The following is a 51,299-nucleotide window of genomic DNA, read 5'->3' as shown; positions in this document are numbered from 1 at the left end:
ATGATATATTTTTGAAAATGATTATATATTATTTGGATGATTTACAATAGCTCATTTAGTTGAATGTGTACAGAAAAGACTAACTAACATATGAGAATATCATTTCTTATATTTAGAGCAAAGTAATTCATTACAATGAAAGCGCTTTATATCTGCCTGTTAGAAACTGCCCAAAATAGTAAAAAGATGAGAAGAATGGATCTTTAATGGACAGAGGAGGAGGGGAATTACAATGAACACAACGGTAAGTAAAAAAAATGAAGTTTATGGCCATTTCATTAATGGCAGTTGGATCTCCGATCACAAAACAATCCCTGTTATGAACAAATATACCAAAGAAGAAATTGCACGGATTGGCAGTGCATCCCGGAAAATTGTTTCTGATGCAGTAACCAATGCCCTGGAAACCTTTAATGAAAAAAAGCTAGATTCCACTCAACGCTACGAGATTCTAATGCGTGCAGCGAGTATCGCTAAAGCAAGAAAAGAAGAGCTGGCAATGATTCTCGTACAGGAAGTCGGTAAAGTATTGAAGGATGCCAGAGGGGAAATCGATAGAGGAATTCAAACCATGATCAATTCAGCGGAAGAAGCAAAACGGATTGCTGGTACAGGCGTTCCTTTAGGACAGTCTGGAAACGACAATAAGATGGCTTTCACCATCCGGGTTCCTGTTGGGGTTATTGGTGCGATTACCCCGTTTAATTTCCCGTTCAATCTCACTATACACAAGGTAGCTCCTGCGTTGGCAGCGGGAAACACCATTGTGTTGAAACCTGCTGAAGTGACGCCTCTTATTGCATGCAAGATCGCAGAAATTTTTTCCGAAGCCGGATTGCCTGCAGGTTTTCTGAATGTGGTTAACGGGTTGGGACAGGAAACAGGCCAATATCTTTTAGAGGATGAACGCATTGCGATGTTCACTTTTACAGGGAGTCCCAGTGTAGGGAGGCACATTAAGAGCAGTACAGGAATTCGTAAGGTTACCTTGGAATTAGGGAATAACTCCCCTAACATCATTCACAAAGATGTCCCTGATTTAGACAGGGCAGTTGAGCTCTGTGTCACGCGGGGGTATATGAATGCAGGTCAAGCCTGTATCTCTGTACAGCGCATCTACGTTCATAGAGATATCTGCGATGTGTTTGTGGAGAAGGCAGACAAGGTGGCACAGAGCTTGAAGGTCGGAAATCCTGCAGATTCTTCCACAGACATTGGCCCTATGATTTCCGAGAAAGAAGCAAGACGTGCGGAAGAATGGATCCAGGAAGCCAGTCGTCTTGGGGCTCATGTGGTATATGGAGGGAAAAGGCGGGGTTCAATTTTAGAACCTACTATTTTAATAGATGTGAAGCCGGAAATGAAGGTAGTCTGCCAGGAAGTGTTCGCTCCGGTGATAAGCATTATTCCTTACGATAGCATCGAGGAGGCTTTCCATCAGGCGAATGATACGAAGTTCGGGTTACAAGTTGGTTTTTTTACATCGGATATCACTTTAGCCATGCGGGCAACACAGGAACTCCAATTTGGCGGTGTGATAATCAATGATGTTTCCACATACCGTGCTGACATTATGCCGTATGGCGGCGTGAAGGATAGCGGAATTGGCAAAGAGGGACCGCATTATGCCATTCAAGAAATGACGGACGAAAAACTTGTCGTCATCAATCTATAGAATTTGGAGGTAAGGGGCATGAGAAATACATGGGATTTTTATTCTACTGAAAGAATCGTATTTGGAAACGGGGCGATCGGGCAATTGGATTCGATCCTTCAAAGATTAAATGCGAAAAACATTTTGCTCGTTACTGACCCAGGAATCAAAAGTGCAGGTATCGTCGACAGAATTACCTCATTGCTGGAACAGGCAAATTACGAAACAGTGATCTATGACCAGGTCGTACCGGAGCCGCCGGTAGATTCGGCGATGGACTGTTATGAGTTTGCTAAATCCCAAATGGATATTGATGCAGTAATTGGCCTTGGTGGAGGCAGCAGCATTGATATGGCAAAGATTGTCGCTTTGCTTGTCGCTCATGGCGGACATCCTTTGGATTATTATGGAGGAGAAAACCAGGTACCCGGACCCATCGCCCCGCTTGTAGCAATTCCGACGACCGCTGGAACCGGTTCAGAAGTGACATCTGTAGCGGTCTTGACCGATGTCGAAAATAATTTGAAAGTTGGTATCTCAGATAATTATCTAAGACCAACAGTTGCTCTGCTCGATCCAGAATTAACGTTAGGGCTTCCTGCCTATGTAACAGCTTGTTCCGGAATCGATGCTTTGTCACATGCGATAGAGGCCTACACAGCCAAACCTTATGCATTTATCCAGGCAGAAGGAAGTATCTTATTCCAAGGTTCAATCCCCATCAGTGATGCACTCGCATACAAGGCAATTGAATTGATCGCAAAAAATCTGCCGCTTGCTGTGCAGCAAGGAAGCAATCTTGAGGCCCGTTCCAATATGCTGATGGGCAGCCTGCTGGCTGGAATGTCCTTTTCAAATGCAGGTACAGCAGCAGCCCATGCACTGGCTTACCCAATTGGCGGGCTTGTGAAGTCACCTCATGGAGAAGTTACTGGGCTCTTGCTTCCGTATGTAATGGAGTATAATGCAGCCGTGGAAACAGAAAAAATGATGAAAATTTCACAGGCATTCCATCTGAACTCGGATGGCCTATCCGATAAGGAAGCAGCTTTGGCCGCTTCAAAAGCTGTGCTTGCCCTGCTTGGGGAAATTGGGCTGCCTACAAGACTAACAGAGATTGGGATCAAAGAAGAGGATATTCCCGCTATTGCCGAGAAGACCCTCCAGATTGATCGCCTTGTTCGAAATAATCCAAGGGTGCCAACCCAGCGCAGTTTAGAAGAATTACTTAGAAAAGCTTTATAGATTAGATTATTTGTATTGGAAACTAGAGTCCCGCTTCACCCGGCCAGTAAGATAAACGAAAACTTAAAAGCACTTATCGTAGCTTAGGGTAAATTAATATTAACAAATCAGAAAGGAACTGCAGACCGGAGCGGAAAAATTTCGCAATCTAATAAGAATATAAAATGAAAGGAAGTTGCAAAATGTCTCTTATGCCTTTTACATATTTTATGCCGACACGAGTGGAATGCGGAAACGGAATATCTGGAAAAACAGGGGAACTAATTAAAGATTTAGGGGTATCGAGTGTTCTCATTGTTACAGATAAAGGGGTGAGAGCAGCCGGACTCTTACAAGGCATTGAAAAATCCCTTTCTTCGGCAAACCTTTATTTTGAGATTTACGATGAGGTAGAGCCCAATCCATCAGTTGAAACAATCCAGCGGGGGACTGTGTATCTTAGGCAAAAAAAGATTGAGGCAGTTCTCGCTGTAGGCGGAGGAAGCAGCATAGACACAGCCAAGGGAATCGCGGCAATGGCTACTAATCCAGGCCATATCCTGGATTATGAAGGGGTTGGAAAAATTTCCAACTCTCCACTCACGATCATTGCAATCCCGACTACGGCTGGAACTGGCAGTGAAGCCACTAATTCGACAGTGGTAACGAATAAGGAAGCCTCTTTTAAATTAGGTGTACTTAGTTCACTATTATTTCCAAATCTAGCTATATTGGATCCTGCCCTTACCTTGCGTTTGCCTCAAGAGATTACTGCAGCTACTGGTATGGATGCTTTAACCCATGCGATTGAGTCCTACACATCCAAATCAGCTAACCCTGTCAGCAAGGCTTTCGCCATGCAGGCGATTAAGATGATCGGTGAAAATTTAACACGTTCGTACTTTGTGGGTACAGACTTAGAAAGCAGGGAAAACATGCTTGTAGCCTCCCTGTTAGCTGGGGTAGCCTTTTCACAGTCCCGATTGGGCAATGTACACGCTATTTCCCATACATTTGGAGGAGTCTTTAATATACCGCATGGCATTGCAAATGCAGCTCTATTGCCATTTGTTATGAAATTCAATCTGCCGGCATGTGCGGAACAGTATAGAGAAATAGCGATAGCTTTAGGAAGGGATGTAAGCGGTTTATCTATCGTGCAAGCAGCCGAGAAAGCAGTAGATACCGTCATCGAGATGAATCAATGTATGAATATTCCTCTTAATATTAAAGAGCTCGGAGTCTCATTGGACGTTTTGCCGAAATTAGTGGAAGACTCCATGAGGAGCGGTAACGTGTTCGTTAATCCGAGGCTGACGAAGGCATCTGATATCAAATTGATAATTGAGAAGGCTTATGATGGAGATTTAGAAGGATTTCATAATGGCAAACGGGATGCTTTCGGCCCCAAAAGTCTGGAACCGGCCATCATGAAAGTGTAAAGGCGATATTACTGCCATTGTACTGTAATAGTCCTCTGAAAATTTCTGGAAACTCCAAAACTGTTTACCCTTTTCAACTTTTATCGGGCCATATGAATATCCCGCAACATTTTTTCTGCCTAATATAATTCTCAATAAGAGGTGCAAATATGAAAAAGACAAATGGAAGATGGCTTGTGGTAGGACTCCTTTTTATCGCTACAACAATCAACTATATGGATAGGGCAATTCTTGGGATTGCAGGGCCCTCGATCATGAAGGATCTTTCGCTTTCGGCGGTTGAATTCGGGATATTAGGGTCAGCGTTCTTTTGGTCGTATGCCTTAATGCAGGTTCCGGTCGGGGTAATCGTTGATAAATTAGGGGCCCGCTTAACGTATTCCATCGCCATCGTGTGGTGGTCGCTTTGTACAGTGTTTACTGGATTTGGACGTTCGCTTGGCGTACTGATCGGCATCCGCGTTTTAATGGGAATCGGAGAGGCTCCAGCGTTTCCAACCAATACGCGCGTTATTTCAGACTGGCTGCCGTCACACGAACGGGGCATTGCAAACGGGATTTTTAATTCCGGTACTGCTATCGGTATTGGTATAACGACACCGATTTTAGCATGGATTATCCAGAATTGGGGATGGCAAGCATCCTTTATGGTAATTGGCTCCCTCGGTTTTGTATGGCTGGCATTCTGGTTATTCTATTTCAAAAACCATCCAAAGGAAAGTAAGATCGCAAATGAGACGGAAGTGGCCTATATCAAAGAGGGGCAAACTCAAGCGGAAAAAGCACCGGCGCTAAACATCTCACCATTTAAATTCTTTAAATACAGAAGTGTTTACCCAATGTTATTCGGTTTGTTTGCACATAACTATCTTACTTATTTAATGATGACCTGGCTTCCTACTTATCTTGTAGTCGAGAGGGATATGACACTTTTAAAAGCAGGATTTTTCACAATGCTGCCTTGGATTATGTCCTTTTTGGGAAATATCCTGGGAGGTGTGCTGTCGGATATCTTAATTAAAAGAGGCTGGAATTCGATCAAAGCCAGAAAAACCGTTTTAGCCATAGGCATGCTATTTCCATTAGCCATTATACCGACTATCTATACAGACAGCGCGATTATGGCACTTACTTATATTTCCATAGCAATCGGCGGTGAAGGATTGGCTGCGGGCATTCTATGGGCTACTGTTTCAGATGTTGCTCCAAAGGGTGCGGAAGGAAAGCTTGCAGGCTTGCAAAATTTAGTGGGGAATCTCTCTGGCTGGATAGCTCCAGTCGCGACAGGGATTTTAGTAGCGAAGCTTAATAATTTCAATATAGCTCTGATTATACCGGTAGTTCTTTGCCTTATTGCTGCTGTGGGATATACCTTCATTCTTAGAAATGAGAGGATTTCCACCAACTCGGACATTGACGGAGGAATGAAAGTTTCAGGACTCTGATCAGTTCTTACCTTATTGATCGAACAACTTTGAAATTTTGATAAAGAATGAAAATTACTATAAATATGTAAAAAAAAGGAGACTTATTTATGCTGAAAACTAGACGATTAGTCGATTTAACTGAACTGAAAATGTATGTAAACGGGGAATGGAAAATGGCACAGAACGGAGAAACCATACCCGTTGTAAATCCATCAACGGGGAAGGCGGTGGCTAAAATCCCAAATGGCGGGCGCCAAGAAACCCAGAGGGCAATTGCAGCTGCTGAGCAAGCGTTTAAAACCTGGTCAAAATTGACTGCTCAGGAACGTGGTAAATACCTAAAGAAATTGCATGATCTTATGCATGAATATAAAGATGAATTAGCAGAAATCATGAGTCTAGAAATGGGAAAACCCTTTACAGAAGCCCAGGGTGAAGTGGCTTTTGCTGCAAGCTACCTGGAATGGTTTGCGGAAGAAGGACGCCGGATTTATGGGGAAACGATCCCTGCTTCTGCTGCAAATAAAAGGCTGACGGTGATCCGCCAGCCGATCGGAGTGGTAGCCTCAATTACTCCTTGGAATTTCCCGTTGGCTATGATGACGAGGAAGGTAGGACCTGCAATGGCCGCTGGATGTACAGCCATTGTGAAGCCTGCGAAACAATCTCCTATTAGTGCGTTAGCATTTGGCAAATTAGTAGAAATGGCTGGAGTGCCGGCTGGGGTGGTTAATATAGTAACGGGTAGTGCCGGACCTATCTCTGATGAAATCTTTGAAAATCCTGTAGTAAGAAAAATTTCTTTTACCGGTTCTACTGAAGTAGGCAAAATGCTGGTTACCAAGTCAGCCCCACAACTCAAGAGACTTTCCCTTGAGCTTGGAGGACATGCGCCGTTTATCGTTTTTGAAGATGCTGAATTGGAAGCAGCAGCAGCTGGTGCCGTGGCAAGCAAATTCAGAAATACAGGGCAAACGTGCGTTTGTGCAAATCGAATTTACGTCCACCGTTCTGTCATCGATAAATTCTCTGAGCTTTTTGTTGAAAAGGTACAAGCTCTTAAAGTCGGGAATAGTATTGATCCAACAGTTGAAGTCGGGCCTCTTGTCAGCAGTGACGGGCTGGCAAAGGTAGAGGAACATGTACAAGATGCTTTGGCAAAAGGTGCCCGCCTTCTTTGTGGGGGACAAAGGGTGAAAGGGGAATTGGCGGATGGATTGTTCTATGAACCTACCGTTCTTGGTGGAGTGAACAAGGATATGATTATCACATTCGAGGAAACATTTGGTCCGGTTGCCCCAATCATCCCGTTTGATACAGAAGAAGAAGTGATCGAGCTTGCCAATAATACAGAGTACGGGCTGGCGGCTTATTTTTATACACAGAATATAAGCAGGGGCGTTAGGGTATCAGAAGCCCTGGAGTTCGGGATCATTGGCTTTAATGACGCAATTCCCACTGTTGCACAGGCTCCATTTGGCGGCATGAAAGAGAGCGGCATGGGAAGGGAAGGCGGCTATCAAGGCCTTGAAGAATACTTGGAGGAAAAATATATCTCGATGGGTTTTTAGGACAGGGCAATAAAGGCTTAGAGGTCTTTTGATTTGAATATTTTCAAAAATCCTCCCAAAGCTGGCAATAAAACTAGATAGACTGCAAGCGAATCCTAAAAGCTAGGAATCTATCATAATGCAAATGAGGGATAATATGTATGATTTTTCAATTGTAGGTGGAGGAATCATTGGTTTATCTACTGGTATGGCGCTGACGAAGCGGTATCCGGGCACAAAAATAGTCATGATAGAAAAGGAAAAGGATTGGGCCCATCATCAAACTGGCCATAACAGTGGAGTCATCCATTCCGGTATTTATTATAAACCAGGCAGTTTAAAGGCGAAATTTGCACGCGAAGGCAACAAAGCAATGGTCCGATTTTGCCAAGAGCATGGGATTGATTATGATGTATGCGGAAAAGTGATTGTCGCCACCAATCCGGCAGAGCTGCCGCTTTTGAATAACCTGTTCGACCGGGGCATTCAAAACGGGTTGGAAGTCATTAAAATTGGATCTGAGGAATTGTCTGAAATAGAACCACATGTAGCGGGTTTGGGTGCCATCCGGGTTCCAAGCACGGGCATTGCTGATTATAAAGGTGTTTCCCGGAAATTTGCCGAAATCATCCAGGAAGGCGGAGGAGACATCTGTCTCGACACAAAAGTGGAAAATATCGCGGAGGGGACGGACGGGGTCACGATAGAAACAAACCGAGGAACAATAAAATCTCGTTTTCTCATTAACTGTGCCGGCTTGCACAGCGATCGTGTGGCAAAAATGACAGGGATGAATACCGGCATGAAGATCGTACCTTTCCGGGGAGAATATTATGAGCTGGCTCCAGAAAAAAGGCACCTTGTGAAGCACTTGATTTATCCAGTGCCCGACCCGGACTTCCCGTTCCTCGGGGTTCACTTTACCCGGATGATTAATGGCGAGGTTCACGCTGGGCCGAATGCGGTATTGGCCTTTAAACGCGAGGGATATACCAAGAAAGACATTAATGTTAAGGATATGTTCGAAGTATTGACATATCCTGGATTTTGGAAAATGGCCATGCCCAATATGAAAGAAGGCATAAAGGAATATGTACGTTCTTTCAGCAAACAGGCCTTTTTGCATAGCCTCCAACGCCTAATTCCTGAGTTGACGGAGAAGGACATCATTCCAACACATGCCGGCGTGCGGGCACAGGCTCTTATGCAAGATGGAAGCATGGTGGATGACTTTGCAATATTTTCGGGGAAAAATTCGCTGCATATTTGCAATGCCCCGTCTCCTGCAGCAACGGCATCTCTTCAAATCGGAAATGCTGTTGTTGAACGTATTGTAGAGAGTTCACGGATGTTAGACCGATTGGCTTGAATAAAAAAAGCTAAGTAAAGACAATGATGAATAAAGAGTATAATAATCATGGCCATATATACAAGGGCAAGATATTGGAATTTGGGGAAAGTGAGAAAATTGCTTTCCCTTTTCTTATTTTCTCAAAATATTAAAATAATGGAAGAAAAATTATACTTGTAGACTGGGGGATGAGCGGTGGATATATCAGCAGTTCTGTCAGCAGTAAGCATGATGGCAATCATTATTTTATTTGGGGTGATAGTGGGGATAACCTTCGCTGTAACAGAAGAATCAAAACACCTGCTTACTATCATCATTCTCAATATTGCGTTGCCTTCCATTATTTTAAATGGAATATTTACTATTGAAATCAATGATCAATTACTTTCAAAAATGATAACTCTTTTTTTGCTTTCGATTCTTTTCAATACGGTTGGTATCGGATTGGGTTGGATGTGTGCAATAGTGTTTGGTTTTCGTTCAGTGAAATCCAGAAAATTAGCCATCCTGGCAGGTTTGGGGAACACCGGATTTATCGGCATTCCTGTATGTACATCATTGTTTGGGCCTTCGGGAGGCTTATTAGCGGCAATATTTGATGCAGGTCTTGATGTAATCGTTTTTACATTGGTAACTGTGCTATTGAATAAGCAGGGGAAATTTTCATTAAGAAGCCTTAAAGCATTGCTCAACCTTCCGATTTTTGCCATTGTGGTTGGGTTAACCACTGCAATGATTGGGTATAAACCGCCAATTCTTGTAAAAAATTTAGCAGCTGCATTAGCAAATTTAGCCGCCCCATTGGCAATGCTGTACATTGGTTTATTAATATCTGCATTTTTCAAGGAAAAGAAGGAACTGCCTATTCGTTTCATAAGTATTTCGCTTCTGATGAAACTGTTGGTCTTTCCCTTAATAATGCTTGCTGTCTTACAATGGATACCTATCGCCAATGATCTTAAATTAATTGCTTTAGTCGAGGTATCAATGCCAACCTTTATGATAGCTGCTGTCTTATTTGCTCGATATGGCCATGATGAAGGGACTGCGGTTATGGCTACCGTTTATTCTACTATGTTGTCTTTACTCACAATTCCGTTAATTTCCTACATGGCTAGTTTAATTTTTAATTGATTTTTTACGGAACTCTATAGCATATGAGACCTTACGCCTTCTTCCTTAAGATAAGCGGGTGAGCCAAAGCCTGATGAACGGTTCATTCGAAGAAAAAGACAACCTCTCTCACATGAAAAAGAGCAGATTCAACTACCCAGAGTAAATAAGCAGCTTCAAATGGAGGATGACATTTTAAAGCAAGCCGCGCTGATACTAGGACGAAAGTAAATGTGATAATTAATAATCAGTACAAAAATTCGATATCAGCAATGTGCAAAGTCCTCCAGCTTTCCAGAAGCACCTCCTATTATGAAGCAAAAGAGAGAGCTTCCGAAGATGATTTGACATACTCTGCTATCGACATCTTCCATAAAAACCGCCAGTACTGCGGAACCCGAAAAATTATGGCTGAATTGAAAAAGCTTATTCACCAGGTGTCCAGAGACCGGATTGGCCGGATCATGGATAAACAGGGACTAGTCTCGGCGTATACGGTCGCCCAATTCAAACCGCATAGCAAGAGCTGTAATGAATCCAATCAACAGAACGATCTCAATCTTGAATTCGACCAGGACCAAGAGCTTATGGTCGCGGCTAGCGATTTAACCTATGTAAGAGTCAATGGGAAATGGCAGTACATCTGTGTCTTTATTGATCTCTTTAATCGCGAAATCATTGGCTTCAGCACGGGCCCGAATTTAGATGCGGCCTTGATTTACCGGGCTTTATCGTCCATCAACAGGGATATTTTCATACGGATCGCGGCAACGAATTCAAACACAGGCTGATCGACGGCGCTCAGGAGATATTCGGTATCAAATGATCGTTGAAGGGATGTCCTTATGATAACGCGGTGGCAGAAGCAACGTTTAAAATCATCAAGACAGAGTTTGTTAAACGTTACCATTTTAACAGTTTAGAAGAGTTAACAAGGATTACATACAGTGGTTTAATCTCATTCGAATTCACGGATTGTTAGGCTTCATAAGAACTACCGACTATAAACTTGGACACCTTATAAAAACTGTTTAGTATAGTGTTGACAATCCAAATGTGTATATATGGATCAAGTGGAAGACAGCCAAAAACCGCCGAAAGAATTTAATTAAATTGGGGATGGATTAATACACAGCATACAAAAATAGTCACACTAGTAAAGGTGTGACGCGAACGGCACACTCATGGATTCTTAGCACGACCGTAACAAACAAGAGATTAGCTGCATTATAGCTAATTTCTTGTGTACAACATTAACAATCAAGTACATGCTTAGCATAAAATTGAACCGCTGTATACGGATCCGTACGTACGGTAGTGTGAGAGGCCGGGAGATGTTCAATATATAAGTATTCATATATGTAACTGCTGACATTTTCTGTTGAATCCCTACAAAAAGATCTGCCGGATTGTATCCTAAGTTTCTAGAAGCTCTCTATCCTACTTAGTTATTTTATGCTTAATATGAATGTACAAAAAGAGAAAAGGGATATATAGATACACAAAGTAAAAAGCAATGTTTGAATACATTTCATTCAATCGCTCTATTTGACTCCTCTCATTGAGGACATTAGCTATAATAAAGAATAGGACCAGTACAATGAAAAGACTTATACGTTGTTTCACATTTATTACTTTCTTAATAGCACGACAGCCTGCCCATATTTTTACACTGATATTGGGCAATATGAGAAGTAACCAAAACGAAACAACGATAAATTCGACTCTTTCAATTAGCGGGAATTTCGCAATTTTCATTTGAGCTAATGTTGGCCATATTATATGGTTTAATTGTCTTTCACTAAAGAAGACAAATGTGATGAGCGCTATTATTAGATAAAGTAAGCTTGAGAACAAAAGTCCAAAATGGGCCCATTTTTGTGATCTGTCTGGATTCTTTAAGAATGGGTAAAACATGAATAAGGTCTCAAAGCCAACAAACTGAAACAACATAGCTTTAGAGGATAATACGATTTCCTTCACAGAGTGGTTAAAGATGGGTAATAAATTGTAAAAATCGGCAAATTCCAATGAAAAAAAATTAAGGGGAAACAGGATAAAAAAAGGTATGATAGTTCCCCAGAAACACATTCCAGTAATAACGCGGAATCCGCCGGATACAACGTAATAAATGAGGACTAGAAGAATGAGGCTTATTTGCCAAGTCTTCATTAAGGGAAACAGCCAAACTTGAACAACTTCAATATAAACACGGAAAACAATTAAAGCTAATATAAGAAAGTAGAAAATCACAAAAATGTTGAACAGTCCGCCAATCCATTTTCCAAAGTAAAATTTGTGAACATGTATGACATCATTATTAGCAATTCGAAGAATACGATAGATCATCCAAACTAGTATATGAATGCTTATACTTGATAAAATGATGGAAATCCATGCATCATAACCTGCGTCCTTCGTTATATCTCGTTGAAAACTCATGATTCCTATGCCGATAATATTCGTGTAGATCAGAAAGAAAACGTAAAAGGAAGATACTAAATGCCGTTCGTCTAGTAGTGATTTCATGTGGTTCCTCCTCTTATCTGCAGACTTACTCTTCAATACCTGTATTTAGGATGTGAATATTTGTGTGTACAGTGGTTTTTACTTCTGGGTATATGTCCATAAACCGTTGATAGTCCCAATTTCTTGTGGTGGCTCTAACTTTTTCTCCCAACCCAATGGGATCTACATTGTATCCTTGTACAAGTGAAATTAAACGTTGGACCTCTTCTTTAAAGTGTTCATTTAAAATTCGTTCCAATTTTACATTATCTTTATCTTTTTTCAAATCAAACCAGGATGATGCTTTTTCAATCTCTGCATGGATGGTTAAATCGATGAAGATACTCGGAATGCCTTCGCTTTTCTCAACGGTATATCTAGTTTTTGCATCCATGTTTTTTAAGAGAATAAAACCTTCCTTTTTATTTTGTGTGATTTTGGCTTTATATTGCCCATTTTGAGACCCATCAATTAATGTTTTTAGAAAAAAGGATTTTCTTGAATTAATATGATTGATGTACTTCCCGTTCTTTAATAGGGCTAACCCGTCAATTTTAATTTGATCTTCCTCTTGGATAAAATAAGGTAAAATTTGATCCTTCCCTTCTTGATGAAAATTGTTCAAAAACATGTGCAGATTCATTTTTGGCAAATTCCCTCTTTCAATGTTTTGATTGATTTTTTCACTTAAATGGAATGGAACATTCACATGTTCACTGGATTTAATTATATCTTCGGCTTTGTTTTCAGCAATGCCCAACTGCATTCGACTCCCCGTATTTGGATTTCGGGCAAAATTAGTGATAACATCTTCGATCCCTTTCGTGGCATATTCCTTGCCGAACAATACAAAATCCAATTTTCCTGTCTCAATAGGATAGGCTGACTTTGTATTCATTCTCGGGAGTATGTCTTCATAGGAATCAGCCACCGTTTTAAAAATCTTCAATTTGACCTTTCCCTGCTCTGCGAAAATAGGATAAATAGCAATTCCTTTGATTTTGCCTTCTTCCCGATCATATCCTAGAGCTTCAATTATCTGAACTTCATCAATAATCCTCTCATTTATACCACACCCTGATAAAAAGAAAATTAAGCTGAAAGTTAACAGAAAACATAATTTCATTTAATCCACCTTTATTATCCTTTCCTGGTTATTCATCAAAATCACTTTTCTTTTTTTTGTGATTATGCGGGTGGTATCTCCAAATTGATTTAGGACGTAAGTAACTTGGCCTTTTGTATGTTTTACTATAAGAGGAACGGATCAGACTGTCCGTTAAATCCTCAGGCCTAAAAGGATAAAATGGAACGGTATAGGGTGTTCCTAAAGATTCTAACCGTGTAAGGTGAATGATTAAAAAGGCAATCCCTATAACGACACCTAATCCCCCCCAAATAGATGCGAAGAAAATTAAAGGAAAACGTAAAAAACGGATAGTGTTTGACATTTTATAAATTGGGGTAGTAAAGGAAGCTAAGGCAGATAAGGCGACTATAATGAGTAAGACATTACTTGTAAGGGACGCCTCAACTGATGCTTGGCCGATAACAATACCGCCCACTATTCCCAATGTTTGTCCTACCTTTGTAGGTAAACGGACTCCTGCTTCACGTAAAAGTTCAATCGTGAATTCCAGAAAAATCACCTCTAATACCGGGGGAAACGGGACATTATAACGAGAAGTACTAAGTGAACCGAATAAATCGTTTGGAATCATCTCGTAATGGTAAGTGATAACGGCTATATAAATAGATGTTCCAAAAATGGAGAAAAGGACACTGAATACCCGTATTAAACGAAAAAAAGATGCAAGAATCCATGGGAGAAAGTAATCTTCAGGTGAAATAAAATAATCAATGATCGTAGAAGGACCTGTAATGACATATGGCGACCCGCTGCTTAAAACAGCTACTTGTCCGTTAATAAGAGCTTGAACCGCCCTATCCACACGTTCAGTTGGAAGAAGCATAGGAAACGGTGTAAGGGAATTATCTTCTATAAATTGATGCAGAAGAGCAGTATCAAAAATGACATCAAAATCAATATCTTGAAGCCGTTGGGTCATGGTATTAACATGCTGCTCACTCGTAATCCCATCAATATGAGCAATAATAACTCGAGTATTTGATGTAGAACCAATGTTTAATTCTTTCGTAATTAGATCAGTTGTATTTATTTGTTGTCTTAATAAATGTATATTTACATCAATATTCTCAAGAAACCCAATTTGTGGCCCCACCACACTAAATTCATTTTCAACGTTATTTTGTTCACGCAATCCAGCTTTATCATTGGATAAGAGAATTAAAGCAACCCTTTGATCATTTTCCTTCATTTGAAGTATTGCATACCCTTTAAGTAACTTTGATTCAGCTTCGTTCCGATTATCCGTTATTACAATATCTTCTATTGCGATGATTTTCTTTATGTCATCAATTTTCTCTAGCCTGTCTAGTTCAAAAGGGGTCTCCCGGAAAATCATTAAGATTTTCAGTTGGAGTTGTTGTTGATCCACCAGTGTATTGTAGTAAGAAATGATTAAATGTCCCGGTTCATCCGTAAGTGGAAATTGTTTAAAATCACTGGATTTTTTAGCCTTAGCAAACAGCTGGCCAATATCTTGTGCATTCTCAGTCACTGTCTGTTTGTCTTTATTATTTCTGATTTTTCGTTTTTTGAAGAACATCGGATCACCTCCCTATACAAAGGAATTCATATCATTCTATATTATGTAAAGGCATCACCATATTTATGTAAATCCATTTTATAATAAGTAAAAACAAACTTTATCCTCTCCATTTTACATAATATAAATATAGCTTAAAGTAAGCAAAGGACCATGATCCTAATAGAAATAATATCTGTATGGCAGGGGAGGGCAGCCAAACACAAATATACAAATTTAAAATTTTTCAAAATAAAAAAAAGCCAAAAGGCTCTCATAAATCATTGAATGGAGTTAACAAATGTTCCCCTCAATTTTATACCTAATTTAGTATCCTCATTTAACATTAGATTTGGAATGGTGATAGATTTCACTTGGAGGGGATAATATCATTTACAGTTTTTTTAAATTAGTTGAAAATGAAAACATTACATCTAATCAACAAAGGGTTGGAGAAATCTCTCCAACCCTTTCATTTACTATACCTATTATTGAAAAGTAACAATTTTGTTTAAATCAAATCGGTGATGAGGATACCCTTCACCATCTGGTTTTCCAATAGGAAGGATTCCAGCAAATTTTACGTGAGAAGGAAGATTTAATAGTTCTCTTACCTTGTCTTGATCAAAACCTAGCATTGGATTGCTGGCATAGCCCATTCCTTGAACTGCTATCATTAGGATGCCGAACGCAATATTTGTTTGTGTTAATCCCCATTGCCCGCGTTCTTCAACACTCATTCCATTAAAGAAAGCTGACAAATTGGCTACTTCTTCTGCTTTCCGATCTTCGGATAGATCTGGATGTACAGTTTCTGATAAATTCGCCAATACATCTTCCATATCACTTGTTACAACGATTACAGCAGGAGCAGATGTAACCTGCTTTTGCCCATAAGCAGCCTCTTCAAGTTTTTGTTTAACATCTTCATTTGTAACTACATGGAAACGCCAAGGTTGAAGATTCCATGCACTTGGTGATAAACGAACAAGTTCAAATATGTTTATTAGGTCTTCACGGTCAATCGGCTGTTGAATATATTTACGAATACTGTATCGTGATTCTATTGCTTTCTGTACTGATGTTGTTTCAATTTTATTCATCAATGATGTTCACCCATTTTTTTAGTATTTTTAACTCCAATTAATACAGGATACCCTTTAAAGTTTACTTTTCGGCCTTTTAAAGGCCGAAAAGTAAAGTATTTTCATTTCTTCCGCTGATACTTTTCGCGGATTTGATGGAGGATAAGGGTCTTCAACAGATCCTGCTGCCATCTGCAGCCAAATATTGAGAAGTCTGAATAGTGATCATTAACCTTGTTTAATCATTTGTTGCATTTTTGCTGCTGCAGATTTAATATCTGCTTGTCCAGTAATACCACCGCCAACAATGATAAGGTCTGGTTGTGCTTTGATTACTTCTGGAAGTGTTTCTAATTTTATGCCTCCTGCCACTGCAGTTTTTGCATTTTTTACAGCGCTTTTAATGGTTTTTAAATCTTCAAAGGAGTTTTTTCCAACTGCTTGAAGATCGTAGCCAGTGTGAACACAAATATAGTCCACACCCATTGTATCCACTTCTTTAGCACGTCCAGCAAGGTCTTTGACAGCTATCATATCAACAAGAATCTTTTTACCTTGCTTTTTAGCCTCTGTCACTGCACCTTTAATGGACTCGTCTTCAGCTGTACCTAGAATCGTAATAATATCAGCGCCAGCTTCAGATGCTTTCATAACTTCATACCCAGCGGCATCCATAATTTTTAAGTCAGCTAATACTTTTAGATTAGGGAAGGCTTCTTTCATTGCCTTTACAGCATGAAGACCTTCGTTAATAACAACCGGCGTACCGATTTCTACGATATCAATATGTTCCTCAACTTGTTTAACAAGCTCTATTCCTTGTGGGATGTTGACTAAATCTAATGCTAATTGTAATTCCATTTTATATTCACTCCTATAATTTTTTTAGATTGTCGTACAGTAATACTATCTCCAAAGCATATAGTACCATTACGGTAATATTTCCATATTGGATTATCTGTACCAGCAATAAGGATCAATGGTGTTCCCTATCGCTGAACAAATGCAAGTATACAATGTATGATGTTATAATAAAAGTACGCACTTTTATATTACATAGTGCTAAAAAGTATACTATTGATGATAAAAGCAATGGAGGTGAAATAAAATGTCGCGAATGCAGGATAAGGTGTTTAACTGTGAAAAGGAATTAACCCTTTTCGTTATCGGAGGTAAATGGAAAATGCTTATATTGTGGCATCTAGGAAAAGAAGGAACAAAACGATTTGGTGAATTGAAGGCTCTTATGCCGGGGATCACTCAAAGGATGCTGGTTAACCAGTTGCGTGAACTGGAAGAAGACTTGATTATTAATCGAAAAGTATACCCAGTTGTTCCGCCTAAAGTGGAATATTCATTGACCGAACATGGAAAAAGCTTAATCCCGATACTCGATTCCATGTATCAATGGGGTAAAAACTATATGGAGAATGTGATGGATATTCCTGTAAATAAGAGTGTGCCTGTTAAATAGCACTCGTTCCAAAAATAGGGGGTTAAACCGCAAGTAGCCAAAACTTGTGGTTTTTTTCTTGCAATGATTTAGCGTATAAAGGATATGAAGGAGTATATCTGGATAAAAGTTAATATTCCTGTATTGTAAATAATTTTAGCTGATTTGTTTATAGTAAGAAATATTCTATGTTTCGAGTGAGATGTTATGAAATTGGTTGAATATGTTTTTTTAACGCAGCAATTGTCGCTATAGGATTAGAAACTTGTTAGCACCAAATGGGCTAGCAGATGGTTGAAAAAGCTTCTAACAGGAAGCTCCTTTATTGTATTTGGCGATGAAACAATGCTGTTTATGGCAGTTTGTTTTTTTATGTAAAAAAACCGAAAATATACAAGAAATGAATAAAAACTTGCATATTTTGGTTTAAAGTAAAAAATGGAATGAATGATATTAGTGTAGATGTTATTAACATAGCGATAGATGGACGTAGTGCTTTTGAATGCAATTCTTGCTGGTAGCCCGAACATAGCCATTGTTAACAGTAAGGCTGTTAAATTGGATGTACCATTCAAGATAGTTGGTGGAACATAATTAATTTTCCAAGACCATAGGTTTCAAGGCTAATAATCAACAATCCGATAAAAGTCAAGGAAACTCAGATTTCATATCAGATTGCATTCTCCCTGTACGTTTCATCCAATACATAAAGCTCTATCAAAATGATTATCAAACATACTCCCAAAACCAGGATCATTTAAATGCCAGAAACACCTTTATTATTCCCATTTTGCAGAGTGACGCTTTATTAAAGCAATCATACTGTTGATTGATGGAGAAAGCCACTTGTCCTTATGATACGCAAGGAAAGTAGAAATAGCTGGATGTTCTGGTTCTACTTCCTCCCCATGCAATTTCTGGCTTTCCAATTCTTCTTTTACAGAAAAATAGGGTACCAATGAAATTCCCAATCCACTTCTAACACATTGTTTAATTGCTTCAATGCTCTGAAAGTCTAAACTTTCTTTTACATCCATTTGTTTAAAGTTTATATAGTGGTCAAAAACAGACTTATAACTGCATGACCTTTCCGTATATAAAACAGTCTTTGTATTTTCATGCTTTAGAGGGCTTATTAAAACCATTCTTTCTCTTTTCAGTCTTTCACAATGAAGCTCAGGAAGAGACCAGTCATCTTTTTCTAATATTAGAGCTAAATCAATGTCCCCATTTTGAAGACTTGATGCAACCTGGTAATTTTCTATTGATTTGAGTGAAAGATTAACTTTTGGGTAAGTCCTTTTATATTCGAGAAGAATAGATGGAATTCGGCCAATAGTAAGTGATTCCGATATCCCTATGGTCAGATCACCTGTTGGTTCTTCATTTGTATTTAACGCTTGGGAATATAGGTCTATAATCTTTGCAGCATAAGGAAGAAAGTGACGACCATATTGGGTTAAAACAACTTTTTTTCCTAAACGGTCAAATAATGGCTTTCCTAACTCCTCCTCCAGTTCTTTAATATGAGCTGTTATAGAGGATTGGGCATAACCAAGATGTTCAGCCGCTTTTTTAAATCCTTCCCTCTCTACAATTGTCTTGAGTGTGATAAGATGACGAAGCTCCATATAACTATATCCTCCTTAGTTCAATTTTAGCGAACTAATAGTTCATTTCTATCTATTTTACTAAACTATTGTGGTGAATTACAATAGTTGAGTACACAGAAACAAAGTCTGTTTGATGTGATTAGTTTCCGCCCTAAAAATGAGGGTTGTCATGTATGCAACACAAATTGTAAAAAAGGAGGCTGTAACCATGACCGTAAAGATAAAGGTATATTCAGACTATGTATGTCCTTTTTGTTTTTTAGCAGAAAAGCCTTTTGTAGAAGCAATAGAAGGAAAAGATGTGGAAGTGGAATGGATGCCATATGAGCTGCGTCCATATCCAAATGAAACATTGAAGCCAGAAGGACATTATTTACAAAGCACATGGAAACAGTCCGTTTATCCAATGGCCGAACGGATGGGGATTGACATAGTCCTTCCGAGAGTGTCCCCTCAGCCATATACTCATTTAGCCTTTGAAGGGTATCAATATGCAAAGGAAAAAGATAAAGGTAATGAATACAATGACCGTATGCTGCGTGCCTTCTTCCAGGAAGAAAAGGATATTGGTAACATTGATGTACTAACAAAATTAGCTGGTGAAGTAGGGTTGGACGAACAGGAGTATCGGGAGGCTTTAACAACAAGAAGATACAAAGAAGCGCACAAAAAAGCATTGAAACATGCTTATGATGAAGCGGATATTACCGCCGTCCCGACATTTGTTATTGGAGATACGACTATCGCGGGATTACGGTCAAAAGAAACTTTGGAACAAATAATAATGGATGAATTGGATAAACAAAAGCCTGTTATTTTAATGGAAGGCATGGCCTGCGGTATTGAAGGCTGTTAATTAATTCAACAATGGAACATACTATACATGATTTTGAATATGGAAGGAGTTTATATTATGACAAGCAAAGAGGTACTATTTGAAACGGTGAAATTAGGCAGCATAACACTAGACAATCGGGTGGGTGTTGCCCCAATGACACGGACAAGTGCTACACCAGAAGGAGTAGCGACTGACCAAATGGCTGCTTATTATGCGAAATTTGCTCGGGGGGGATTTGGTTTAATCATAACCGAGGGAACATATCCAGATAATACTTATAGTCAAGGATATTTTGATCAACCCGGTATCATAGACAACGAACAAGTACAGGCTTGGAAGAAGGTTACGGATGCTGTTCATCAAGAGCGCGGAAAAATATTTGTTCAATTTATGCACGCGGGTGCCTTATCTCAAGGAAACCGATTTGTAAGTGACACGTTAGGACCATCAGCAGTTCAACCAAAAGGAGAGCAAATGAAAGTTTATGGCGGGGATGGAACATTCCCATTGCCAAAAGAAGCGACAAAGGAGGATATTACGGAGATAATTAAAGGGTTTGTTGAGGCATCAAAGAATGCTAAAGAGGCTGGTTTTGATGGAATTGAAATTCACGGGGCCAATGGGTATATTCTTGATCAGTTCTTGACAGATTATGCAAATAAAAGAACAGATGAGTATGGCGGCACTACAGAAAATCGTGTTCGTTTATTGGTGGAAGTTTCAAGAGCGGTGCGCGAAGCAGTTGGAAATGATTTTCCAGTTGGTATTAGAATTTCTCAGGGGAAAATAAATGACTATTATCATAAGTGGGCCGATAAAGAAAAAGATGCCGAAATTATTTTTGGTCAGCTAGGACAAGCAGGACTAGATTTTATCCATGTGACAGAATTTGAAGCATGGCAGCCTGCGTTCCCTGAAGGTGAAGGAACAAACGCAACAGATTCAGCCTTTGGAGATGGACCTACTCTTGCAGCGTTAGCTAAAAAGTATGGCAAATTACCTGTTATCGCAAACGGAAGCCTTCATGACCCCAAAAAAGCAAAAGAGATTATAGAAAAAGGTGAAGCAGATGTTATCACTTTAGGTCGTGGGGCTCTTGCTAACTATGACTGGGCAAATAAAGTGAAAAGCGGAGAACAACCAGAAGAATTTGTACCGGAAAAAGTATTAAGTCCAAACGCTAAAATTAAAGAATTTGAAGTGTGAATATTCTCCATCAACAGTGCTTAATTGAACAAGCCAAACTAAAAAAGTTGATTCCTGCAGTTTAAGGAATCAACTTTTTTAGTTTAAATTGCTTACTTAGTATCTGAAATTTTCAACATGTTGGCGTTACCGCATTAATAAAAAAAGAATTTGATCCATATTTTCAGATGAAGGAAAAAGAGCAATGGAGAAGCATGGAAATAGACAGGGTGGGCTTACAGAAGATGTTGGCTCACCTTTCGTCTGTCTAAATTAATTTTTGGCTTGCAGACACAAGCCGAATATACAGGTCAGATATTGTTGCAGCTTTACCAATAAGCTTCCATCCCGGTTATGTTTGGTATTCTAATGTAGAAAAGGAATGGGGATTCACTGGTATAGATAATGAAATTTCAACTAGTTTAGAAACTTTATAAATAAATTAAGAGGAGGTGTGAAGATGTATGTATTTTTGAGAAAAAAGAAAATATAGTGTCTTTTAATAATAGTGATAATTATAAGGATGTATTTTTTAATTCTTCTATCAATCAAATAATTATTAATGAAAGGGTGCAGAGAGATTCATCGGCAGGTAGCCAGCGAATATCCTATTCAACACCTACAGCAAACAATACGCCTAACCCACAGTGAAAATGCTTCAAAGACACTCCAGGGAATAGGCAAACAAATCGGAAAAAGCGGATGTCCCAGTTGGAGTTAAGGATTTTGCACATTTATACAAATGTTTCTTTAATATTATTGTTAGATACCGATATATTGATAAGAGATATTAGAATATCGGAAAAATACCTAATGATAGTATTTCTAATTTTTATTAATTATGCAAACAGATTTGATGATCTTATATGCTCCATTGTCGGGTCATTTTATTTGAAGGATATGGAAAATTTAATCTCACTTTCCGTTGGTAGCAGGACTGAAAAAGTTGTACATAATGTAAGTCACATATGGTCTCTTGAAGGTCAACTGAGATAAAACATTCGGGAAAGCAAGGGAAATGAGCATGAAATGGTTTATTAATCTTAAAACTTCAGTAAAGTTAATTTCATCATTTGTATTAATGAGTATTATTCTAGGCGCAGTTGGGATTTATGGTTTAACAAACTTAAGCAAATCAAATGACAATCTAAACTTCATGTATAAAGAACGGGTTATTCCTATTAGTAAACTAGGTTCTACTGAAACTGCGTATCAGAGAATCAGAGTAAGCATTCGTGATTTAGTCATGGTGGCAAAAACAACTGAAAAGAAAGATGAGTTCCAGAAAACAATAAGAGAAGTACAAAAGGAAATTCAAGACAATATTCATTTTTATGAAAATACAACTTTGATACCTGAAGAGCAAAAGCGTCTCGATGATTTGAAGCCTGCCTTAGATAATTATTATACCTATTTAGAAGCTGCAATTAAATTGGGGTATAGCAATGATATTAACGGCTATTTGAAAATGGCTCCTGATTTTAAAGCTTCAGGGGATAAGGTTCAAAATGGTATAAGGGACTTAATCAAATTTAACATTGATTTGAGTAAAAAGTCTGCCGATGATTCTAATGCATTTTACAGTTCTGCTCGTTCTGCCACAATTACTGTTATCATAATTGCGGTATTATTCAGTATAATTTTTGGATATATACTTTCCCAATTCATTGCAAGACCTCTTAAAAGGGTTGTTGATTTAGTGGGTGATGTAGCACAGGGGGATTTAACTAAAACAACGGATATCATTAGCAAGGATGAAGTAGGAGTTTTGGCTAACTCTATTAATAACATGATAATAGATTTGCGTAAAACAGTTGGAAGCATCGTTCAGTCTGCTGAAAGTGTTGCTGCTTCTTCTCAACAAATTTCAGCTACAACTGAAGAAATAGCAAGCGGTGCATCTACTCAGGCAAATGATGCTCAGAGAATCACTGAATTATTTGCGGAGATTTCAAACGGTGCTGAAGGCCAATCAAAGGATTCACAAAAAATGGAGCAACTTTTCAAGGAGTTAAACATAGTAATAGACTCAGTTGCTAAGAAGGCAAAAGAAACCGCAATAATAGGAGAGGCTTTAGCCGAACAATCAGAAAATGGCAGCGTAGTTGTTAAAACTTCTATTGATGGAATGATAGGGGTAAGTGAAAAGATGTTTCTGCTTGAAAACGATGCAAACAAGATTGGGGATATTATCAAGGTAATAGAAGGTATTTCCAGCCAGACAAATCTGCTGGCGCTGAACGCTGCAATTGAAGCAGCACGTGCAGGTGAAAAAGGCAAAGGTTTCGCCGTTGTAGCAGATGAGGTACGTCAACTTGCAGAAAAAAGCAGCGAGGCAACTAAGGAAATTTCAGAAATAATAAAAGGTATTCAGAACAGCACAAAAAGCAGTGTTAAAGCAGTGAAAGAAGAGGTTGATAACTCCCAAGAAACTGGGAAGGCATTCAATACTATCGCAAATATGGTGGTCCAGATTTCAGTAAAAGCAGCAGAAATACAATCAGCAAGTGATAAACAGTCAGCACAGTCAACAGAAGTGCTGAGGGCAATTGAAAATATTGCTTCAGCCAGTATAAAGCAGTCAGAACATTCCGCTGAGGCTATGAAAGCAGTTGAAAGTATAGCAGGAGCTAGTGAAGAATCGGCTGCAGCAAGCGAACAAACTGCAGCAACATCACATTCATTGGCTAATTTAGCAGAAGAGTTAAATGAGTCGGTGTCTGTCTTTAAAATAAAATAACAGAAATAAATATAAACAAACTAGAGAACGGCAGTAACATTACCCTTCTTTTCTTTTTATTATAGGCTCTTTTCTTAAAGATTGTTGTACTTTAATATGTTTTGTGAACCGATTCCGTTGCCGGGTTGATTGGAGTGTAAGGCGCGAGACTGGGAAGGTGAGACCCCGCAGGCAAGCATATTAAGCTAAGGGACGCCAGTTTCAATATTTAATAAGCAGAAGACATCAATGGTTAAAGCAGGTTTTTCCTCTTTTCCAAAAACACAACTCTTATAAACAATATTTGTCAATCGAAAAATCCCTCCTTGTGAAAAAGGGGGGATTTTCTAATAATCTAACAGACAAGTTTGGAATAGTGCCTATCAATTATAATTAACATTTCCTTGTCTTATTTAAATCAGATTGTGCTGGTATCATATTTCACATCAGAAGATAATACCCGCTTGTAAGCTTCATCAATTTGATCAGCCGAAATGACTTCAATTTTCGGGGCGATATTGTGTTCAGCACAGAAGTTCAGCATTTCCTGAGTTTCACGGATACCTCCAATCATTGAACCCGCAAAGGAACGGCGGTGGCCAATGAGAGAAAACACATTTACTGGCAATGGCTCTGCGGGAGCACCGACATTAACCAGTGTTCCATCAAGTGTTAACAATGAGAAATAAGCATTAATGTCAATCTTTGCACTTACCGTATTAATGATTAAGTCAAACGTTCCGGCAAGTTTCTCAAATGTTTCCGGATCGCTTGTAGCATAATAGTGATCTGCACCAAATTCAAAGCCATCGTCTTTTTTGTTCAGCGTTTGTGATAACACAGTGACTTCAGCACTCATGGCATGTGCAATTTTGACTGCCATATGGCCAAGGCCGCCCATTCCGACAACTGCTACTTTCTTTCCGGGACCGGCTCCCCAATGATTTAAAGGCGAGTATGTAGTTATACCTGCGCAAAGTAATGGAGCTGCAGCATCAAGTGGAATGCTATCAGGAATTTTCACTGCAAAGTCTTCAACAACGACAATGTGTGTAGAATAACCGCCTTGAGTAGGCTCGCCGTATTTATCTACGCCGGCGTAAGTAGGAACATTTCCTTTAAGGCAATATTGTTCTTCACCTTTACTGCAATTCTCACATTCACCGCAGGAATCTACCATACATCCGACACCAACCCGGTCTCCAACTTTATACTTTGTCACATTGGCTCCTATATCGGTGACAATTCCTGCAATTTCGTGTCCAGGTACCAGCGGATAGTTTACAGGGCCCCACTCGCCGTGTGCGGTATGGATGTCTGAATGGCAAATGCCTGCAAATTTAATTTCTATTAAAATATCATGTGAATCAAGATCCCGTCTTTGAATCTCAGCTTTACGAAATGATTTGTCCGGACCATCTACAGCTCTTGCTTTTACATTTATCATTGAAAATAACCTCCCATAAACTAAAATCTCTGCAGTTCTTCTTATAAAAACAATCTTATCCCTTATTCCTTTGTTTATCTTACCTTAAACATCAGAATGTGTTTTGGCTTTTGAAGTCTTATAAGGATAAGACCTTTCCATAGGCATTAAAAAACTACAATTAATCTTTTAACAACACCTGTTAATAATTTTTAGGATTAAAATAATTAAAACAAGATAATGAACTAGTTAATTTACTCTGCTTTGTTGTTTATACAACAATACAGAGTAAATTGTGGATTATCTTTATAAGGTATGGTTCTGACAGTGGCTTGTGAGCTGAAGAGGGAATGGTTTCACTCGCCACTTTAACAATGGAAAAAACAAAAAAAGACCGCTGCAAACGGCCATTGATATTTATTCATAGATATTGTTTTAAAGTTTCCTGTAGTGTACCTTTTGTATCTGCATCTTCGTCAAAACGCACTCCTGCATGCACCATTTTTCTAACGAGTTCAGGACGAAGGCCAGTAAGAACTGTTTTGCAGCCCATCATTTTAACACCAGCCAATATCATTTCAAAATGATTTATGACATCCCGTTCCATCATGGCAATACCTGAAAGGTCCATAACAAGTGTCTGTATTCTTGATTTTGCTATATCGTTTAAAACTTTTTCTTCTATTATTTGAATTCTGTAGGAGTCTATTGTCCCGATAAGCGGTAAAACAGAAACGTTACCGCTGACAGGTATAATCGGAACTGATAAGTGCTCCACCATTTCTCTTTGTTTTAAAAATACCGACTCTTTGTATTTGGCATAGTTAAGAAAGAAGTTATTTAAGAACCTGTCAATATTATCATTGATGTTTTTTTCTAAAGTATAAAATTCTGACCGGTCATTCGTTATCTTTTTTTCCTCATCAAGAATACCTGCAAAATGCCATAAGGTTCTTCTGATGGCTTGAACCCATTCTAATTTTAACTCAAGTGTTAATGCATGCTCCGCCCAAGCGATGCCTTCCTGTTTAGCGAACGCCACTAAATCTTGATCTTTCTGGTTAATTACATAATAAATCAATGTCCGGGCATTTTTTAACAAATCAATGTTTCCCTGATTTAAAATATCCGTGATTTTTGTTGAGACATTTACCGCTTCCGAAAGCAACTTGCGCTCAAATGTTTCCCCATGTTCGTGAATAAAGGATTCAATTTCTGTGCCCATTATCTGTAATGTTTCCAATACCCTAGTCCCCTTTGATGAATGATATTTACCTGATAATTGTAAATATATTATATTGCGTTATTTCTTACATAGCAATGTTGTAACTATCTTAAGATAATTAAATGGTAACATTTACTTGAAAAACTACTCAATCGTAAGTAAAAGAGAATATATTTGCGTCTCCTTCTTCTTATTATACAAAATGATAATTTATATTGTAAAAACTTAAATAAGTTTTTTAAACTAAAGGATGCATACATGGTTGCCATCGCAACTTTTCCGTTCGCTGAAATACAGGGGTAAAATTGCATGAATATAATATTTGTTATGCTAGCGTAGGTCTTCCTTGAAAAATAAAGTGCTGTATTCAAATGGATTTTACGTGAATGTAAACATAGTTATATTAACTCCATCATGATATGATTGTAAGTACCAAATAGGAGTGATTTAGTTGCAAAAGGAATTTTCTCAAATAATTAAAGATAATAAAAGCGTACATATTTTTTATTATATTACCGAACAACAATCATATTTAAATAATCTTATATCGTACATTCGGTCAGGGATTGAGCAGGATGACCACATATTAATTATAGAAAGTGAAAAAATAATCCTTCAATTAAATAGGCAATTAAAAGGTATTTTAACCAAGCAACAGATGTCCCATGTTCATACTATTAATAATTTTGACTACTACTGTTCAAATGGAAGTTTTCAGCCGCATGTGATTTTTTCTTATCTGAATAATATTTTAAAACCTTTTTATGACAATGGTTTATCTTTCCGAACCTGGGCTCATGTTGAATGGCATGATGAACAAGAAAGTATATTGGCAATATTAGAAGAGTTTGAAAAGGAAGCAGACAGATTAGTCAATGAAGGGGGATTATATTTAGTTTGTGCATATGATTCGGAGAGAGTGCCTGAATCACTAAAAACGGCATTAATGAGCTGTCACGAATATATAATCAAAGGAAATAAAATCTATCCTTCTGATATGAGTCCTTTGCAGGATATTAGATAATATAAGCTGCCGGAAGAAACATTGTTAACTGGGTATTGTTGGCAAATGGTTCCTTCGTATTATAGAGTTAACCAGTTTTTACTGGTTGCTCTTTTTTTATAGGACCTTTAATTTCAGAAGCGGGTAGATGTATGGTGCGTGGAAGTTAGATCTTGTACACTAAACATTTCATGTAAAATGTATAACAAGCGAAGCTATGGAACTAAAAGAAGGTAAAAGGGGACTTGGTAATACCAGTGTTGGCCTTCCCGTTGCCCATTATAGATAAAAACAGCCCTGGTAAAGTTTCAGTGTGAAGCGTACTAAGGAAGAATTACATTCATTTGGCCTACAAGTCAAGCGGTAAAAAGAAAACGGTTTTTTATGCAAGGAAACTCTGAACATATTAGTTTTAGATTTAGTTAAAGATCATTAGTCAGCCAGGTTTGTCATCATCGGAGCTGATATACACCATATAAGCGGTTTAAAATACCCCAATAATAAGAGATAATTCTGAGTAACCAATATAATTGGGGTATTTTATTCCGATTACAGCGGGAAAAAATAAAACATGTGACAGTGCTTGAGCGAACGAGACAGTTTAATAAAATCACCATCTAAAAAGGAACCGCTATTAGCCTTTACTCCGTTTTTGTAGGCTGCTAAAGTATTTTTTAATTCAAATAGCATTAAGAGGTGGTCACCTTTTACATCAGCAGAGTGGTAAACTTTTAGGTTAGCTTTTACACTCAGTTTGGTGTTTGTTGTAAAGATATATTTTTTCTATTAAGTTTTGCAGTATATAAAAAGATTATTTGCTGCTTATTATGTTTGCTATTTAATGAAAAGGTAAATTAATGGTTACCTGAATTAAATTATTTTTATATTCAGCATGGATTGTCCTGCCATGAAGTTCAATTATACCCTTTGTTATCGAAAGCCCGAGTCCTGCTCCTGACTTATTAGATGTGCGCGCCTTATCTACTCGATAAAACCGTTCAAATAATCTTTCTACTTCCTTTTCCGAAATGGAGTCACATGGATTTGATACCGCAATTTGTACATAATTATTGTTTTTGCTCATCTGAACATGAATTGTTCCGGGGTAGGTACTGTATTTTATCGCATTACTAAAAACATTTTCCACTGCCCGAACCATTTGATCAGGATCGATATCTATCATTATGGGCTCACTTGGAAGTTCTTCTATAAACCTTACATTATACTCTTTTGCAATTGGGACAAGTTCCTCCATTAATTGTCTAAGCATTTGATTTAGACTCACTTTTTCTTTTTTTAGTTGAACTCCCTTATTAGCTAATCGGGTAAAATCGAACAAATCCTCTACTAACTTTTTTAATTGTTCTGATTTTCCATAAGAAATATCTACGTAGTCATCTAATTGCGTCTGATTGTGATATTGCCGATCCTTCACTAATCTCAGATAACCCATAATGGAAGTAAGGGGGGTTCGTAAATCATGTGAGACATTTGTAATCAGTTCGTCTTTCAATTTTTCATTCTGTCTTTGCTTTTCAATCATTGCGTTCAATTCATACGCCATGTAATTAATGTTAGATGCAAGTGAACCAAGTTCATCCATACTCTTCTGCCGGATCCTATAGTGTAAATTCCCCTTTGCTACTTCCATTAATCCTTGCGCAATTTCCTCAATTTCCTTCATTTTTCGCTGTGTAATCAAATAAAAACAAATAATAAAGATAATTAGACCAAGAATATAAGGAGTAACTCCTGTTTCATTCGTATAAAACACTGTAGATTTAGGAATACCTGTTACTATTAGGTAATATTTTCCACCGGATAAATTGATTGGATATATTTTTGTAATAGTAGGGGGTTTTTCATTTTCCTTTCCTGCAAATTTTTTTTTGGCGTTTACTTTCACAGCTTGAAGATTTATTTTGGTATCGCTTACTCCTTTAGATTTATTGAGAACTGCTCCATCTCGATTGGTAAGAACTACCTTAAGATTTTTTGGCTGGTTAGGACTATTAATTAAAAACTTAATTAAATCACTTCTTGTTAAATGATAGATAGAATGTTCATCAGTTGTAACAGATAGCCAATCTTTGCTTTCTCTGGATTTTGGGAGAGAAGAGTTTAGAAACTTATCTTTGAATACCTGGTTTTCATTCCCCAATTCAATGATAAGGTCGTTTATATCTTGATCCATCTGTTGAAATTGTCTTTCTAATTCTGTGGCTCTTTCATCGATTGAAATAATCCCTTCCGTGTAATCAAGATGGCGATCAGTATTTACGAAAAAGGGGCTAGAGGCAAAACCAACAAGGGTGGATACAAGAATACAAATAGCAAATGCCAAAATTACTTGTACCCTAATACTTGTTCTTATAGGTTGAATCAGTTTTTTTAAAAATCCACCTTTTTTGGGAGACTGGTGAGTCTCTATTTTATTGTTCAAATTTATAGCCGACCCCCCAAACAGTTTTTATATAACGTGGTTTCCGTGGATTATTTTCTAGTTTTTCACGCAAATTCCGAATATGAACCATTACTGTATTTTCTGATTCATAAAACGGCTCATTCCATACTTGTTCATAAATTTTTTCAGAACTAAACACGACATCCGGGTTTCTGGCTAATAGCTCTAATATGGCAAATTCCCTTGGGGTTAACTTTATTTCACTCCCTTCAACCAAGACTTTATGGGTAGTAACATTTATCGATAGATCATCTATCGTAATGGCATCCATTTGGTTGATATTATTTAATTGGGAGTACCCATCCGTTTGGTTCAGCCGGAGATACCGACGAAGCTGTGACTTAATACGTGCTACTAATTCTAATGGTTGAAATGGCTTTGTTACATAATCATCCGCACCGGTAGTCAAACCCATAATTTTATCCATATCTTGTGATTTTGCCGAAAGCATAATAATAGGAACATTCCTGCTTTCCCTGATTTTCATACATGCTTGAATTCCATCTAAATGCGGCATCATTATGTCTAATACGACTAAATGAATGGTATTCTCTTCAAGATATTTCAATCCCTCTATTCCATCACCCGCTTTAAGAACCTGGTAACCCTCGTTTGTAAGATAGATACCAATTAAATCTCGAATTTCCTTTTCATCATCAATAATTAGAATGGCTTCCCCGGACATATAAACTCTCCTTTCTAATGCTTAAATTTTACTCCATCCCTCTTAAGAAAAAATAGTAGAAAATCTGAAGATTTTCTGAAGTTCTTCGCAGAGTATTAAGAAAATCTTTAGATAAACCATTATTTTTCCTTAAGAACTTTTTTGTAAGATACTTATAGGCCAACAAGGGAGGCAAAAAAATTGAAAGAAAATTGCCGGCACAAAGGCCTGCTTTTGCTTTTTGCTAAGTATACCAGGTCTTATGTGAATTTATCCGTATATCAATACACCATATCAGGGTGACCATATATTAACAACTAGTTTAAACAAATCGATTCCGTTTAAAAAGGTATGTTGTTCCATACACGGCTTAGTTCTTGTATATATTCTTAACATAAATATACCTCTGTTATAAGGATGGGGCCTTGGCGTTTAATAATTATTGATATGTTCCCTGTTGTATCACATGTTTTTTTAAAAAAACAGAATCCTGATGCCTATTATAACGAAGGATGATTTGATATCAGAAACTCTTCAGATATTCATAGTATTGATCATCCATATCATGTATTAATGTCATGAGCAGCTAATTATTAATTAGAGCTTTTCGTTATGATTCTGGATCTTATTGGTTAAGTTCATAATTAAAGATGCGGACAACATATATAGTTGGCTATTTTTACTATACTGCAGAACACCAGGGTTCTTAAACTGTTTAGACGTCATTAGGAGATGAAATCAATGAGAAAAAAAGTATTAATTTTGACAGGGAATTATGGTGAGGGTCATACTCAAGTAGCTCAGGCTCTAAATGACGCCATAAATATTCGTTTTCCTGAATTAAAACCTGTAATATGCGATTTAATGGAATCCGTTCATCCGCATTTCAATCAAGTTAGCCGTTTTTTATTTTTACAAGGTGTGAAAAAATTCCCAATGATCTATGGATATTTGTTCCAAAAAACACGAAGAATGAATCCCTTAACGAAAATCATGAAAACTATGTTCTCTTCAGGCGTTGGAGGGACACTTAAATTAATTGAAGAAATACAGCCAACGGTAATAGTCAGTACATTTCCATTGGCAGCAGCGGTCATGTCGAAAATAAAAGAATATGGAGTAACAAACATTCCCACAGTAACGATTATTACAGATCATACTGATCATAGCTGCTGGATTTATCCCCATACAGATCAATATATTGTTGGTTCAAATGAGGTTCGGAATTTATTGATACAATTAGGTGTAAAGGAGGAACGGATTGCGGATACAGGGATTCCGATTCGTCCGCAATTCTCTCAGGAATGTAAACGAGAAGAAATTACTGAAAAGTATGGATTAATGCCTAACATGCCAACGGTATTAGTGATGGGTGGAGGATTGGGGCTAATTGGTAATGGGAATGCCATTATTAAGAAGCTGGAAGCTTTGCCGCAGCCAGTACAATTTGTTTTTGTTTGCGGTCATAATAATAAACTTTTTATGCAATTGAAGGAAAGATTAAAGGGTTCAAAGCATTGCTATCATCTTACTGGTTATATTCATTATGTTCATGAATTAATGGCGATTTCGAATCTCATGATCACCAAACCGGGAGGAGTCACAACATTTGAAGCAATTGCGATGGAATTGCCTATGCTTTTATACAAACCGATTCCTGGCCAGGAACAGGACAATGTTAAGTTTCTAGTACATTCAGGAGTAGCAATTGACGCAGAAAACTATTCAGATTTAACTGAAGGATTATCAGACTTACTTAATCATCCAGAACGATTACAGGAAATGAGGGAAAATTCAAAAAAGTTCCATCCGAAAGAATCATCATTTGCATCTTTAGATGTGATTGTAAATACAATAGCGGAAAATAATAGTTTACTAGAATATTCTTATTCAATTGGTTCATAAGGAAGTGAGAGGGAGGTGAATCTATTGATAAAACTTATCCTGTTTCTAGTGCTGTTATTAATGATCTACTGGTTTATCCCGTATTTCCTTACTAGAATACTTAGTATTGGTGTAATAAAGCAAAAAAGACACTCAGCAAAGTTAGCTTTTACATTTGACGATGGTCCCAATCCGATTTATACCCCCCAGCTTTTGAACTTATTAAAATTAAATCATATTAAAGCAACTTTTTTTGTTGTAGGTTATAAAGCGGAACAGTACCCAGAATTAATCGAAAGAATGCATGCAGAGGGGCATTTAATAGGGCTTCACAATTACGTTCACAAATCCAACTGGCTGCTGGATCCTTGGACGATTCGGTGTCATTTAGAGAAAAGTGCATCCATGATTGAAAAGATAACAGGCGAAAGGCCCATTTATTATCGTCCTCCTTGGGGATTAATGAATGTATTTGATTTTTTTCTGCTGACAAGGTATAAGATCGTTCTATGGTCTGTTATGGCGGATGATTGGCGCAGTAGGGGAGGAAGTGAAAAAATCAAAAAGAGGCTGCTTGATAATATAAAAAACGGAAGTGTCATTCTCCTGCATGATTGCGGAAAAACATTTGGTGCAGATGAGGATGCCCCGACTTACACAATACAAGCTTTAAAAGAGGTTTTTAGAGAAATTTCAAACACAGAGTTGGATTGTGTTCGAATTGACGAATTATAAGTGAAGTTAAAAATAATTGAATCAGTTTATAGGATTTAAACCTTGGTGAAAATTAAACAAGTAATATCGGTTCTATTTACTGTAATAAAACGGAAAATCGGAAGAAAAAGCAGAAAGGGTTGTGTTTTATGTCGGGCTTCATACAAACTGTATTCGATTGGCTGTCACAACTAGGTTATTTAGGTATTACACTTGGTCTTATGGTAGAAGTAATTCCTAGTGAGATAGTTTTAGCATATGGGGGTTATTTAATTTCCATTGGAAAAATCTCATTTTTAGGTGCTGTTTTGGCAGGTGCAATAGGCGGTATTATAGCACAATGGTTTCTATATTGGATTGGAAGATATGGAGGAAGACCATTTATTGAAAAATATGGGAAATACTTATTTATTCGTTCTTCACATATTGAAATAGCTGAGCAGTGGTTTTATAAATACGGTGCTGGAGTTATTTTTACAGCGAGATTTATCCCGGTTGTAAGACACGCTATTTCAATTCCAGCAGGGATTGCGAAAATGTCGTTTGCAAAATTCAGCTTCTACACCATTCTTGCCATTATACCTTGGTCTATATTATTTATTTACCTCGGAACGACCCTTGGAACAAAATGGGAGCAAATTAATCATGCTGCAGCACCATATGTAACACCAGCCATTATTGCTGCAGTAATCCTAACCGTTATTTACCTCGTAATCAATTGGAAAAAAAGAAGAAAATAACCCTATGGGAATTTATCGTTAAATTGAATGCATTTCTTCTCTATAAGCAAAATCTATTTGATTAGAGATTTTTATGTTCATGGATTGCTTCATAATTATCCTTCATGGCTGCCATGTTGCTCGTTTTTTTTAAACAGGGCATAGCCATTTTATAGCGGCTAGATGAATAGCAGCGTTATTATAACAATCTTGGAGAAAAAGCTTTATTCACTATTATTTGTACCTTGTCCTTTGGGATTGGTTATATTTCTGCAGAAAGAATTTAACTAGAAAGCAGTGAAAAGATGTCTATTCGTCTTAGACTTGTAATATCCTATCTTGCCATGATTTTTATCCCGATTGTTTTTGTTGTTATTTCAGCTTTATTAGTAGCACTGCTTTTTAAAGGAGATATTAAGGAGCTGAAGGATTTCTATTTACCCCCGGAACAACAACATGGAATTTCAAAAATAGATCAATTATATATTGATTTGCATGTGAAAACATTAACAAATCCGGGACAGTTTTCAAATCAGGAGTATTTAAGGCAAGTTGATAGAGAATTAAGAAAAACAGATGGACAGAGGCTTATCGTACGAAAGGGAAAAAACATTATTTTTCATTCGGATTCATTAAAAAGTGTAGAAAAAAATGAACTCGCTTTGTTCGGAATATCTGGTGATGTTGACCCAGTTGAAATAATCGATCATCAAGTAGTCACAATAAAAAAACTTGATTTCTTTTACCCTGATAATACGGAGGGATCCCTGTTTTTTGTTACGGACGCTAACAGCCTTGCGCAATTTGTTCGTTCATCTTTCCCGATTTTATTTGCCGGTCTAATTATCATCTTACTAATTACAAATGGATTGCTTACTTTTTTCGTTTCTAAAAGCATCCTTGTACCCATTAGAGCATTGCAAAAAGCGGCGCAGCAGATGGAAGAAGGGAACCTGAATGTTCAAATAAAACCTCTGTCTAGAGATGAATTAGGTCAGTTAGCCCAGGGTTTTGAGAAAATGAGAATTAAATTAAAAGAATCGATTGAAAAGCAGATTGAATATGAAGAAAACAGGAAAGAGCTAGTGGCAAATATATCACATGATCTTAAAACACCGATAACAACGATTAAAGGCTATGTTGAAGGGATTCAGGATGGTGTAGCAAATAACCCGGAAAAAATAAATCGTTACCTTCAGACGATTTATTCAAAATCCGTCGATTTGGATCATATGATTGACGAGCTTTTCTTATATTCGAAATTAGATTTAAATCGTCTTCCATTTCACTTTGAAGAAATCTATTTTGAGAAGTATCTCGAGGATTATGTCGAAGAACTTCGATTCGAAGTCGAGGAAATCAATGTGCAAGTGGAACTGATAATTGAAAAAAATGGGAATTATTTAATAAATGGAGATTGGGAACGCTTAAAGCGGGTCATTACCAATATTGTAGAAAATTCCTTGAAGTATATCAATAAAGAAGACAAGAAGCTTTCATTTCACCTTTCCGCTACAGATTCCCAACTTCTTTTTTCATTGGAAGATAACGGACCAGGGATTGAGGAGGAGAATCTGCCGTTCATCTTTGATCGATTTTACCGCGAAGATTTAGCTAGGGGAACAGAAAAAGGCGGCAGCGGCCTTGGATTATCTATTGCAAAAAGAATAATAGAAGAACACCACGGTACTATATGGGCAGAAAGCAAAAAAGGGAAGGGAACGACGATTATATTTACATTAGAAAAAGCGGGTGTGGAAAGTGAAACGGATTTTAATAATTGAAGATGATAAAAGCATTGCAGAACTGGAACGTGATTACTTAGAAATAGGGGGTTTTTCAGTGGAGATTGCTTTAACAGGCCAGGATGGACTAGATCTTGCCTTAAAGGATGAAATTGATTTAGTATTACTCGATCTTATGCTTCCTGGTGTGGGCGGCTTTGAAATTTGTAAGGCAATCCGAATCGAGAAAGATATCCCTGTTCTTTTGGTATCAGCAAAAAAAGAGGATATTGATAAAATACGCGGATTCGGATTAGGCGCCGATGATTATATTGTTAAGCCATTTAGTCCTTCTGAGCTTGTCGCAAGAGTCAAGGCACATCTTTCCCGATATGACCGGCTCATTGGCAGGGATTTGTTGAGTGACAGTATTATGGTTCGTGGTTTAAGAATTGATCAGGATTCAAGAAGGGTATTTGTTAACAGTGATGAAATGATTTTAACCACGAAGGAGTTTGATCTTCTGACATTTTTAGCCCTTCATCCGAACCGTGTTTTCAGTAAAGAGCAATTATTTGAAAGTTTGTGGGGCTTTGATTCAATAGGTGATGTCTCCACAGTGACCGTTCATATTCGGAAAATTCGCGAAAAAATTGAATTGGATTCTTCTTTTCCTCAATACATTGAAACGATTAGGGGAGCAGGCTACAGATTTAAAGGATAAGTTAATACAACTGCTTCTAATGAAGGCTATATATATTTTGGAGAAGCAGCTGCAGGTGTACATGGGGAGATTGCTCAATCATTTGTATTAGATGGAAGTGGAAATGGATAAGAGAATAGCCATTTATCAATCGCAGCAAGGGCCGATCGTTCTTATTTACCTGAACTAGAAAAGGCGATAGCCCGCTTCCTATATATCTTCAATATAATTTAAGTGTTTATCACTACAATAATAAATGAAAGAAGGACAAGAGGACAACTTTTGTCCTTTTTGCTATTTTTGTAAATAGAGCACTATTTGATTTATTTTAGAGTTTATAAAGGAAGAAAAGCTGCAAAAGGGGACCAAGCAGATATTAATTTAAACATATAAAATGTCTATAGTACACTTTCTGTTAAATCAGGTTTAGTTGAGGTTCATTGTAGCACTGATACGGTATAGAAGAAAATAGCTAAAGGGTGCATAGCTCAAAAAGGATCGGTGCTTCGGGTTCCTATTTGTTTGATGAGGGCGGATATTCTTAAAGGAAAAAGAATACCATACATTATAAATGAAGATATGGTGATAGATGGGATGACCGAAAAAACTGCTTCCCTTACTACCTTGAAGATATTGAAAATCCTAAAATTAATAGTCCGTTAGTATTTAAGAAGTAAAGGCTGATACCGTAGCCCTGGGGTTGTTCCGTTTTTCCACTGACAAGATAGTGCAGGAGACACTCGGTTGATTATCCAGGGTTAAAAAAAATTTCCATCAAATTTCTCTTTTGCACTAACCGGGCGGAGTTTAACAGGTGTAATAGAGGAGGCTCTTTCTCTTGTATCACTAACGAAGCACAGTTTAATCTGAGTTCTATTTAAAAAGGAACCGTGAATAGCGGTTCCTAAGATTATTATTTGTTTGCTGCGTTTATAGTACTAATTGAGTTGATAAGTGCTTTTTTACACTTGTTTTTATCAGGATTCGATGAACGGACTGCTGCTAATACAACATCAATTGTTCCATCAATTTTAGTCCATGCAGCGCCATCGATTTTTCGAAGCTTAGGTTCTTCTGTATCCCACTGATTTTCCAAAGTATCAGCGCTTTTTTTTGCTGAAGAAAAGTCGTTTTTGTTTACAGCGTTTAGCATATCATTTTCGATTTTCACAAAATTGTTTAACTGTCCAGATAATGTAGTTTGTGAAGCACCAGATTTTGATGTTGATTTATTTGCAGTTTTTAAGACACTAAGTGAATGAGTAAGTGCTGTTTTGCTTTTATTAACATCAGGTTTTGAGGAACGAACCGCTGCCAGCACAGAATCAATGGTTCCATCAATTTTTGTCCATGTAGTGCTATCAATGCTTCTAAGCTTAGGTTCTTGTGTATCCCACTGATTTTCCAAATGGTCAGCGTCTTTTTTTGCCGAAGAAAAGTTGTTTTTATTTACTGCATTTAGCATATCATTTTCAATTTTAATAAAATCATTTAATTGACCAGCTAATGTAGCTTGCTCTTTTGCACCTTGTGAAGCAAGATTATTACTGCGCCAGTTATAACCGCCTATACCAGCAACTAAGAAAATCACGAGTACAACAATCGTTTGTGTTCGTACATGTTTCTTATTTTGGTCTGTTTCCTCTATATCACTTGCAGCATTCGTATCAATTTTTGAAACTGCAAGGAAAATGATGATTGCTAATATAGCGATAAGAAAAATCACACTCGTAAAGGTTGTTCCGAGCCCTAATCCGCCATTTACTTTTGATTGAGACAGGTAATCTCCAATTGATGCTCCAAGCGGACGAGTCAAAATATATGCAATCCAGAAAGCTAATACTCCGTCAAGGTTCAAAATTTTATATGCTAAGTACACAAGAGCAATAATAATAACAACGCCTATTCCTGTGTAAAGATAACCAAAACCAAGTTGTTCGGAGTATAAATCTCCGACCGCTGTTCCAAGTGCAAAGGTGAAAAGGATCGTAAGCCAGTAGAAAACCTCTCTTTTTCTAGTGAAAATCGAGTGAATCGATAAGGTTTTTTCACTAAGATACCATAAGAGAAAAGTCAGTCCCAGCAGCACTGAGAAAACGGCAGTGCTGACCTCAAGCGGTACACCCATATTGTCTGTCAAATTATCTGTTACCAATGTTCCAAATACGCTTATTAAAACAACTGTTATCCAGTAAATCACTGGAACATACTTGTGTACTTTAAATTGGAAAAACAAGGCGATAAAAAATGCAGCTCCCATAATAATGGTAGTAACAGTTAAGCCAAGTCCAATGTTGAAATTGATAAAATCAGCAAATGTTTCACCAACAGTTGTACATAAAATTTTGATGATCCAAAAGAAAATTGTCACTTGTGGAACTTTATTAAGTAAAATTTTCATTTTATTTTGATTTTCCTGCATATATAGTTTCCTTTCTTTAAAGTGGTTTCCCACAGTATCCTTTTATTCTCACTTAGCATTACCATCCAGGGTACAGCGTATTATTAAGATGCTCTTTCCTTTTCATCGTTAAATTCCACACTTTTTGCGGGTGAGCCTCCCCGAAAGTGGACTAGGAGGATAATAAAAATCAGTAAAACAAAGCTGACTATACCTTTGTCTATACCAAGACCACCGTGACTATGAGACGCTGCTAACCAATCCGAGAACGAGGCACCAACGGGACGCGTCATGATATAAGCGAACCAGAAAGCAAAAATTTCATTAAGACCAAATAATCGGTAACCTAGAGCCGGAATAACAAGCAAGACAGTAAATAATAAACCGGAAGACAAGTAGCCGAGGTGCATGCTTGATGCGGTCATATCTCCTGCTGCGGTACCAAGTGCGAATGTAACCAGTACGGTGAGCCAGTAAAAGACCTCGCGGCGCCGGGTGAAAATGCTGTGTACAGACAACGTTTTTTCTTTCGAAAACCAAGCTAATAGAACAGCGGAGAGAGCCGCAATAAAGAAAATGGTGGAAGCGATGTAGGGTATGCCCAGTCCGACACGAACCACGTCTGCAGCCATTGTGCCAAAAATACTAACCATAATGACAACTAACCAGTAAACCTTTGGTATATATCTTCGTACTTTGAACTGTAATATCATTGCTGCTGCAATAATTAGAATACTTAGCGGTGCCGAAATTAACGGATTTAGATTCTCGAATAAATAATCGGATGCTACTTCACCCATTCCAGTAGTCAGTAGCTTAGTAATCCAAAAGTAGAGTGTAATTTCTGGAACTTTAGCAAACATTCCTTTTGCCAGAATCATGGTGTCCGGTAAAGATTTGTTCATTTTTTAAGGACCTTCTTCCAATAAATTTCAATGCCAAAGACGTTAATATAGCTTCAAAACTTTCTGATGAAAACATGTCATCAGAAAGTACGCCTAGTGTAGCTATACATATCGCAAAACCTTAATAAGCCTTCTGATAAGTGTTTAATATTTGTAGACTTAAAGGTATTAGCATTTTTGTTTGTTCTGAAACGACTAAGTTTTTTTAAAATGAATGAATCTCCTTTTATCAAGTATATTGTTTCTAAGTGTTTTTCAACTCTTATACATTAGAGATGACGCTTCTCTACTATATTACAAATTGGTCAGCTAGTTATTAAGCCTCAATTAAAATAAACTTAAATTTCTATTAAGTATAGGCGGCATTTTATAATTGAAACATCTATTGAAAAACTGTAACTCAAGGATCCAGATAAATATAAGTATGTGCAGGTTCCTTTATGAAACTAATAATGTAGATCTACCCTTGCAATATTTAAGAAACTGCAAATAGTAAATTAATAAGTTATTAGTGAGAAATCTTACTTAGATAAAGTGGGGAAAAAAGAGGGTTTTTTTAACTTTTGGATAATTTTATATTTGTCTGCAATAAAACTAAATGACATGGAGGGAAAGTTATGAAACCTGTCCATATACCGGATTTTTCAGCAAGGCCGTTTAATCTAACGGTAGTGCGGACAATGAATGCACAGCCAAATGTCCTTTTCGAAGCGTGGACAAACCAGTTTGACCGTTGGTTTGCGGCGCCTGGAAGCGTAATTATGCGGGGGGAAGTCAACACAGCCTTCTTTTTTGAAACTGAATTTGAAGATAAACGTTATCCTCATTACGGCAGATTTTTAAAGCTTGAGCAAAACAGCCTTATTGAAATCACTTGGGTCACTGGAGCAGGAGGAACAAAAGGAGCGGAGACGGTTGTTACTGTTAAGCTTGAGCCATACGGCAACGGCACGAAGTTGTTTTTAACACATTCAGGATTTCCAGACGAAGAATCCAGGAATCAGCATAAACAAGCATGGCCATTAGTGCTTGAACAGTTGGACAGGAGAATGTTGGAACCCTTGTGAAAAGTAAAAATGATAGAGGCTATGCAGGTGAAATATTCATTAGTTTATACAGTTAAATGAGAGTTTAAAGCAATAAATTTGCAGGTGGGACATGTTTTTTTGGATGATCAAGAAGCAGTACCTGCCAGATTGAAAATGGAGGTCAATGCACCTTTACCTTGTATTATTTAATTTATATTCAAAATATCTAAACTATAACCTTTGTTTCCATACGTTGATAGCTCAATGTGGGGTATGGAAAGTGGCTGTAAATAAGAATGTCCAAAGTGGCATTTAAGACCATAATGGAATATTAGACTTTGATAAAGCATTGCATCAAAAAATATTTTTGAATGTTTTGGAGGCATTCGGATATTCTGAAAGTGTTACTAATCCTTTTTGGCTTGGCGGAATGGGGTATTAGGAAAGATAGCTGCTGAATGTGTGTTTGATAATGATAAAATAAATGAAGTAACTGGATATACTGAGAACTCTTGGTATGCAGCGCTGCCTGTTAAAGATATTTATATCTCCGAAAAAAGGCCAAAGATAATTCGAAAATTATTAAAGTGTTGTGTGAAGATGTCTAAATATCGTTATTTAGCTTATTAATGATTAATGCCTGCAGCCGGTATCATACATTGCTGATTTCTGCACTTTTTTGATGGAGGGCAGAACGCTTGACTCCCTGAGTCTAGCGTCTGAAGCAGAATTTATACAGAGTCTATTTTTTTATTGTGCTAAAGAGGTTAATGGAAAAAAATGCTGTATAGGGTTTGTTTAAAAGAAATAGTATTTCAATATTCCTCTAACTAACAAGGATTTGATTTATTACAAAGGAGGGTAAGTTTGATGTTGAATCGTGTTATTCAACAATTTGGACTTCAGGTACAATCAATTAACGAGGTTGAGGATTCCCATAGTTCAACAGTTTATAAATGTACATTGTCTAATGGTGAAAATGTTTTTTTGAAAATCCCATATACAAAATTGAAGTGTCAGCGGGAGGCAGAAGCCTATGATATTTTAAAAGGAAGGATTTCCATTCCTGATATGCTGGGGTATTGGTCTGGTGATGAAGAATGTCCAGGTGCTTTTTTATTATCTGAATTAAAAGGAAAACCGCTGTCAGTAATGGCTACACCGCTAGCCGCGTTTCAAGTTGGGGTCCTTCAAGCTGAGATGCATACTATCAGTCCGGTTGCAGGAAAAATGTTAAGTGCCATACAAAATGAATTTGCAGACTGGTCTAATTTTATTGAAAAACAATTTTATAGCTTTGCCGAGGATGTAAGTCTCGTTTTGGATGCGCATTTATACCAAAAGTCCATTGAAAAATTCGAGAAAATGAAGAATCAGCTTCCCGTTCCGGATGGACCAAGCTTCGTACATATGGATTTTCGTCCAGCTAACATAATTGTTGATGATAACAGAGTTTCAGGACTTATCGATTTCGAGAGTGTAAGGTTTGGTTCAACAGAAATGGATTTCACCAAATTATACCGGGATTTTCTGCGCTTTGATTCCTCCTTGTATAACGCCTATCGGGATGGCTATAACAGTATCAGACCATTGATTGATTTAGAAAGTGTATTGCCTTTTTATCGATTTATGGATGCCTTCAATAGTATAGGATGGTGTAAGCGCCGCGGAATTAAGAAAAATACGTTATTTTTAGAAGAAAATGTAGCGAGTTTAAAAAAATTCATCCATTAATTCAGGTGAGTACACAGCATTCTTCTTCATCAGTAAGTCATACTGATAGTTTCAAAAATGATGCAATGTATTAAAGTGATGGTGAGTTGCTAACTTAAGGAACACTACGAAATTAAGAGTGAACTCGCCAATCTGTTCACTCTTTCCAGAAAACGATCCAACCTGCAAGGGCTCTCATCAATGGCTTTTTGAGATAAACCTTCTTTTGGGAGGTGTAAATAACAGAAAACTCAAACAATTAAAATTAACATAGATAATAATAAAAATGCATGACATTCATAAAAATCTTGTGAATTTCTCTTGTATTTGAATAATTATGAAGTATAGTTTATATATCTGCAATTTTCCTTTTTGTTATGCTTGAAATTGCTGAAGTGAAACAAGATGCTGATGATTTTATGTCTGCGGCAGAATGAAAATAATTTTTTTTTGAATAACATGTCGAGACTCGAGCACATAACTTTGATTTTGCAGTATTTTCTTTTATAATAAAATCTTCACTTCGAAATATGTGTATACCAAAGATACAGGCTTTCTAGATGTGCCTTTATAGGTGTTAAGAGATGCGGATAGCAAAAAATGTTGTGATAAATTTAAATAGAGGAGAAATATCATCAATGATTATTCAGGAAAAAGAAAGAAGCAAAAATAGTGTAACCCCTATTTTTGCTGTTATGCTTGCTGGTGCGGTTATTGCGTTTTTGAATCAAACGTTAATTAATATTGCCTTGCCGCAGCTAATGACACATTTTCACGTAGTGGCAGCTACTGCAAATTGGCTGACTACTATTTTTATGCTTGTTAACGGAATCGTCATTCCAATCACTGCTTATTTAATGGAACGTTTTACAACAAGACAGCTTTACCTTGCATCTATGGGTCTTTTTGCTTTAGGCACGCTGCTGTGCGGAATTGCTCCATATTTCTCTGTACTGCTGGTCGGACGTGTAGTACAGGCTGCTGGAGCCGGCATTTTATTTCCTCTTATCACGAATGTTATTTTTACATTGTTTCCTCCTGAACGAAGGGGATTTGCTATGGGGATTTTCGGTGTGGCTATGAACTTTGCGCCTGCTGTCGGCCCCACTCTTTCTGGATGGATCATTCAGAATTATTCTTGGCGTGTGTTATTTTTCGTTATTTTCCCTTTTGCTTTTCTTAATTTCATTGCCGCGATTTTCTTGGTAAAGAATGTGTCTGTAACGAGCAGGCCGAAGCTTGATAGATTAGGTGTCGCTTTATCCACAATAGGATTTGGCGGTGTACTTTACGCCTTTGCAACAGGCGGGACAAAAGGCTGGACAGATTCAGAAGTCCTTTTCATGTTCCTTGCAGGTGCTATAAGTTTGGCCCTATTTGTGTGGAGACAGTTCAGGGTAAACCATCCTATCCTTGAATTCCGGATATTCCGTTATCCCATTTTTACACTGACAACCATCATCAATGTAATAGTAACGATGGCAATGTTTTCAGGGATGATTTTAATGCCGATTTATATGCAGAGTGTACGCGGATTTACACCGCTGCAATCAGGCTTAATGCTGCTTCCGGGCGGTATTGTTATGGGAATCATGTCACCTATAACTGGAAGGCTTTTTGATAAATTCGGTGCGAAATGGCTTGCTGTTTCCGGTTTAGCGATAACGATCGTTACCACTTATGCACTCACACAGCTTGAAGTGACCACCACTTTTTCCTACGTTGTAACGATTTATACAATCAGGATGTTCGGAATGTCCATATTAATGATGCCGATATTCACAGCGGGGTTAAATGAATTGGCGCTTACTCTTAATAAATATGGAACAGCTCTTGTTAACACGTTAAGAATGGTCGCTGGTGCTGTCGGTATGGCTTTCTTTGTGTCTATCATGACGAATCAGGGAACAAAGCATGTTACTGAAATCGTGAGCAGGCAGCATATACTGCCAGCCGATAAAGCCCATTTTGCTCTTGCAGCCAGAGAGGGTGCTGTTATGGGTATAAATGATGCATTTATGATTGCTACCTGGCTGACAGTTGCAGCTTTTGTTCTTGCGTTTTTTATCCGCCGTACAGAACCGAAGGAAGACACGATTACCAATCGCCGGAAACTCTCCGCCAAAGGTTAACAAGAAAGATGTAAGTGATATTTTGTGCCACAGAAAAACTGTTAATTAGCTGGTGTCTTGGCAGAATTAAATACAACAAAGCCGTACTTATTTGAAATAAAGTACGGCTTTTTCATGTTCTAAAAGCTTTTGCTGCTTGTTTTGCCCCGCCAGCTTTTTGGATAGTTTGCTGCATAAATGTTCCATGGCACCACACTCCCATTCACTATCCCGGGAAGGATGAGAGTAACAATTGCCATACAGGAGTGATTTCGCTATGAAGAAATAAACATAGGATCATACCCATTTATGGCACATTAAGAGAAGCCATTTTTTTTAATTTCAATAAAGATTATGTTTTAATGGAATAAAGTGAAAAATTGAGAGGGTGACCAAATATTAGCATGAATAAAGTGCGGATCATGACAATCCTTTCCTCGTGTATAGCTGTTTTGTTCCTGGTTTGCTTTGGGTGGGCCATGAAGGATTATTACGGCAAGCATAAAAATGGATCGTTAGATAAACCGAAGATTTCTGCAAGCGTACCAACAAGCGATAAAAATAGCATGGACATAGTGGCTCTGGGAGATTCACTGACACGGGGAACCGGTGATGATTCAGGGAAGGGCTACGTTGGAATAGTCACAGATAAACTGAAAAAGAAATTTAAAACAAACGTCATTGTCCATAATCTCGGCATAAACGGCCAAACCTCTGTCCAGCTTGCAAAACAAGTAAAACAGGAAGAAGTTAAGCGCCAGCTTGCCGGGACAGATACGGTTATGATTACGATAGGAGGAAATGATCTGTTTCAGGGCGGCAAGACACTTTCTGATCTGGCTCCAAAAAATATTAAAGCCATCCAGACGGGGTATCTAAAAAATCTGAAATCCATATTGACAGATATCCGTTCTGATAATAAGGAAGTTACGGTTTTCGTAATCGGTTTGTATAATCCTTTTATCGGCCTTCAGGACAGCAAGCTGACCAGTGCCATTGTAAGAGATTGGAATTACCAGGCTTCTGAGCTGTGTGCTGGATATTCCAAGGTTGTTTTTATTCCAGTTTTTGATTTGTTTCAGCTCTCTATTAATGACTATTTATATAGTGATAAATTTCACCCAAATCAGGCCGGTTATCAATTAATCGCAGAACGTATTGCCCCTATGATTAAGTGGGAGGGGAATAAACCATGAGCACAATTACACTTTCAGTGAAAAACTTGAAAAAGACAATCGGCAAGCATGAGATCATTAAAGGAGTAAGCTTTCAATTATTGGAGGGCGAGGTATTCGGTTTTCTTGGCCCGAACGGGGCTGGAAAGACCACGACAATAAGGATGCTGGTAGGATTGATAAAGCCTACCTCAGGAAGCATAGAAATCTGCGGATATAATGTAAAAAGACAATTTACGAAAGCCATGGAGCAAATGGGATGTATCGTAGAAAATCCTGAACTATATCCTTACTTATCGGGCTGGGATAATTTGCTTCATTTTGCCAGAATGCTTCCCGGTATAGGCGAAGAGCGTATCCGGGAGGTCACAGAGCTGGTTGAATTAACGGACAGAATTCATGATAGGGTCAAAACCTACTCATTAGGCATGCGGCAAAGGCTTGGTATTGCGCAGGCTTTGCTGAATTCTCCTAAGGTCTTAATCTTGGATGAGCCTACTAATGGATTGGATCCAGCAGGAATCAGGGAAATGCGGCTGTTTATCAGGGCCCTTGCGAAAAAGGAAGGACTGAGCGTACTGGTTTCAAGCCATCTGCTCAGTGAAATTCAGCTGCTTTGCGACAGGGTTGCCATCATATCCCAAGGAGAAATAATTAAGGAAGACACTGTAGGGAACTTGCTTCATGCACAGGAAAAAATGAACTGGCGCCTCATTCCGCATGAAAAAGGAAAAGAAGTCTTAGAACAGCTGACAGAGGTGTCTGATACAGAAGATGGTCATCTTTCTACTTCTTTTCATGAAAAAGAAGTGCCGTTTTGGAATGAAAAATTGCTGCAGCAGGGAGTTAAAGTGATTGAGATGAACCGCAAACTGCCTTCACTTGAGGATCTTTTCCTTGAAATGACTGCAGGGGGAGGGCTTGGCCATGGATAAGCTTGTCCAAAACGAAATGCTGAAGCTGCTTGCCAGAAAACGTTTAGTCATTATAGGAATCATCATCGGTGTGCTAGTTTTATTATTTACCTATGCCCAATACAAGCAATCAGAATCTCAGCGGGAAAAACTTGGAACCAAAGATTGGCGTACAGCCCTGCAGCAGCAAATCGTTGATACCCAAAACAGATTAAGCTCAAGCAGGCTTTCTGATGACTGGAGAAAGCAGCTGCAGATTAGCCTTAAACAGGAACAATATTATCTTGATCATGATATCAACCCAACAGAGCCAGGGGCAGTATCATTCACCAGGATGTTTATTGAAAATGCCAGTGATTTGTTTATTCCCCTGCTTGTCATGATTATAGCGAGTGATATGGTTTCTTCTGAACACAGCCTTGGTTCCATTAAATTGCTGCTTACCAGACCAGTTAAGCGATGGAGGATTTTATTGAGCAAATATATTACTTTATTGCTCTCTGCTTCCGTTATAGTGGCCATGGCGGCGCTGCTTGCGTATGTGCTGTCAGGAATCGTGTTCAGTTATGCAGGCTGGAATGCACCGGTAATTACAGGTTTCAGTGTCAAAGCCGGAAATCTGGATACTAGCCAGGTACGCCTGATAAGCCAGTGGAAATTTCTTCTGATGGATATGGGGCTTGTCTGGTTCGTGGCCGTTGTGGTTGGCACACTTTCTTTCATGCTTTCAGTGCTCATCAGAAGTACGGCAGCCGGCATGGGAGTTATGCTTGCCGCACTTATCTCAGGCGCCATCCTTTCAAATATGGTCTCATCTTGGCAGTCTGCGAAATATTTATTTATGGTTAACATGAAATTAACGAATTACTTAAATGGCGTTTCCCCTCCTATTAACGGAATGACCTTATTGTCCTCGATGGCAGTGCTTTTGATATGGTGGGCCATTGCTTTAATTGTATCCTTTACGGTTTTTACCAGAAAGGATGTATATTGATTTGTTCATGTATACTGATTTTTGGAAAATGTGTATGGGGGATTAATGGCAGAACCTCCTCAAAGCAGACCTAAAGTTGTTAGAAGGATTTGCGAACGGTCCAGCATTTGCCTGAGCGGTATCCAGCAAACAGATTTAACAGGGCAAAATTTTAATGATTAAACGAAACAGCTTCATATGCAAATATGAAGCTGTTTTAAATTTGCTGAGTAAAAAACCCTGAAAAAGGGTAAAAAAAGGGGAAGAAACATAAAAATTTCGTAAAGAACAATACTAACAAAAATGAATTGGGGAGGGCCATCATCTTGGATGATCATCATTTAAGCGGAAAGAAGCTGCCAGTCACTTCTGTCACAAGCGGCGATGGAAAATTTGTAACAGAAGATATTTATTACTTTAATATTCAGATTGTCAATATTTGTTTTATAGGAAAACCGGCCGAGAATCAAGAGTGGGTGCTCGTGGATGCAGGGATGCCAGGTTCTGGCCAAAAAATTATAAAAGAAGCGGAAGAGGTATATGGAAAAGGCAACCCTCCAGCTGCCATTATCCTGACTCACGGGCACTTTGACCATATCGGTTCCATTGTTGATTTAATTGAATACTGGGATGCCCCTGTTTATGCACATAAATTGGAGCTTCCATTTTTAACTGGGCAAATGGATTATCCGGAACCAGACTCCTCCGTTGAAGGAGGGATGGTTGCCAAAATGTCGAGACTGTTTCCAAATGAGGGCATTGATCTCGATAATCATGTTTTACAGCTTCCTGAGGATGGAAGTGTACCGGGATTGCCCGGATGGAAATGGATTTGGACTCCTGGGCATTCACCTGGACATATTTCTCTTTTTCGTGAAAGTGACAGGTCATTAATCGCTGGAGATGCTTTCGTCACAGTTAAACAGGAAAATCTGTATAAGGTGATCACTCAGGAAAAAGAAATCAGCGGTCCGCCCCGCTACCTTACAACAGATTGGGCAGCAGCTAAAGCTTCTGTGCTGAAATTAGAGCAGCTAAAACCTTTTGCTGCCATGACTGGACATGGACGGCCGATGATCGGCACTGAGCTTGAGGAAAACCTGGCCAGGCTGGCAAGAGATTTTGATATCATTGCTGTTCCTGATTATGGAAAATTTGTGGATTGAGAATAAGGAGGGAATCCATATGGAAAAAAATAATAAAAAGCAGCAAAACAGCACATCTGAAATTGCGGGCAAGCATTTTGAGGTTGAAGACTATAAAAAGGATGATCAGCTATCAAGCGGGCTTGCTGAAACTCATGAACAAGTAAGCGACGATTATATGGCGGGAACCATTGATCAGGAAGCCAAAAGAGGAAAAGAGCAATAAAGCTGTTTCTCATGTATGAAAAAGGGCAGAAAATTTTCTGCCCTTTTTGGTTTTTAGAGATATTTTTTAAACCAGTCACGAATTTGCTGTACATGCTGCAGCTTCATTTTTGGAGCACCGCTTCTGGATACTTCATGTGTCTGATCAGGGAATGATACCAGTACAGCTTCTTTCTTTTGCCTTTTGAGTGCAACGTAAAATTGCTCGGATTGCTCAATCGGGCATCGGAAATCCTTTTCACCGTGAAGCAAGAGCAGGGGAGTGGTTACATGTTTGGCATATTTAAGAGGCGAGTGATGCCACAGTTTTTCCGGATCATCCAGAATATCTCCGCCAACTTCCCATTCTGTAAAGTAATAGCCGATATCACTCACACCATAGAAACTCAGCCAATTGGATATACAGCGCTGGGTGACAGCTGCTTTGAAACGGTCAGTATGGCCGACAATCCAGTTTGTCATGAAGCCTCCATAGCTGCCTCCAGTCACACCAAGCCTCTTTGAGTCTATAAAGTCATATGTTGAGAGTGCATAATCCACTGCAGCCATTAAGTCCACGTAATCCATTCCGCCATAATCGCCGCGGACTGCATTCACGAATTCCTGCCCATATCCATGGCTTCCGCGCGGATTTGTGAAAAGTACAGCATATCCTTCAGAAACTAGCGACTGAAATTCATGAAAGTAGCTATTTGCATACATGGCATGCGGTCCTCCATGTATTTCAAGAATCATTGGATATTTTTTTCCTTCCTGAAAATTAACCGGCTTCATCATCCATCCATGAATATCGAGGCCGTCAGCTGATTGAAATACGATTGGTTCTGCTTTTGAAAGAAAGCGATCCTTCAGAAATGGCTCATTAACGAAGGTGATTTGTTCTTTTTCACCAGTGGAAAGATTATAGGTAAATAAATCTCCCGGCTGGTCAGGAAGAGATATGGCTACAGCTGCATGGTGTGTTTCAGGGTTGATGGATAGTCCGTAAACATGCTGAGATTCAAGGATGGAAGGATACATGGCTCCTTCAATCGTTCCATAATATACACCTGTGTTTCCATGATCGCTTATTAAAAAGTAAAAGCCTGCGCTGTCTTTGGTCCACATTAATCCAGGGTCTGTGGCGCCTATCTGGAAATCGCCTATTGCCACATCCCCAACTTCTACATCCCATCCATCGGTCAGGCAGGCAAAAGAATGATCTTCTGTATGAAAAAGCCAAATTTTGTCCAGTGTCGCCCCTTTATACTCCGCTTCATGTCCCTGCATAATAAGATATCGGCTATCAGGAGACCATTTGGCGCCGTAAAAAACACCTCTGCCGTTTGTTACATTCTCCTTCTCCTTAGTTGCTACTTCCATGATGAATACATCGGAAATATAGCGATAATCGCGGTCTTCCGCTTCATCTGTATGATAAACCACTTTTGAGCCATCAGGAGACCAGCCGCTTGGATGGTAATCCCTGTTTCCTTCTGTAAGAAGCTGAAATTCTTTTGTTTGGACATTCACAATCACTAGCTGCTGAAATACCTGGTTTAGATAGCCTTTTCCATCTGCTTTGTATTTAATAGAATTATATATTAAACCTTCGCTTCGATCATCCTTGTCTTCTTTATCATGTACTGATTCTAGCGATTCTCCCGGTTTTAAACCGCAGCCAGTAAGGAGAAGGGCAGAGTCAGGAGACCATATCGGGGAGGACGCACCGTATGTGAAATCTGTCAGCTGCTTTGCTTCACCGCCATAAGTACTCATAAGAAAAATTTGATTTTTTCCTGTCCGGCTGGATAGAAAAGCAAGGCTTTGTCCATCGGGAGACCACCGGGGAGAGGAGTGCCTGAAATTACCGAAAGTCCATTGAACCGTTTTTCTAGACAAAAGGCTATAAACAAACAGATTAGAAATATATTTATCTGTTTTTTCATCTATGCTTGTCTGTATATAGGCAATAAGACTTCCATCAGGAGAAAGCTGTGGATCTGTTACCGATTTTAACTGATATAAATCTTCTGCTGTAATACCTTTTTTGTACATGCATTTCATCTCCTAATAAATCTTTATCGTTACTATTTCGACAGCAAAAATATCAATACCTTTTTTAATGCGGGTTTTTCTGAAAGCAAGCCAGAAATGCATTGTATAAACATAGAAAAACCAGCCATATGGCTGGTCAGGCTGTCGACATAGCCGAAAGCTGTTTTTGTATAGAGTTTAGCAATCATATTTCGTGGTTCTTTTTTTTGGAAATACAACTAAAATATGCTAATAAAAAAAGGCTGTTTTCGTAAACTTTGTTGCTATGGAACAAAGGGTTGATTTCCACACCAGGATGCTCGCTTTCCGTGGGGC

At 38.2% G+C, this 51,299-nt stretch carries 40 protein-coding genes and 1 pseudogene; 28 read left to right on the top strand and 13 right to left on the bottom strand.

The features are described 5' to 3' along the window. Nucleotides 1–232: 232 nt before the first annotated feature. The 9 genes from BIV59_RS14630 to BIV59_RS24465 all read left to right on the top strand — a co-directional run bounded on the left by BIV59_RS14630 (nt 233) and on the right by BIV59_RS24465 (nt 10,743). Nucleotides 233–1,675: an aldehyde dehydrogenase family protein gene (locus BIV59_RS14630; RefSeq protein WP_071352208.1), complete on the top strand. Its 1,443-nt coding sequence runs from the start codon at nt 233–235 to the stop codon at nt 1,673–1,675. An 18-nt stretch (nt 1,676–1,693) separates the two neighbouring features. Further along, on the top strand, nt 1,694–2,899 hold the full coding sequence (locus BIV59_RS14625) for a hydroxyacid-oxoacid transhydrogenase (protein ID WP_071352207.1): 1,206 nt from the start codon (nt 1,694–1,696) through the stop codon (nt 2,897–2,899). A 182-nt stretch (nt 2,900–3,081) separates the two neighbouring features. Continuing rightward, complete coding sequence (locus BIV59_RS14620) at nt 3,082–4,320, top strand: iron-containing alcohol dehydrogenase (RefSeq protein WP_083392193.1); 1,239 nt, start codon at nt 3,082–3,084, stop codon at nt 4,318–4,320. 149 nt (nt 4,321–4,469) lie between these two features. Beyond that, the gene (locus BIV59_RS14615; RefSeq protein ID WP_071352206.1) at nt 4,470–5,765 is read left to right on the top strand and encodes an MFS transporter; all 1,296 of its coding nucleotides are present in this window, start codon (nt 4,470–4,472) and stop codon (nt 5,763–5,765) included. Nucleotides 5,766–5,854: 89 nt separating this feature from the next. Then, nucleotides 5,855–7,318, top strand: a complete 1,464-nt coding sequence (locus BIV59_RS14610; RefSeq protein ID WP_071352205.1) for an NAD-dependent succinate-semialdehyde dehydrogenase — start codon at nt 5,855–5,857, stop codon at nt 7,316–7,318. A 136-nt stretch (nt 7,319–7,454) separates the two neighbouring features. Beyond that, nucleotides 7,455–8,666, top strand: a complete 1,212-nt coding sequence (gene lhgO / locus BIV59_RS14605) for an L-2-hydroxyglutarate oxidase (RefSeq protein ID WP_071352204.1) — start codon at nt 7,455–7,457, stop codon at nt 8,664–8,666. Between the two features lie 177 nt (nt 8,667–8,843). Next, a complete protein-coding gene (locus BIV59_RS14600) occupies nt 8,844–9,782 on the top strand; it encodes an AEC family transporter (RefSeq protein ID WP_071352203.1) in 939 nt (312 codons plus the stop codon). A 212-nt stretch (nt 9,783–9,994) separates the two neighbouring features. Continuing rightward, complete coding sequence (locus BIV59_RS24470; protein WP_083392192.1) at nt 9,995–10,552, top strand: IS3 family transposase; 558 nt, start codon at nt 9,995–9,997, stop codon at nt 10,550–10,552. A 65-nt stretch (nt 10,553–10,617) separates the two neighbouring features. Next, entirely contained in the window at nt 10,618–10,743 is a 126-nt protein-coding gene (locus BIV59_RS24465) for an IS3 family transposase (protein WP_170846161.1), read from the top strand. Nucleotides 10,744–11,201: 458 nt separating this feature from the next. Here the strand turns inward: BIV59_RS24465 and BIV59_RS14590 are convergent, their stop codons facing one another. The 5 genes from BIV59_RS14590 to hxlA all read right to left on the bottom strand — a co-directional run bounded on the left by BIV59_RS14590 (nt 11,202) and on the right by hxlA (nt 16,884). Continuing rightward, entirely contained in the window at nt 11,202–12,290 is a 1,089-nt protein-coding gene (locus tag BIV59_RS14590) for a GerAB/ArcD/ProY family transporter (protein ID WP_071352202.1), read from the bottom strand. A gap of 25 nt (nt 12,291–12,315) precedes the next feature. Next, a complete protein-coding gene (locus tag BIV59_RS14585; RefSeq protein WP_071352201.1) occupies nt 12,316–13,395 on the bottom strand; it encodes a Ger(x)C family spore germination protein in 1,080 nt (359 codons plus the stop codon). A 28-nt stretch (nt 13,396–13,423) separates the two neighbouring features. After that, a complete protein-coding gene (locus BIV59_RS14580) occupies nt 13,424–14,959 on the bottom strand; it encodes a spore germination protein (RefSeq protein ID WP_083392191.1) in 1,536 nt (511 codons plus the stop codon). 467 nt (nt 14,960–15,426) lie between these two features. After that, nucleotides 15,427–16,041, bottom strand: coding sequence for a nitroreductase family protein (locus BIV59_RS14575; RefSeq protein WP_071352200.1), 615 nt, complete (start codon nt 16,039–16,041; stop codon nt 15,427–15,429). Nucleotides 16,042–16,251: 210 nt separating this feature from the next. Further along, nucleotides 16,252–16,884: a 3-hexulose-6-phosphate synthase gene (gene hxlA, locus BIV59_RS14570; protein ID WP_071352199.1), complete on the bottom strand. Its 633-nt coding sequence runs from the start codon at nt 16,882–16,884 to the stop codon at nt 16,252–16,254. A gap of 247 nt (nt 16,885–17,131) precedes the next feature. On the opposite strand from hxlA, the gene hxlR reads away from it, so the two are divergent. Continuing rightward, the gene (gene hxlR, locus BIV59_RS14565; protein ID WP_071352198.1) at nt 17,132–17,497 is read left to right on the top strand and encodes a transcriptional activator HxlR; all 366 of its coding nucleotides are present in this window, start codon (nt 17,132–17,134) and stop codon (nt 17,495–17,497) included. Between the two features lie 758 nt (nt 17,498–18,255). Here the strand turns inward: hxlR and BIV59_RS14560 are convergent. Further along, nucleotides 18,256–19,107, bottom strand: coding sequence for a LysR family transcriptional regulator (locus BIV59_RS14560; RefSeq protein WP_071352197.1), 852 nt, complete (start codon nt 19,105–19,107; stop codon nt 18,256–18,258). 190 nt (nt 19,108–19,297) lie between these two features. Between BIV59_RS14560 and BIV59_RS14555 the strand changes: the two genes are divergently transcribed. The 4 genes and pseudogenes from BIV59_RS14555 to BIV59_RS24455 all read left to right on the top strand — a co-directional run bounded on the left by BIV59_RS14555 (nt 19,298) and on the right by BIV59_RS24455 (nt 23,852). After that, nucleotides 19,298–19,945, top strand: coding sequence for a DsbA family oxidoreductase (locus BIV59_RS14555; RefSeq protein ID WP_071352213.1), 648 nt, complete (start codon nt 19,298–19,300; stop codon nt 19,943–19,945). Nucleotides 19,946–20,002: 57 nt separating this feature from the next. Beyond that, nucleotides 20,003–21,133: an NADH:flavin oxidoreductase gene (locus BIV59_RS14550; RefSeq protein WP_071352196.1), complete on the top strand. Its 1,131-nt coding sequence runs from the start codon at nt 20,003–20,005 to the stop codon at nt 21,131–21,133. A gap of 997 nt (nt 21,134–22,130) precedes the next feature. Next, nucleotides 22,131–22,907 (top strand): annotated as a pseudogene (locus BIV59_RS24460) (MCP four helix bundle domain-containing protein); the annotation flags it as partial. A gap of 354 nt (nt 22,908–23,261) precedes the next feature. Next, complete coding sequence (locus BIV59_RS24455; RefSeq protein ID WP_481747436.1) at nt 23,262–23,852, top strand: methyl-accepting chemotaxis protein; 591 nt, start codon at nt 23,262–23,264, stop codon at nt 23,850–23,852. A gap of 397 nt (nt 23,853–24,249) precedes the next feature. On the opposite strand, the gene BIV59_RS14535 is transcribed toward BIV59_RS24455, so the two are convergent. Together BIV59_RS14535 and BIV59_RS14530 are read right to left on the bottom strand one after the other, a co-directional pair. Then, on the bottom strand, nt 24,250–25,278 hold the full coding sequence (locus BIV59_RS14535) for an NAD(P)-dependent alcohol dehydrogenase (RefSeq protein WP_071352193.1): 1,029 nt from the start codon (nt 25,276–25,278) through the stop codon (nt 24,250–24,252). A gap of 400 nt (nt 25,279–25,678) precedes the next feature. Next, on the bottom strand, nt 25,679–26,482 hold the full coding sequence (locus BIV59_RS14530) for an STAS domain-containing protein (protein ID WP_071352212.1): 804 nt from the start codon (nt 26,480–26,482) through the stop codon (nt 25,679–25,681). 451 nt (nt 26,483–26,933) lie between these two features. On the opposite strand from BIV59_RS14530, the gene BIV59_RS14525 reads away from it, so the two are divergent. Beyond that, nucleotides 26,934–27,506 (top strand): MEDS domain-containing protein, encoded by a 573-nt coding sequence (locus tag BIV59_RS14525; protein WP_071352192.1) that lies wholly within the window; start codon nt 26,934–26,936, stop codon nt 27,504–27,506. Nucleotides 27,507–28,323: 817 nt separating this feature from the next. Here the strand turns inward: BIV59_RS14525 and BIV59_RS14520 are convergent. Both BIV59_RS14520 and BIV59_RS14515 read right to left on the bottom strand, forming a co-directional pair. Further along, nucleotides 28,324–29,928, bottom strand: coding sequence for a HAMP domain-containing sensor histidine kinase (locus BIV59_RS14520; RefSeq protein WP_071352191.1), 1,605 nt, complete (start codon nt 29,926–29,928; stop codon nt 28,324–28,326). Next, a complete protein-coding gene (locus BIV59_RS14515; protein ID WP_071352190.1) occupies nt 29,918–30,634 on the bottom strand; it encodes a response regulator transcription factor in 717 nt (238 codons plus the stop codon). The genes BIV59_RS14520 and BIV59_RS14515 overlap by 11 nt, the downstream gene beginning before the upstream one ends. A 720-nt stretch (nt 30,635–31,354) precedes the next feature. Here BIV59_RS14515 and BIV59_RS14510 point away from each other — a divergent pair. From BIV59_RS14510 to BIV59_RS14490, 5 genes are all read left to right on the top strand, one after another. Next, nucleotides 31,355–32,518: an MGDG synthase family glycosyltransferase gene (locus BIV59_RS14510; protein ID WP_240501913.1), complete on the top strand. Its 1,164-nt coding sequence runs from the start codon at nt 31,355–31,357 to the stop codon at nt 32,516–32,518. A 15-nt stretch (nt 32,519–32,533) separates the two neighbouring features. Beyond that, nucleotides 32,534–33,232, top strand: coding sequence for a polysaccharide deacetylase family protein (locus tag BIV59_RS14505; protein ID WP_139194380.1), 699 nt, complete (start codon nt 32,534–32,536; stop codon nt 33,230–33,232). A 128-nt stretch (nt 33,233–33,360) separates the two neighbouring features. Further along, nucleotides 33,361–33,951 (top strand): undecaprenyl phosphate transporter UptA, encoded by a 591-nt coding sequence (uptA, locus tag BIV59_RS14500; RefSeq protein ID WP_071352188.1) that lies wholly within the window; start codon nt 33,361–33,363, stop codon nt 33,949–33,951. A gap of 284 nt (nt 33,952–34,235) precedes the next feature. Beyond that, nucleotides 34,236–35,714, top strand: a complete 1,479-nt coding sequence (locus BIV59_RS14495) for a sensor histidine kinase (RefSeq protein WP_071352187.1) — start codon at nt 34,236–34,238, stop codon at nt 35,712–35,714. Beyond that, on the top strand, nt 35,692–36,378 hold the full coding sequence (locus BIV59_RS14490) for a response regulator transcription factor (RefSeq protein ID WP_071352186.1): 687 nt from the start codon (nt 35,692–35,694) through the stop codon (nt 36,376–36,378). The genes BIV59_RS14495 and BIV59_RS14490 overlap by 23 nt, the downstream gene beginning before the upstream one ends. Before the next feature lie 892 nt (nt 36,379–37,270). Here BIV59_RS14490 and BIV59_RS14485 read toward each other — a convergent pair. Both BIV59_RS14485 and BIV59_RS14480 read right to left on the bottom strand, forming a co-directional pair. After that, entirely contained in the window at nt 37,271–38,779 is a 1,509-nt protein-coding gene (locus BIV59_RS14485) for a COG4705 family protein (protein WP_071352185.1), read from the bottom strand. Between the two features lie 83 nt (nt 38,780–38,862). Then, nucleotides 38,863–39,663 carry a COG4705 family protein gene (locus tag BIV59_RS14480; RefSeq protein ID WP_071352184.1) on the bottom strand — a complete coding sequence of 267 codons (801 nt, stop codon included), beginning with the start codon at nt 39,661–39,663 and terminating at the stop codon, nt 38,863–38,865. Nucleotides 39,664–40,280: 617 nt separating this feature from the next. Here BIV59_RS14480 and BIV59_RS14475 point away from each other — a divergent pair. The 8 genes from BIV59_RS14475 (at nt 40,281) to BIV59_RS14435 (ending at nt 48,948) form a co-directional block, all read left to right on the top strand. Further along, on the top strand, nt 40,281–40,730 hold the full coding sequence (locus BIV59_RS14475) for an SRPBCC family protein (RefSeq protein WP_071352183.1): 450 nt from the start codon (nt 40,281–40,283) through the stop codon (nt 40,728–40,730). 831 nt (nt 40,731–41,561) lie between these two features. Next, nucleotides 41,562–42,425, top strand: coding sequence for an aminoglycoside phosphotransferase family protein (locus BIV59_RS14465; RefSeq protein WP_071352181.1), 864 nt, complete (start codon nt 41,562–41,564; stop codon nt 42,423–42,425). A gap of 617 nt (nt 42,426–43,042) precedes the next feature. Further along, nucleotides 43,043–44,536 carry a DHA2 family efflux MFS transporter permease subunit gene (locus tag BIV59_RS14460; RefSeq protein WP_071352210.1) on the top strand — a complete coding sequence of 498 codons (1,494 nt, stop codon included), beginning with the start codon at nt 43,043–43,045 and terminating at the stop codon, nt 44,534–44,536. 383 nt (nt 44,537–44,919) lie between these two features. Next, nucleotides 44,920–45,711 (top strand): SGNH/GDSL hydrolase family protein, encoded by a 792-nt coding sequence (locus BIV59_RS14455; RefSeq protein ID WP_071352180.1) that lies wholly within the window; start codon nt 44,920–44,922, stop codon nt 45,709–45,711. Then, nucleotides 45,708–46,625, top strand: a complete 918-nt coding sequence (locus BIV59_RS14450) for an ABC transporter ATP-binding protein (protein ID WP_071352179.1) — start codon at nt 45,708–45,710, stop codon at nt 46,623–46,625. Before BIV59_RS14455 ends, BIV59_RS14450 begins: the two co-directional genes overlap by 4 nt. Further along, entirely contained in the window at nt 46,618–47,598 is a 981-nt protein-coding gene (locus BIV59_RS14445) for an ABC transporter permease (RefSeq protein WP_071352178.1), read from the top strand. The genes BIV59_RS14450 and BIV59_RS14445 overlap by 8 nt, the downstream gene beginning before the upstream one ends. A 305-nt stretch (nt 47,599–47,903) precedes the next feature. Next, entirely contained in the window at nt 47,904–48,743 is an 840-nt protein-coding gene (locus BIV59_RS14440; RefSeq protein WP_240501912.1) for an MBL fold metallo-hydrolase, read from the top strand. A gap of 19 nt (nt 48,744–48,762) precedes the next feature. Then, a complete protein-coding gene (locus BIV59_RS14435) occupies nt 48,763–48,948 on the top strand; it encodes a YozQ family protein (RefSeq protein WP_071352177.1) in 186 nt (61 codons plus the stop codon). A 53-nt stretch (nt 48,949–49,001) separates the two neighbouring features. Here BIV59_RS14435 and BIV59_RS14430 read toward each other — a convergent pair whose 3' ends face one another. After that, nucleotides 49,002–50,984: a S9 family peptidase gene (locus BIV59_RS14430; RefSeq protein WP_071352176.1), complete on the bottom strand. Its 1,983-nt coding sequence runs from the start codon at nt 50,982–50,984 to the stop codon at nt 49,002–49,004. Nucleotides 50,985–51,299 lie beyond the last annotated feature (315 nt).

It is taken from the genome of Bacillus sp. MUM 13, assembly GCF_001866725.1.
Taxonomy (GTDB): Bacteria; Bacillota; Bacilli; order Bacillales; family DSM-1321; genus Peribacillus.
This window is presented reverse-complemented; position numbering and strand designations above follow the sequence as displayed.

What these genes read in the sequence shown, in the direction of transcription:
- BIV59_RS14560 (WP_071352197.1), bottom strand. Translation starts at nt 19,107, where the DNA reads ATGGAGCTTCGTCATCTTATCACACTCAAGACAATTGTAGAGAGGGAA.
- BIV59_RS14515 (WP_071352190.1), bottom strand. Translation starts at nt 30,634, where the DNA reads ATGTCCGGGGAAGCCATTCTAATTATTGATGATGAAAAGGAAATTCGA.
- BIV59_RS14430 (WP_071352176.1), bottom strand. Translation starts at nt 50,984, where the DNA reads ATGTACAAAAAAGGTATTACAGCAGAAGATTTATATCAGTTAAAATCG.
- BIV59_RS14610 (WP_071352205.1), top strand. Translation starts at nt 5,855, where the DNA reads ATGCTGAAAACTAGACGATTAGTCGATTTAACTGAACTGAAAATGTAT.
- BIV59_RS14465 (WP_071352181.1), top strand. Translation starts at nt 41,562, where the DNA reads ATGTTGAATCGTGTTATTCAACAATTTGGACTTCAGGTACAATCAATT.
- lhgO (WP_071352204.1), top strand. Translation starts at nt 7,455, where the DNA reads ATGTATGATTTTTCAATTGTAGGTGGAGGAATCATTGGTTTATCTACT.
- BIV59_RS14590 (WP_071352202.1), bottom strand. Translation starts at nt 12,290, where the DNA reads ATGAAATCACTACTAGACGAACGGCATTTAGTATCTTCCTTTTACGTT.
- BIV59_RS14555 (WP_071352213.1), top strand. Translation starts at nt 19,298, where the DNA reads ATGACCGTAAAGATAAAGGTATATTCAGACTATGTATGTCCTTTTTGT.
- BIV59_RS14460 (WP_071352210.1), top strand. Translation starts at nt 43,043, where the DNA reads ATGATTATTCAGGAAAAAGAAAGAAGCAAAAATAGTGTAACCCCTATT.
- BIV59_RS14445 (WP_071352178.1), top strand. Translation starts at nt 46,618, where the DNA reads ATGGATAAGCTTGTCCAAAACGAAATGCTGAAGCTGCTTGCCAGAAAA.
- BIV59_RS14580 (WP_083392191.1), bottom strand. Translation starts at nt 14,959, where the DNA reads ATGTTCTTCAAAAAACGAAAAATCAGAAATAATAAAGACAAACAGACA.
- BIV59_RS14485 (WP_071352185.1), bottom strand. Translation starts at nt 38,779, where the DNA reads ATGCAGGAAAATCAAAATAAAATGAAAATTTTACTTAATAAAGTTCCA.
- BIV59_RS14620 (WP_083392193.1), top strand. Translation starts at nt 3,082, where the DNA reads ATGTCTCTTATGCCTTTTACATATTTTATGCCGACACGAGTGGAATGC.
- BIV59_RS14450 (WP_071352179.1), top strand. Translation starts at nt 45,708, where the DNA reads ATGAGCACAATTACACTTTCAGTGAAAAACTTGAAAAAGACAATCGGC.
- BIV59_RS14530 (WP_071352212.1), bottom strand. Translation starts at nt 26,482, where the DNA reads ATGGGCACAGAAATTGAATCCTTTATTCACGAACATGGGGAAACATTT.
- BIV59_RS14480 (WP_071352184.1), bottom strand. Translation starts at nt 39,663, where the DNA reads ATGAACAAATCTTTACCGGACACCATGATTCTGGCAAAAGGAATGTTT.
- hxlR (WP_071352198.1), top strand. Translation starts at nt 17,132, where the DNA reads ATGTCGCGAATGCAGGATAAGGTGTTTAACTGTGAAAAGGAATTAACC.
- BIV59_RS14585 (WP_071352201.1), bottom strand. Translation starts at nt 13,395, where the DNA reads ATGAAATTATGTTTTCTGTTAACTTTCAGCTTAATTTTCTTTTTATCA.
- BIV59_RS24455 (WP_481747436.1), top strand. Translation starts at nt 23,262, where the DNA reads ATGTTTCTGCTTGAAAACGATGCAAACAAGATTGGGGATATTATCAAG.
- BIV59_RS14475 (WP_071352183.1), top strand. Translation starts at nt 40,281, where the DNA reads ATGAAACCTGTCCATATACCGGATTTTTCAGCAAGGCCGTTTAATCTA.
- BIV59_RS14575 (WP_071352200.1), bottom strand. Translation starts at nt 16,041, where the DNA reads ATGAATAAAATTGAAACAACATCAGTACAGAAAGCAATAGAATCACGA.
- uptA (WP_071352188.1), top strand. Translation starts at nt 33,361, where the DNA reads ATGTCGGGCTTCATACAAACTGTATTCGATTGGCTGTCACAACTAGGT.
- BIV59_RS14535 (WP_071352193.1), bottom strand. Translation starts at nt 25,278, where the DNA reads ATGATAAATGTAAAAGCAAGAGCTGTAGATGGTCCGGACAAATCATTT.
- hxlA (WP_071352199.1), bottom strand. Translation starts at nt 16,884, where the DNA reads ATGGAATTACAATTAGCATTAGATTTAGTCAACATCCCACAAGGAATA.
- BIV59_RS14550 (WP_071352196.1), top strand. Translation starts at nt 20,003, where the DNA reads ATGACAAGCAAAGAGGTACTATTTGAAACGGTGAAATTAGGCAGCATA.
- BIV59_RS14625 (WP_071352207.1), top strand. Translation starts at nt 1,694, where the DNA reads ATGAGAAATACATGGGATTTTTATTCTACTGAAAGAATCGTATTTGGA.
- BIV59_RS14455 (WP_071352180.1), top strand. Translation starts at nt 44,920, where the DNA reads ATGAATAAAGTGCGGATCATGACAATCCTTTCCTCGTGTATAGCTGTT.
- BIV59_RS14615 (WP_071352206.1), top strand. Translation starts at nt 4,470, where the DNA reads ATGAAAAAGACAAATGGAAGATGGCTTGTGGTAGGACTCCTTTTTATC.
- BIV59_RS14495 (WP_071352187.1), top strand. Translation starts at nt 34,236, where the DNA reads ATGTCTATTCGTCTTAGACTTGTAATATCCTATCTTGCCATGATTTTT.
- BIV59_RS14435 (WP_071352177.1), top strand. Translation starts at nt 48,763, where the DNA reads ATGGAAAAAAATAATAAAAAGCAGCAAAACAGCACATCTGAAATTGCG.
- BIV59_RS14630 (WP_071352208.1), top strand. Translation starts at nt 233, where the DNA reads ATGAACACAACGGTAAGTAAAAAAAATGAAGTTTATGGCCATTTCATT.
- BIV59_RS14510 (WP_240501913.1), top strand. Translation starts at nt 31,355, where the DNA reads ATGAGAAAAAAAGTATTAATTTTGACAGGGAATTATGGTGAGGGTCAT.